The organism is Kitasatospora sp. NPDC042419 (assembly GCF_056437345.1).
The window spans coordinates 115,344-173,014 of the sequence record NZ_JBWKAW010000015.1 but is presented as its reverse complement, the minus strand read 5'-3'; the positions used below and the strand labels follow the sequence as shown (position 1 = coordinate 173,014).

The 57,671-nt window shown below is 71.5% G+C and carries 47 protein-coding genes and 2 pseudogenes (2 of these 49 cut by a window edge); 30 read left to right on the top strand and 19 right to left on the bottom strand.

The genetic code is table 11. The features are described 5' to 3' along the window. Together AC067J_RS26210 and AC067J_RS26205 are read right to left on the bottom strand one after the other, a co-directional pair. Positions 1 to 442, bottom strand: partial view of a class I SAM-dependent methyltransferase gene (locus tag AC067J_RS26210; RefSeq protein WP_478303104.1) — the 5' portion only. 188 nt of this gene lie to the left of the window's left edge; 442 of the gene's 630 nt are visible here — the first part of the coding sequence; the start codon lies at positions 440 to 442; the stop codon falls past the left edge of the window. Positions 443 to 645: 203 nt separating this feature from the next. Further along, positions 646 to 1,479 (bottom strand): hypothetical protein, encoded by an 834-nt coding sequence (locus AC067J_RS26205; protein ID WP_478303103.1) that lies wholly within the window; start codon positions 1,477 to 1,479, stop codon positions 646 to 648. A gap of 330 nt (positions 1,480 to 1,809) precedes the next feature. Between AC067J_RS26205 and AC067J_RS26200 the strand changes: the two genes are divergently transcribed. Beyond that, a complete protein-coding gene (locus AC067J_RS26200) occupies positions 1,810 to 2,058 on the top strand; it encodes a YdeI/OmpD-associated family protein (RefSeq protein WP_478303102.1) in 249 nt (82 codons plus the stop codon). A 343-nt stretch (positions 2,059 to 2,401) separates the two neighbouring features. Here AC067J_RS26200 and AC067J_RS26195 read toward each other — a convergent pair whose 3' ends face one another. Then, positions 2,402 to 2,560: a hypothetical protein gene (locus AC067J_RS26195; protein WP_478303101.1), complete on the bottom strand. Its 159-nt coding sequence runs from the start codon at positions 2,558 to 2,560 to the stop codon at positions 2,402 to 2,404. A gap of 331 nt (positions 2,561 to 2,891) precedes the next feature. On the opposite strand from AC067J_RS26195, the gene AC067J_RS26190 reads away from it, so the two are divergent. After that, complete coding sequence (locus AC067J_RS26190; RefSeq protein ID WP_478303100.1) at positions 2,892 to 5,771, top strand: tetratricopeptide repeat protein; 2,880 nt, start codon at positions 2,892 to 2,894, stop codon at positions 5,769 to 5,771. 256 nt (positions 5,772 to 6,027) lie between these two features. Here AC067J_RS26190 and AC067J_RS26185 read toward each other — a convergent pair whose 3' ends face one another. From AC067J_RS26185 to AC067J_RS26155, 7 genes are all read right to left on the bottom strand, one after another. Then, complete coding sequence (locus AC067J_RS26185; RefSeq protein ID WP_478303099.1) at positions 6,028 to 7,164, bottom strand: NADAR family protein; 1,137 nt, start codon at positions 7,162 to 7,164, stop codon at positions 6,028 to 6,030. A 356-nt stretch (positions 7,165 to 7,520) separates the two neighbouring features. Continuing rightward, positions 7,521 to 7,940 (bottom strand): hypothetical protein, encoded by a 420-nt coding sequence (locus tag AC067J_RS26180; protein ID WP_478303097.1) that lies wholly within the window; start codon positions 7,938 to 7,940, stop codon positions 7,521 to 7,523. Between the two features lie 14 nt (positions 7,941 to 7,954). Then, the gene (locus tag AC067J_RS26175) at positions 7,955 to 8,434 is read right to left on the bottom strand and encodes a hypothetical protein (RefSeq protein ID WP_478303095.1); all 480 of its coding nucleotides are present in this window, start codon (positions 8,432 to 8,434) and stop codon (positions 7,955 to 7,957) included. A 343-nt stretch (positions 8,435 to 8,777) separates the two neighbouring features. Beyond that, positions 8,778 to 11,018 carry a DUF7927 domain-containing protein gene (locus AC067J_RS26170; protein WP_478303093.1) on the bottom strand — a complete coding sequence of 747 codons (2,241 nt, stop codon included), beginning with the start codon at positions 11,016 to 11,018 and terminating at the stop codon, positions 8,778 to 8,780. A gap of 731 nt (positions 11,019 to 11,749) precedes the next feature. Continuing rightward, positions 11,750 to 13,072 carry an aminotransferase class V-fold PLP-dependent enzyme gene (locus AC067J_RS26165; protein ID WP_478303091.1) on the bottom strand — a complete coding sequence of 441 codons (1,323 nt, stop codon included), beginning with the start codon at positions 13,070 to 13,072 and terminating at the stop codon, positions 11,750 to 11,752. 114 nt (positions 13,073 to 13,186) lie between these two features. Further along, entirely contained in the window at positions 13,187 to 13,621 is a 435-nt protein-coding gene (locus tag AC067J_RS26160) for a hypothetical protein (RefSeq protein WP_478303090.1), read from the bottom strand. 86 nt (positions 13,622 to 13,707) lie between these two features. After that, a complete protein-coding gene (locus tag AC067J_RS26155; protein WP_478303088.1) occupies positions 13,708 to 13,977 on the bottom strand; it encodes a Clp protease N-terminal domain-containing protein in 270 nt (89 codons plus the stop codon). A gap of 401 nt (positions 13,978 to 14,378) precedes the next feature. Here AC067J_RS26155 and AC067J_RS26150 point away from each other — a divergent pair, with 401 nt between their 5' ends. The 4 genes and pseudogenes from AC067J_RS26150 to AC067J_RS26135 form a co-directional block, all read left to right on the top strand. Continuing rightward, positions 14,379 to 15,599, top strand: coding sequence for a DUF418 domain-containing protein (locus AC067J_RS26150; protein ID WP_478303086.1), 1,221 nt, complete (start codon positions 14,379 to 14,381; stop codon positions 15,597 to 15,599). Positions 15,600 to 15,904: 305 nt separating this feature from the next. Next, positions 15,905 to 16,141: a hypothetical protein gene (locus AC067J_RS26145; protein ID WP_478303084.1), complete on the top strand. Its 237-nt coding sequence runs from the start codon at positions 15,905 to 15,907 to the stop codon at positions 16,139 to 16,141. Positions 16,142 to 16,330: 189 nt separating this feature from the next. Continuing rightward, on the top strand, positions 16,331 to 17,449 hold the full coding sequence (locus AC067J_RS26140; protein ID WP_478303197.1) for a transposase family protein: 1,119 nt from the start codon (positions 16,331 to 16,333) through the stop codon (positions 17,447 to 17,449). 115 nt (positions 17,450 to 17,564) lie between these two features. Then, a pseudogene (locus tag AC067J_RS26135) lies at positions 17,565 to 17,718 on the top strand (IS5/IS1182 family transposase); the annotation flags it as partial. Positions 17,719 to 17,781: 63 nt separating this feature from the next. On the opposite strand, the gene AC067J_RS26130 reads toward AC067J_RS26135, so the two are convergent. Beyond that, on the bottom strand, positions 17,782 to 18,321 hold the full coding sequence (locus AC067J_RS26130; protein ID WP_478303195.1) for an SMI1/KNR4 family protein: 540 nt from the start codon (positions 18,319 to 18,321) through the stop codon (positions 17,782 to 17,784). 552 nt (positions 18,322 to 18,873) lie between these two features. Here AC067J_RS26130 and AC067J_RS26125 point away from each other — a divergent pair. After that, positions 18,874 to 19,611 (top strand): hypothetical protein, encoded by a 738-nt coding sequence (locus tag AC067J_RS26125; RefSeq protein WP_478303083.1) that lies wholly within the window; start codon positions 18,874 to 18,876, stop codon positions 19,609 to 19,611. A gap of 280 nt (positions 19,612 to 19,891) precedes the next feature. Here the strand turns inward: AC067J_RS26125 and AC067J_RS26120 are convergent, their stop codons facing one another. Next, positions 19,892 to 21,103, bottom strand: a complete 1,212-nt coding sequence (locus AC067J_RS26120; protein ID WP_478303081.1) for a hypothetical protein — start codon at positions 21,101 to 21,103, stop codon at positions 19,892 to 19,894. A gap of 681 nt (positions 21,104 to 21,784) precedes the next feature. Between AC067J_RS26120 and AC067J_RS26115 the strand changes: the two genes are divergently transcribed. The 3 genes from AC067J_RS26115 (at position 21,785) to AC067J_RS26105 (ending at position 24,536) form a co-directional block, all read left to right on the top strand. Further along, entirely contained in the window at positions 21,785 to 21,997 is a 213-nt protein-coding gene (locus AC067J_RS26115) for a hypothetical protein (protein ID WP_478303079.1), read from the top strand. A gap of 399 nt (positions 21,998 to 22,396) precedes the next feature. After that, the gene (locus AC067J_RS26110; RefSeq protein ID WP_478303077.1) at positions 22,397 to 22,819 is read left to right on the top strand and encodes a hypothetical protein; all 423 of its coding nucleotides are present in this window, start codon (positions 22,397 to 22,399) and stop codon (positions 22,817 to 22,819) included. Positions 22,820 to 23,180: 361 nt separating this feature from the next. Further along, positions 23,181 to 24,536 (top strand): tetratricopeptide repeat protein, encoded by a 1,356-nt coding sequence (locus AC067J_RS26105; RefSeq protein ID WP_478303075.1) that lies wholly within the window; start codon positions 23,181 to 23,183, stop codon positions 24,534 to 24,536. A 256-nt stretch (positions 24,537 to 24,792) separates the two neighbouring features. On the opposite strand, the gene AC067J_RS26100 is transcribed toward AC067J_RS26105, so the two are convergent. Then, positions 24,793 to 25,698: a phosphotransferase family protein gene (locus tag AC067J_RS26100; RefSeq protein WP_478303074.1), complete on the bottom strand. Its 906-nt coding sequence runs from the start codon at positions 25,696 to 25,698 to the stop codon at positions 24,793 to 24,795. Between the two features lie 1,051 nt (positions 25,699 to 26,749). On the opposite strand from AC067J_RS26100, the gene AC067J_RS26095 reads away from it, so the two are divergent. The 6 genes from AC067J_RS26095 to AC067J_RS26070 all read left to right on the top strand — a co-directional run bounded on the left by AC067J_RS26095 (position 26,750) and on the right by AC067J_RS26070 (position 32,341). Beyond that, positions 26,750 to 28,510: a hypothetical protein gene (locus tag AC067J_RS26095; protein ID WP_478303073.1), complete on the top strand. Its 1,761-nt coding sequence runs from the start codon at positions 26,750 to 26,752 to the stop codon at positions 28,508 to 28,510. Positions 28,511 to 28,670: 160 nt separating this feature from the next. Next, complete coding sequence (locus AC067J_RS26090) at positions 28,671 to 29,222, top strand: YceI family protein (RefSeq protein WP_478303071.1); 552 nt, start codon at positions 28,671 to 28,673, stop codon at positions 29,220 to 29,222. 531 nt (positions 29,223 to 29,753) lie between these two features. Continuing rightward, positions 29,754 to 30,203: a hypothetical protein gene (locus tag AC067J_RS26085; protein ID WP_478303069.1), complete on the top strand. Its 450-nt coding sequence runs from the start codon at positions 29,754 to 29,756 to the stop codon at positions 30,201 to 30,203. A 64-nt stretch (positions 30,204 to 30,267) separates the two neighbouring features. Then, positions 30,268 to 31,107, top strand: coding sequence for a transposase family protein (locus tag AC067J_RS26080; protein WP_478303067.1), 840 nt, complete (start codon positions 30,268 to 30,270; stop codon positions 31,105 to 31,107). Between the two features lie 186 nt (positions 31,108 to 31,293). Then, positions 31,294 to 31,767 carry a nuclear transport factor 2 family protein gene (locus AC067J_RS26075; protein WP_478303065.1) on the top strand — a complete coding sequence of 158 codons (474 nt, stop codon included), beginning with the start codon at positions 31,294 to 31,296 and terminating at the stop codon, positions 31,765 to 31,767. Between the two features lie 25 nt (positions 31,768 to 31,792). After that, the gene (locus tag AC067J_RS26070) at positions 31,793 to 32,341 is read left to right on the top strand and encodes a TetR/AcrR family transcriptional regulator (protein WP_478303063.1); all 549 of its coding nucleotides are present in this window, start codon (positions 31,793 to 31,795) and stop codon (positions 32,339 to 32,341) included. On the opposite strand, the gene AC067J_RS26065 is transcribed toward AC067J_RS26070, so the two are convergent. After that, positions 32,328 to 32,534, bottom strand: coding sequence for a hypothetical protein (locus AC067J_RS26065; RefSeq protein ID WP_478303061.1), 207 nt, complete (start codon positions 32,532 to 32,534; stop codon positions 32,328 to 32,330). The genes AC067J_RS26070 and AC067J_RS26065 overlap by 14 nt on opposite strands. A 463-nt stretch (positions 32,535 to 32,997) precedes the next feature. On the opposite strand from AC067J_RS26065, the gene AC067J_RS26060 reads away from it, so the two are divergent. The 8 genes from AC067J_RS26060 (at position 32,998) to AC067J_RS26025 (ending at position 43,298) form a co-directional block, all read left to right on the top strand. Continuing rightward, on the top strand, positions 32,998 to 33,540 hold the full coding sequence (locus AC067J_RS26060; RefSeq protein ID WP_478303059.1) for a 2'-5' RNA ligase family protein: 543 nt from the start codon (positions 32,998 to 33,000) through the stop codon (positions 33,538 to 33,540). A 253-nt stretch (positions 33,541 to 33,793) separates the two neighbouring features. Next, positions 33,794 to 34,402: a hypothetical protein gene (locus AC067J_RS26055; RefSeq protein ID WP_478303057.1), complete on the top strand. Its 609-nt coding sequence runs from the start codon at positions 33,794 to 33,796 to the stop codon at positions 34,400 to 34,402. 925 nt (positions 34,403 to 35,327) lie between these two features. Continuing rightward, entirely contained in the window at positions 35,328 to 35,780 is a 453-nt protein-coding gene (locus AC067J_RS26050) for a hypothetical protein (protein ID WP_478303056.1), read from the top strand. Positions 35,781 to 36,290: 510 nt separating this feature from the next. Beyond that, a complete protein-coding gene (locus AC067J_RS26045) occupies positions 36,291 to 37,352 on the top strand; it encodes a hypothetical protein (protein WP_478303054.1) in 1,062 nt (353 codons plus the stop codon). Continuing rightward, on the top strand, positions 37,340 to 38,554 hold the full coding sequence (locus AC067J_RS26040) for a sensor histidine kinase (protein WP_478303052.1): 1,215 nt from the start codon (positions 37,340 to 37,342) through the stop codon (positions 38,552 to 38,554). The genes AC067J_RS26045 and AC067J_RS26040 overlap by 13 nt, the downstream gene beginning before the upstream one ends. After that, positions 38,551 to 39,210, top strand: coding sequence for a response regulator (locus tag AC067J_RS26035; protein ID WP_478303050.1), 660 nt, complete (start codon positions 38,551 to 38,553; stop codon positions 39,208 to 39,210). Before AC067J_RS26040 ends, AC067J_RS26035 begins: the two co-directional genes overlap by 4 nt. A gap of 629 nt (positions 39,211 to 39,839) precedes the next feature. After that, positions 39,840 to 41,489: a hypothetical protein gene (locus tag AC067J_RS26030; RefSeq protein ID WP_478303048.1), complete on the top strand. Its 1,650-nt coding sequence runs from the start codon at positions 39,840 to 39,842 to the stop codon at positions 41,487 to 41,489. A 159-nt stretch (positions 41,490 to 41,648) separates the two neighbouring features. Continuing rightward, on the top strand, positions 41,649 to 43,298 hold the full coding sequence (locus AC067J_RS26025) for a CHAP domain-containing protein (protein ID WP_478303046.1): 1,650 nt from the start codon (positions 41,649 to 41,651) through the stop codon (positions 43,296 to 43,298). A gap of 162 nt (positions 43,299 to 43,460) precedes the next feature. Here the strand turns inward: AC067J_RS26025 and fdxA are convergent, their stop codons facing one another. Further along, the gene (gene fdxA, locus AC067J_RS26020) at positions 43,461 to 43,784 is read right to left on the bottom strand and encodes a ferredoxin (protein ID WP_478303044.1); all 324 of its coding nucleotides are present in this window, start codon (positions 43,782 to 43,784) and stop codon (positions 43,461 to 43,463) included. 515 nt (positions 43,785 to 44,299) lie between these two features. Here fdxA and AC067J_RS26015 point away from each other — a divergent pair. Next, positions 44,300 to 45,346 carry an LLM class flavin-dependent oxidoreductase gene (locus AC067J_RS26015; protein WP_478303043.1) on the top strand — a complete coding sequence of 349 codons (1,047 nt, stop codon included), beginning with the start codon at positions 44,300 to 44,302 and terminating at the stop codon, positions 45,344 to 45,346. A 697-nt stretch (positions 45,347 to 46,043) separates the two neighbouring features. Further along, a complete protein-coding gene (locus AC067J_RS26010) occupies positions 46,044 to 47,456 on the top strand; it encodes an isopeptide-forming domain-containing fimbrial protein (protein ID WP_478303041.1) in 1,413 nt (470 codons plus the stop codon). 195 nt (positions 47,457 to 47,651) lie between these two features. Here the strand turns inward: AC067J_RS26010 and AC067J_RS26005 are convergent, their stop codons facing one another. Next, complete coding sequence (locus tag AC067J_RS26005) at positions 47,652 to 48,263, bottom strand: CGNR zinc finger domain-containing protein (protein WP_478303039.1); 612 nt, start codon at positions 48,261 to 48,263, stop codon at positions 47,652 to 47,654. A gap of 131 nt (positions 48,264 to 48,394) precedes the next feature. On the opposite strand from AC067J_RS26005, the gene AC067J_RS26000 reads away from it, so the two are divergent. After that, positions 48,395 to 49,462 (top strand): alcohol dehydrogenase catalytic domain-containing protein, encoded by a 1,068-nt coding sequence (locus AC067J_RS26000; RefSeq protein WP_478303037.1) that lies wholly within the window; start codon positions 48,395 to 48,397, stop codon positions 49,460 to 49,462. Positions 49,463 to 49,491: 29 nt separating this feature from the next. Further along, positions 49,492 to 50,475, top strand: a complete 984-nt coding sequence (locus AC067J_RS25995; protein WP_478303035.1) for an alpha/beta hydrolase — start codon at positions 49,492 to 49,494, stop codon at positions 50,473 to 50,475. Between the two features lie 56 nt (positions 50,476 to 50,531). Here AC067J_RS25995 and AC067J_RS25990 read toward each other — a convergent pair. Beyond that, positions 50,532 to 50,666: pseudogene (locus AC067J_RS25990) on the bottom strand (transposase); the annotation flags it as partial. A gap of 197 nt (positions 50,667 to 50,863) precedes the next feature. On the opposite strand from AC067J_RS25990, the gene AC067J_RS25985 reads away from it, so the two are divergent. Further along, positions 50,864 to 54,877: a hypothetical protein gene (locus tag AC067J_RS25985; protein ID WP_478303033.1), complete on the top strand. Its 4,014-nt coding sequence runs from the start codon at positions 50,864 to 50,866 to the stop codon at positions 54,875 to 54,877. 217 nt (positions 54,878 to 55,094) lie between these two features. Here AC067J_RS25985 and ppnP read toward each other — a convergent pair whose 3' ends face one another. Both ppnP and AC067J_RS25975 read right to left on the bottom strand, forming a co-directional pair. After that, the gene (gene ppnP / locus AC067J_RS25980; RefSeq protein ID WP_478303031.1) at positions 55,095 to 55,379 is read right to left on the bottom strand and encodes a pyrimidine/purine nucleoside phosphorylase; all 285 of its coding nucleotides are present in this window, start codon (positions 55,377 to 55,379) and stop codon (positions 55,095 to 55,097) included. Between the two features lie 168 nt (positions 55,380 to 55,547). Further along, on the bottom strand, positions 55,548 to 56,792 hold the full coding sequence (locus AC067J_RS25975; RefSeq protein WP_478303029.1) for a serine hydrolase domain-containing protein: 1,245 nt from the start codon (positions 56,790 to 56,792) through the stop codon (positions 55,548 to 55,550). 113 nt (positions 56,793 to 56,905) lie between these two features. On the opposite strand from AC067J_RS25975, the gene AC067J_RS25970 reads away from it, so the two are divergent. Beyond that, positions 56,906 to 57,671, top strand: partial view of a sensor histidine kinase gene (locus AC067J_RS25970; RefSeq protein ID WP_478303027.1) — the 5' portion only. Its footprint extends 392 nt past the window's final position; only the first 766 of its 1,158 coding nucleotides appear in the window; it begins with the start codon at positions 56,906 to 56,908; the stop codon falls past the right edge of the window.

Here is a 57,671-nt window from a genome sequence, read left to right as displayed (position 1 = left end):
CGCCCGCGTGGAAGGCCGCAAGGACGAGACCGCCCGGGCGCAGCACGCGGGCGAATTCCGCGTATGCGCGCGGTCGTTCGTCGGGCCGCAGATGGATCAGCGAGTAGAACGCTGCGATGCCGGCGAGTTCGCCGTCTTCCAGCGGAAGGTCCAGCATTGAACCAACTCGCACGTCAAGCCCTGGCCGACGAGCCCGGGCCGCCCTGACCATGCCCGGTGACACGTCGAGGCCCAGAACCGGAACCCCGAGGTCGTCGAGGAAGCACGCCACCTGTGCGGGACCGCACCCGACGTCGGCCACGGGACCGTCCTTCGGAACCTGTTCGGAGAACGCCACCAGCATGGCGCGGTCCAACGGCTTCGAAGCCAGATCCGCGGTGAAGCCCTGTGCATACACATCGGCGACCGCGTCATACGAGTCCCGAATCGAGGTGCTGTCCATCCGACCAGTATCCGACACGGCCTGAAGCCGAGCCCTGGCCACCTCTCGGCGGACGTGCGACAGGGCAGGACCAGCCGTCAGGTCACCGCGGTCACCTCGCCGGACGCGGCGGCGACCGACGTTTCCCGGTACCCGCAAGGGTCGTCGCGTCGCGACCGGCCGGGCAGCCGGGCAGCCGGGCACGCGAGCGCTGACAGGCGGGCTCAGGCGCCCGGACCCAGTGCCTCGAACAGTGTGTCGATCCGCAGCCGCAGTCCGGCGTCCGAGGCCCCCGTGACGGCGACTTCGACGAGGTCGTCGTGGCGGGTGACGTCGGCGATGCGGACGTGGAGCGAGGCGGTCGAACCCTCGATCAGGTGGGTGTCCCCCGTTCCGGGGTCGTCCCCGTCGGCGCTCCGCACAGGCGCGGTGACGGCGTCCCAGTCGGCACGCGTGAAGTCGGCGCCCGTGAACTGGGCCAGCAGGTGCATGAACAGGCCGAGGTTGCCGCGGTGGATCCGGCCGCCGAGGCCGTAGTCCGGCGGCCGCCTGCCCCCGGCCGCAGAGTCCGGGCGGAGCGCGCCGCTCACCGGATGCTCGTCACCGAAGTAGGCGCGCAGACGTACGGAGAGATCGAGCTGACGGCACGCGGTCTCGGGATCGTAGGCCGCGTCAGGCAACTGGGGCACACGCTTGCGACCCGTCACGTCCAGGCGGTACGGCTCCTCGAACCCGCGCTCCCACCGGACGACGGCAGGCAGGAACCGCTCACGCGCACCGGCCGCGTCGGTGCCGAGGTAGCCGGCGATCTGCTCCCACGAACTGCCGCGCTCACGTTCGAAGATCACCGCCCTGGTGAGCAGCCGGTCCGCGACCTCCCGCAGGGTGGCGGCCTCGCTGACCCGTCCGCCCGGGCCCGTCTGGTCGTCGAACCGGGTGATCGCCAGGTTCGCCGCCGCGCCGGCGAGGTCGACGCTGGTGTCGCTCAGGACCAGGCGAGCCAGTGCCGCTCGTGTGAAGGCGTTGCGTTCGGCATCGTAGGGCGTGGGCTCTGGCAATCCGGATGCTCCCGTGTTCCTGTCGGACCGTCTGGTGGCCCGGCTGTCGGGTCCGCCGGACAGTGTGGCGTGCCGGATCCGCGGACTCCAGCGCTTTTCCGCACACCAGGCACGTCACCGCCCCTCTCCGCCACGGTCCCCGAGCCCGCCGGCGCTCTGCCCCGGGGCGGGGCCGGCGCCACCGTCCGCCGACCCGGACGACTGCGTCCGAGGTCTCGGCTACAGTGCCCCGGGGAGCCGGCCGGCCCCTCGCCGAACAGCCGCCGTCCCTGTCCCACAACCGTCCCGGACGGCCGTGCCCCGGGTACGGGATACGGGTACGGGACGCGGGTGCAGGCCGCGGACGTGGCGATCGGCGAGGAGGTCGAGGTCGAACTGGAACTCGACACCGAACCGCGCGTCGTCGTCGAGCCCTCGGACTTCGCCCAGGCCCTGGACGACGACCCGCTCGCCCGCGCCGCCTACGACAACCTCACGGACAGCCGGAAGCGCGAGCACGTACGCGCCGTCGAGAGCGCGAAGAAGCCCGAGACACGCCAACGGCGCATCGAGAAGGCCATCGCCACCCTGCGCGGCTGACCCACACCCGTGCAGTCGGTGACCTGTCCTTCCTTCCGCGCGCCGGCAGGGGATCAGGGGATCCAGGGTCACCCGACCCGGGTCCCGGCGGGCGGGCCGACGGCCCGAGGAGCACCGGCTGCTCGCCATTCCGCGGTCACCGTGAGGGCTGCCTGTCACCCTGGCCGCCGAGGAGCTCCGTCGGCCGGCCCCGAACCCTCAGGACCTGACGTAGCAGGTCCCGGAGCGGACGCGGAGCCGAACCGGGAGCCCCAACCGGTGAAACCACTGGGACCCGGATCGGGCGGGGCCGTCCGACACGCTGATGATCCCGTACCGAGCCCGGACCAGGCGGTGTGCCGCGTCACCAGGGAATGTGGGCCAGGGTCCAGGCGACGATGGACGTGGTGGCGGCGGTGGCGACGGCATTGACCACGACGAGGGTGATCCGGCCGGGCCGGCGACGCGGGCGGGGCCGCTCGACGGGGCGGCGGATCGGGAGGCGGTCGAGGAGGCGCTTCATGGCCGGTTTCCCTTTCGGTCGGGCTTCCTGGCTGTCCCCGTGGCGGGGCTGCTGGTAAGACGGTGGCGCAGCTCGGGGCGCGGACAAAGCCTTTGAGGGTTGTCGGTACGACAACCCCGGATACCGACCCGACAACCGGCTGCCGAGGCCAAGGGAGGGGCACATGACCGGTCCGGAAAGCGCAAGAACGGGTGGAGGACCCGACGCCGGCGGTAGCGGGCGCGGTGGGCGAAAAGGGCGTCCATGGAGTCAGGACCTGCGGGGTCCGAACCCGGAGATCAACGAGCTCGCCGCCCTGCTTCGGGAGTGGCTCGACGGGAGCGGCCTGTCGGTGCGGAGGTTCCACGAGCTCCTGACCGTCGACCACTTCACGGACGGCAGGATCCCCTCGGTCGACACCCTCTACAGCCGGTTCGCCGGTGCCGGACTCAGCCGGGACTTCGTCGAGGCGGTCATCGAATTCTGTACGCCGGACACCGGTGAGCGCGCCCGGCGGACCACGAAGGGCCGGGAGCTGTTGAACGCGGCGAAGAACCGCCCTGCCTCACGTGGCAACGCGGTTCGAGGCGGCACCGCCCACGTGCCCGCGCCGCTGCCACCGCAGTGGCCGGTGGTGATCGGAGCCATCCCGATCCTGGCCAGCGCCTTCCAGCCGCGCACCGCCGTGCGCGAGAGGATCGACGAGATGCGGGCCGGACACGAGACGGTGGTGCTGTCGCAGGTGCTCGCGGGTGGCGGTGGGGTCGGCAAGAGCCAGCTGGCAGCGCAGTACGCCTGGCGGGCGGTGCAGGACGGCGAGGACGTCGTGGTGTGGGCCGCCGCCGCCGACCCGGTCGCGGTCCTGCTGGCCTACGCGGAGGCGGCGGTCGCCGTCCAGGTACCCGGTGCCACCGGCGCCCCGGACCGGGTCGAGCAGGACGCCCGACGCTTCCTGAACTGGCTGAGCAGCACCGAGCGCCGTTGGCTGGTGGTCCTCGACGACGTCGCCGACTTCACCGGCACCGGCCCGCTGTGGCCGGGGAGTTCACGCCGGGGCAACGGCCGGGTGCTCGCCACCACCCGGCAGCGCGGCGCGCATGCCTCCGGAGGCGGGCGGGCGATCGTCCCAGTGGACGCCTACAGTGCCGCCGAGGCCGTCGACTACCTGCGCGACCGCCTCACCACCGCCGGCTTCCCGTACCTGATCGACCCGCAGGCGGAGGAAGTCGCCGAGGCGCTCGGCTTCCTGCCGCTCGCCCTCGCGCACGCCGCCGCCTACATGATCAACCAGCACCGTACCTGCTCCGCCTACCTGGAGCTGTTCCGGGAGCGCACCCGAGCTCTGGACGCGCTACTGCCGCCGGAGGCCGACACCGAGTTATACGGGCGTGCCGTGACGGCAGCCCTGCTGATCTCGCTGGACGCCGCGCAGCAGACCGAGCCCAAGGGCCTGGCCGTCCCCGCGATCCGGCTGGCGGGCCTGCTCGACCCGGCCGGCCATCCCCGGGCCCTGTGGACCACCCGGAGCGCGACCGGATACCTCGCCGACCAGCGTGCCGCCGGTTCGCACAGCTCGCCGCCCGCGACGCCCGGCGAGCCCGGCACCGAACCGCCCGAGCCACCGCCCGGCGAGCCCGGTACCGAACCGCCCGACCCACCGCCCGTCAGCGCCGACGAGGCCCTGTCGGTCCTCGCCGTCCTGCACACCTACAACCTGCTGAGCAGCTACCCGGCCGGTGTCCCCCTCCCGCATCGGGGAGCGGTCGCCGCTCACCGGGAGATCGCCGTCCACGCCCTGACCGCCCGCGCGGCCCGGGACACCACCCCCGAACCGCGCTTCCCGCAGTCGGCCGCGATCCTGGCGCTGTACCAGCTCTGGACGGCGGAGGAACACACCGACTACCGGCTGGCCGCCAGCCTCCGGGGCAACACCGCCGTCCTGGGCGAGACCGTCGGCAGTGAGGTGCTCCGGCTCTTCCCCGGATTCGTGCTGCGCGAGCGGGCGGGCCACAGCCTCCTCCACGCCGGTCTGCACGAGGCGGCCATCGCCCACTGGACCGAGGAGGTCGAGGCGGACATCCGCGAGCTCGGGCCGGATGACGAGTTCACCCTCACCAGCCAGGCCAACCTGGCCCTCGCCCTTTCGCAGGCCGGTCACGCCGTGAAGGCCATCGCCCTCCAGAAGCACGTCGCGGTCGAGCTGGAACGCCTCCACGGCGCCGACGACCCCAGAACCCTGGCCGTCCTCAGCGGCCTCGCCGCGTCCTACGGAGAGGCGGGCCTGAACGGCGACGCCGTGGCGCTCAAGGAGCACGTACTGGCAGCCCGCGAGCGGACGCGGGGCCTGCTCCACCCGGACACCGTGGAGGCCCGGAGCAGTCTCGCATTCGCCTACCAACTGGACCGCCGACACGAGGAAGCCCTGGCGCTCAAGGAACAGGTCGCGGCCGAGATCGCGGAGCTCGACGGAGGCCCGGGTCGAATCGGCGACCCCGACCACGAGAACACACTCGCCGCACGGGCGAGCCTGGCCTACAGCTACATGGAGGCCGGGCGGGTTGCCGAGGCCATCGCGATCGAGGAGGACGTCCTGGCCGCTCGCGAGCGGCTGCTCGGCCCCGACCACCCCACCACCCTCCTCACCCGGCTCGCCCTCGCCGCCTCCTACGCACGGACCGGCCGCATCGAACAGGCGATCACCATGCAACGGCAGGTCGTGGCCGACCTGGAGCGCGTCCACGGCCCGGACCACCCCGACACCCTGGGTGCGAGGGCGAACCTCGCGGTCTCCTGCCGGCGGACCGGCCGGACGGAGGAGGCCGTCGAGTTGTCCGAGCAGATCCTGCCGGCCAGGGCCCGGGTCCTCGGTCGGGACCATCCCGACACCGTTCAATCCGCCGCGAACCTCGTCAGCGTCTACGTCCAGGCCGGCCGCTGGCGGGAGGCACTGAAGCTCGCCGAGGGGCTTCGGCCGATACAGGAGCGGGTCTTCGGTCCCCGGGACGACCAGACACTGGCAGGGCGACACGTCGTCGCCCTGCTGCGGGTCGAACGCGGCAAGCAGGCGCTTGAACAGGACCCGGCGAAGGCGGCCGAGGACGCGGCGGCGGCGATCGAGGCGGTGGGTCCGCACGTGGTACCCCGACTACCGCCGTTGGAGGAGGCTCTGACGGAGGCGTACCGCCTTGCAGAGCTGGCGCGGGCGGCACTGGAGGCACGCGGCGGGGGCTGAGCCCGTTCGGCGTCGCTCTCAGCGGGTGATCCGCGAAGGATCGCCCCGCCGCCGTCACCGCGAAGTCGCGCAGGGCCAAGGGCGACCAAGACCCCACCGCCCGGCTCCCCTCCCCCGCTCAACGGCCCCGTCCACTGCCGCTGCGCCCCCGAGTGGGTGTCCACCGAGCTGCGCCGGAACCTCGCCGACGACGACCGCGAGCCGAGCGCGACGCCCCCGCCCACATTGCCCGGAACCGCACCGGTACCGAAGTCGCCTACGAGACCTCGCCATGGCCCGTCCCGAGTATCCCTGCTCGTCGCGCCTGCAGTTCGGAGCGGACGAGTTCGAGGAGGCGCCCCGACCAGTTGCGGCCCCGGCCGGCGTTGTCGCCCCAGAAGGTCGAGTTCATGTCGTCGTAGATCATGGTGGCGTCGTCCGTCGCCAACAGGATCTCGGCCAGCTCGGGGTGCTGGTCGTACTTGGCACGCAGCAAGCGCGTCATGACGGCGGTCCGGGCGTGCTCCCAGCCCTCGCGGCGAGGGGCCTCGGCCGCGAGCGTGCGCGCTGCGGCGGCGGTTTCCGCTGCCGCGATCACGTGCCGGGTCTCGGGCTCGGCGACCGACAGGGCCCAGTAGGCGTGGGCGACGGAGGGGTATTCGGTGTCTGCGACCGTGATCGGGGCGGGGTAGTCGTGGCGCAGACCGAGCCTTCCGTGATCCTCCACCGGCCGGGTCGGGAACGACCGGTAGAGCTGGACGGCCGGGGCGTGCGGTGTCGCCGGTCCGTCGGCGGGGACGCGGGTGGCCCTCTCGGCCCTCCGACGTGCCCGCTCCTCGAAGTACGCGAGGGCGCTGTCGTAGTCCTCCTGCGTGACCGTGCCGTCGAACGACAGGTAGGTCCGGCCGCCGGGCCCCGCCACCAGGACCCGCAGCGGCCGGTCCTTGCTGTCCATGTCGCCCAGCGCGTAGCGGCGCCGCGACTCCGGGACGGCCAGGAACGCGGCGCGGGCCGCGGCCCGGTTCTCCTCGGTCCGGTCGGCGAGGAAGACGTCGACGGCGGCCAGGCAGCGGCCGGTCGAGTCGGGCCGCCCGTTCAGCTGGTCGATGGTGTCGCGGACTTCGGCGACCAGCAGCTCGGGCGTGAGCCAGCTCTGCGGCTCGCTGAACTTCCAGTCCGCCAGATCGTGGGCGGAGGCCTCGCCGCCCTCCGGAAGGCTGGTGGCGACCCAGCCGGTGCGCAGCTTCTCCTCGAACTCCTCGATGGTGACCAGGCCCCAGCAGTCGATGAGTCCGTCGGCGTAGATGAAGAGGTCGGTGAGGAAGAAGTGGCCGTTACGGATGAACGCGTGCCGCCAGGTTCCGGGTATGCGGACGCCGTCCGCTGTGCGATGGGTGATCCGGTTGCCGATCATCCTGGGATTGTGTCGCAGCGGTCGCCGCGCGGGCCATGCTCTTTCCTCCGAGGCGGCTTCCGGGCGGGTGCGGTCCCGGCCGGGGCCGCCACCGTCGCATCCGCGGGCCGCCGATCCGCCGTCGACGGTGTGGTCGGCCCGCGAACGGGAAACTACCTCGTCAACAAGCTTCAGGAGCTCACGTGGTGGCTGGACTGCGGCGGCCACATTCCGACCACGTGGTAGCAGGCCCGGCCGAACAGGAGGCCTGCGCCTCCGTTCGAAGGGGCGGCGGGGCCGCGCCGCGGGGTGCCGCAGCGGGGAGCCGGCTCCAAGGACCCGGCGGGTGTGTACCGGCGGTCACGATGCGCAAGGGGTCAGCGGGTGGCGGCCCAGAACGCGGCGGAGACCAGGACCGCGGCCGTGGCGGTGAAGAGGACCACGCAGTAGCGGACGTAGCGTTGGATGGCGGGCGGCAGCTCGTTGCTGCCGCGTGCTGCGTCGAGTTCGCGGCCGTGGTCCCGATCGATCTCGGTTTCCACCCGGTGGCTCTTCTCCCAGGCCAGCGCCAGGCACGCGGCCGTGAGCATGGAGCCGAGGAGGAACGCGGCGCCCATCCAGGGATGCTCCCCGAAGATCGCACCGCCCAGATCTCCGGCGCCGAAGAGGCCGAGGCCGGCGAGCCCGCCGCCCATGTAGGTCAGACGGGTGCGCTGGTACTGCGCGCGGCGCTTGAGCCAACCCCAGGTGGCGGCGGTCGGCACCCGGGCGGGCCGGTTTCTTCTGCGTCCCAGCACGCTGAACCGCCTCCTCACTCTGCGGTGTCGTCGCCGGCCGGTGCGACCGGAGGACCCTTCCACCAGTCGGGCATGAAGAGGCTGAGACCCCGAGCGATGTCGTCGAGCTCCGCGGGGCTCGGCAGCGGCCCGCCGGCGTCGAACCTGGAGGCGGCAGCCACGACGCTGATCTCGACGAACAGCTCCACCGCTCGCGCCGAAGGCAGCGGGTGCATGCGCGTCAGAGTGTCGACGGCGGCAGCGACGGTCTCGCGCACATGGTGGAGGGGCACCGCGATGCCACGTCGGCCGAGGCGTTCCCGGGCCGCGGCGACCCCGATCCGGACCGGCTCGTCGCCGCCCTCCCAGTCCCGTCCGCCGCCGTCTCCCTCACCTCCGCTGCCACCGGCCGTCACACCTGGTCCCGAGCCGCTGATCAGCGCCGCCAGTACATCGCCTGAAAGGGGAATGGTCACGCTCTCCGTGACGGGTTCCGGCCCCTGGTGCTCGGTCATGTCTTCTGATCCCGGGTTGTTGTGACATTACGACGCGTCTCCAGCGTGCGGCCCGGCAGGAGCGAACGGCGACCGGGGCGGGCGAATGCAGTAGTACCGGCGAATCACCCCGCCCTCCGCCCCGGGCGGGGCCGCCACGCCAGGGAACGGCTGCCGGAACCACCCACGCGCCACCGCTGCCACGGCTGCCGCGACGGACGCGACGGACGCGACGGACGCGAGCGCGGATCCCGAAGGCCGGCTGTCACGATCGGCCCAGGACTCCCGCTCCGCCCGGACACGCCGTGAGGGCGGCCGCCGGTGGGTCCGGCGGCCGCCCTCACAACGGGGTCGGGACGGCGCGTCAGTGCCGGTGGCGGCGACGGCGGGAGGCCGCCAGGAGGAGCGCTCCGACGAGGCCGACGAGCACGGCGATGCCGCCGATCAGGGCCACCTGGCTGCCCGTGTCGGCCAGGCCGCCACGGTTCGGCCGGCTGGGCCCGTCACTGGCCACCGGGTCGGGACCGTGGCTGTCGCTCCCGACCGGGGAGGACGACGGCGTGCCGGTCGGCTCGACGGACGGCGAGGACGAGGGCGTGCCCGTCGGTTCAGCGGACGGCGAGGACGAGGGCGTGCCGGTCGGCTCGGCGGACGGGGAGGACGGGGGCGCCGTCGGGGACGGCGAGGACGTGGCCACCGTCACCGTGGCCGTACACTCCCCCGCCGTCGAGCCGGGCGGGCAGTTGCCGCCCGGCCGGTCGGCCACGACGGTGTTGCGCATCGTGCGGTCACCGGTGGCGGGCCCCTTCACCTTGACGGTGTAGGTGAGCCGGGCGTTGCCGCCGGCCGGCAGGTCGCCGGTCCAGGAGAGCACCGGCTGCGCGTAGGAGGGCGATCCGGTGGAGGCGGTGGCATCGTCGTTGTAGGTGGCGTCGTCGAGAACGGCGCTCAGGTCGTCGGTGACGGTGAGTCCGGTGAGCGGCGTGTTTCCGGTGTTGGTGATGTCCACCTGGTACTTGACGGTGTCGCCGGGGGCGGCCTGGGCCTTGTCGGCGCTCTTGGCGAGCCGGTAGCCGGCGTGCTCGGTGACGGTGTTGCGCACGGTGTTGCTGGTGCGCTGCTGTTCACGGCCGGTCTGGGCACCGCGGTAGGCGAGCGACGAGGTGTTGTCGAGCTTGGTGCCCGGCACGATCCCGGCGTCGACCTTGGCCCGGAAGGAGACGGTGGTCTCGGCTCCCGGCGCGAGGTCGGAGGCGGTGCAGGTGACGTTGTGCCCGGAGGCGGTGCACCCGGGGCCGGAGCCGTCGACGTAGCTGACGCCCTTGGGCAGCACGTCGGTCAGGGTGACGCCGGTGGCGGTGTCGAGGTCGGCGGTGGTGCCGTCCTTGTGGCGGTTGGCGACGGTGAAGGTGTAGGTGATCTCGGCACCGGGGTCGACGAGGCCGGGCGGGGTGTTCGTGGTGGAGCCGGCCGGCTGGTTGGCCTTGGCGATCTGGAGGTCGGGCTCCAGGGCCTCGACGGCGAGCCAGACCACCTGAGGGTGCAGCGCGTCGCCCTGGCCGGTGACGCGGAGCACGGCCTGCTCGGCGCCGGCCGGGAGCTTGCCGGTGATGTCGATCATCCGGGCGTCGTAGCCGACGTTGTTGACCGGGTTCGGCTTGCGGTCCGTGAGGTTGGTGCCGGTGCCGTCCGCCGAGACGCGGTCGATGCGGCTGGTGAAGGCGTTGTCGGGGGCGGGCCCGGCTGCGGTCGGCATGGGCAGGGCGGTGAGACTGCCGGAGTTCGGGCCGACGGCCAGGGAGTCCCCGGCGATGGGCGCGTCGCCGTCGCCGACGATGACGCCCATGGTGGCGGCCGGGGCACGGCCGGCCGGGGTGCGGATGCCGTCGAGCGTCATGGTGATGCTGGGCTCGGGCGGGCGGATGAGCTGGTAGCCGTCCCAGATCTGCAGGTAGCGCAGCGGCTCCTTGGGGTCCTCGTAGGCGACCGTCAGGGACCAGCCGCCCCAGCAGCCGACGTTCTGGCCACCGAAGTCGGAGGTGGAGGAGCGACCCTGACAGGCCTGGATGTCGGCGACGGTGTACTCGCCGGAGCCGGCGGCGCTCACCAGGTCGGTGACGTCCTTGACGCCCGCGTGGGCGGTCAGCGGGGCCGGGGGTGTGCCACCGGTCTTCTGGTCGAACCAGTCGTAGGCGTCGGCGGTGAGCCGCTGGTAGCCCGTGGCGCCGGGCACCTTGATCTCGACCTGGTCGGCCTTCGAGGCGTCACCGGAGGTGGAGGTGAGCGAGGTGCCGACGGGGTTCGACTGCCAGTACAGCCGGGCGTTGAGCACCTTGGCGCCGGCCGGGATGTTCAGGGTGGCCGCGGAGGCGGTGTTGCCGGGAGCCTTGGGGTCGGTCTTGACCCAGTTGACCCGGTTGTTGTTGTAGGCGTTGTCGTCGCACGCGCTGTCGTCGGGGTCGCAGGCGACCACCGAGTTGGACGCCATGGTCAGGTTGCCGTGCGCCAGCAGGTCGAGCGCCGGCTTCGGGCCGATCGGCCGCTCCGCGCCGCTCCGGCCGGCCTTCGCCGAGGGTGCTGCGGCGGCGTGCACGGCCGACGACACGGACGACGCGAGCACGAGCGTCGAAACGGCGAGAGCCCCGAGAACGGCACGACCGGGCGGCGCGCACCGGGCCCGGGATCCGGGTACCGGCCGCACCGCGCTCGTCACGGGTGGTATGCGGTCGCTCAAGGTAGGGCTCCTGGAAGTGCTTGAGGGTGTGTACGGGAGGGTGAGGGGCGCCCTTCCGGGCTGATTCATGACGAATAGTCCGAATTCATCAGCCAGCGGTAATATGTCACACGCTGATCCATTTAGGCCAATGTGCCGGATCCTGGAACCAGAAGCCCACCGGGCCCGGGAGAGCCCCGGCTCCGACCGTCGGGCCTGACCAACGGTCACCTCGCCTGCGGGCGGCGCACTTCCGTCAGGGCCGGTGACGGTGTCGGTGATGCCACCGCGCTGTCGACGTCGGCCCGGGCGACCGTGCAGGCGGCGGTGCGGTCCGTCCAGGCGGTGCGGTCCGTCCAGGCGCTCGGGGCCGCACGCTCTGCCGCACACCCGACCAAACGGCGGCCCACGGTCCCGGGATCACCTCGTCCGAGAGAAGGGGATCGCTCGCGGCAGCCCGCGCCGGCATCGCCCGGCGGCGAGCAGCGGCGCCCGGCGCTCGACGTCCGGTTCGCCAGTTGCAGATGTCCAGCGTCGGGGGTGGGGTGCGGGAAGGGGCTGCTACGCCACCGGTGTGGGGAGGGGCTGGGGTCGGAGCCCGTCGCGTCCTGGGGTGGTCGGGTTCAGTGGCGGGTGATCGCTGCCACTGCGCGGACGGCCCTGTCCACGTCGTGGGGGTCGGTCAGCAGGCTGGGGCCGAGGCGGACCAGGGTGCCGCCGTAGGGGGTGACGTCCGCGAGGATGCGGTGGTCGGACTCCAGGCGGGTGACCACTTGCCGGGGTGGCCGGTCGGTGACGGAGAAGCAGACGATGCCGCAGGAGAGCGCGTCGTCGCGGGGGGTGGCGACGTGGACGCCGGGGATGGTGGCCAGGCCGTCCTTGAGCTGCCGGGCCTGGGTGCGGATGCGGTTCGCGATCCGGTCCCGGCCGATGGCGGCGTGGAAGGCGAACGCCTCCGGCAGGGCCCAGCGGTGCTCGAAGGTGTGGAAGCCCCCCGGGGTGGCCATCAGTCCGGGGTCGACGACCGGCGGTGGGTCCTCGCGCATCCAGCCGAAGCTCGGGATGATCGGCTGGACGAGGGGCCAGGCGTCCTCGCGTCCCCAGAGGATTCCCGTGCCGCGTGGCCCGTGGAGCCACTTGTGGGTACCGGCGGCGAAGAAGTCGCAGCCGAGGTCGGCCACCACGGTGGCGTCCGCGCCGAGGCCGTGGACGCCGTCGACGCAGACGACGATGCGGTCGGCCGCGTCCCGGCGTGCGTTGATCCCGGCCACCGCGTCGGTGACCGTCCGGATCGGGAGCTTGACGCCCGTGCCGGAGTGGACCCAGGTCAGTGCGAGGACCCGGGTGCGCGGGGTCACGGCCGCCAGTAGGCGTCCCGTCAACTCGTCGGCCGAGACGGCGGCCGGGTCGTCGTAGAGGCTCACCCGGCGCACCGTGGCGCCGGTCAGCACGGCGCGCTGGCGCAGGGCCTCGTAGGTGGAGTGGAAGTCGTGCCGGGTGGTGAGGATCTCGTCCCCGGGCCCGAGTCGCAGTCCCTGGTAGAGGATCGCGAGCCCCATGGTGGTGCTGTCGGTCAGCGCCACCTCCAGGGGGCGGACGCCCAGGTAGTCGGCGGCGGCCGCGCGCGCGGCCAGTTCGCGGTCCGCGTTCTCCCGGTGGTAGCGGCTCGGGTCCTCGTCCAGCTTGGTCCGGTGCGTCGCGATGGCCTCGCGCACGCCGGCCGGGTGGGCGGCGAACGTGAAGGCCGCGAACTGCGCGTAGGCGCGGGAGGTCCGGAACTGGTCGCGGACGGAGTTCCAGTCGCCCGGCGCGAAGCTGCGGGGCGGGGTCGAGGGCTCGGGCGGTGCCGGATCCGCTGCGGACGCCCGGGCTCCGGCGAGCGGGGCCAGGACGCCGCCCGCGAGCCCGGAGAGGACGAGCCGTCGGCGGTCGATGAGCGGTTCCATGTCTCCTGCACCTGATCGCGCGGCCGGGGTGGTGGCCGGGGTGTGTGGTCGGGATGTGTGGTCGGGATGCGCCCGGGGCGCGACGGCGCGGCAGGCCGACGCGCCCCGGACGGCTCAGCAGAGCAGCGACTCGCGCCCGGGCGCCGCCGACCGGGCGGGCGTCAGGCCCGGCTGGGCCGAACCCGTCACGGTCCGGGCGGGTGCGATGCAGCCCTGCTGGGCGTCCCAGGCCCAGTAGCCGTCGAAGAGGCCGCAGCGCCAGAGGTTGCCGTAGCGGTCCCGGTAGGACTTGCCGTCCTTGGCCGGAGTGCACTCCGGCATGGAGGAGCACTCGTAGATCGCCCAGCCCAGCCGGCACCAGGACGTCCCGAGCGGGGTCGCGATGCCTTCCTGGACCTGCGGACCGGCCACGGGGGCCTGCACGGCGGCGGCCTTCGCCGACGGGGCTCCGGGAGTCGCGGCGGCGGCCATCCCCTGGACGGCGAACAGGGCCACCACGGCCAGCGCGACGGCCGTCAGAGCGGAGCGGATGGATCGAGATGCTGACACGATTGTCCTTTCCCGATGAGCGGTTGACGTGCGTGAGGCGTTGCCGCACACAGGCCCGGTGGTCGTGCCCGCCGTTCCGCCGTCGGCTACTCGGGCGGGAACACCACGTTCCGGGTCGGCGTGTTGTAGCCGGGCGAGGACAGGACCTCATGGAGGGCGGCCGTCACCTGCTCCGGTGGGACGAAATCCGTCAGGACCTGGGTGGGCACCGCCTCCGGGTCCGCCAGGATCGCCAGGAAGAGGTGCTCGACTCCGACGTATCCGTGCCCGAGTTCGGATGCGATCCGGCCGGCTTCGCCGAGAACCGAGAGATAGCGCGGTGTAGCCGTAGCTGCTGGTACGTGGGCGTCCGCCATGGTGCCTCGATACCTCGTTCGTAGGCCCACCGGGACGGGTGGGCCCGGCTCAGGGCATCGTAGTAAGGGAGGCGGAAGGCGCGGAAGAGATCTCTTCTCGCCAGGCTGGCCGAATGCCCCTTCGGGGGTTCTCGGGGTGGGGCCGGTGGGGTGAGTGACAGTCCGCCGCAGGCCCGTTCACCATCCGGTCACAGGACGGCCGTAGGCGGCCGGGACCTGATGGATCGTCATGCTCCTTGTGGATCAAGGTGTTTACCCTAGGGGATCGCCTCCTGCTCGCGGCGGATACCCGCGCGTCGGCGTACGTCCACCGGTGGACACCGCAGTCCTCACTGATCACGAGGCATCACCGTCCCGACACCGGCCACGATGAGGACGGAATCCGGCGAGAGGTGCCCCAGGTGTCCGAGCACATACCGGCCCGTCCGTCCGCCACGGCTCACCCGGACCGCCTCCCCCTGCCCGACGTCCTGAGAGGCGTGGCGATCCTGGGCACGCTGATGACCAACGTCTGGATCTTCGCCGCGCCCGCCGGCGAATGGGGCGCGCTGACCGGGGCGACCTCCGGCGCCACCCTGAACCACCTGCTGGACACCCCCTCGCCCGCGTTGGCCGCGGAGACGCTCTTCCGTCTCGCCGCCGACGGCAAGTTCCTCGCCATGCTCACGGTCCTGTTCGGTGTCGGCCTGGCGATCCAGCACGACTCCGCCCGCCGCCGCGGGCGGCCCTGGCCGAGGAGTTACCGGCCCCGCGCATGGTTCCTGCTGGCCGAGGGCACCGTGCACTTCGTCCTGGTGTTCGCCTGGGACGTCCTGATGGCCTACGCCGTCTGCTCGCTGCTGGTCTCACGCCTGCTCGCCGCCTCCGAGCGGGTGCAGCGGGCCGTCCTCCGGTCGGCCGCGGCCTTCCACCTGGTCCTGATGACCGCCCTGAGCCTCGTCCTGGCGCTGGGCGACGAGGTGTCGGCTACCGGGGACGGCCCCGACGCCGCCGCGGTCGACCTCTACGCCCACGGGAGCTACCTCGACCAGATCGCCTTCCGGCTGGCCAACACACTCGTCCTGCGGATCGAGCCGGTGCTCAGCTTCGCCCTCTTGGTAGTCCTCTTCCTCCTCGGTGTCCGGCTGTTCCGGGCCGGCGCGTTCGCCCCGGGCGAGGAGGGCCGGCGCCTGCGCGGCCGGCTGCTGGTCTGGGGCCTGGGCACCGGCCTCCCGCTCTCCCTGGCCGCCTCCCTCGCCGGGTCGGACGGCTTCCTGATCCAGCGCTACGTCGCAGCCCCCGCCCTCGCCCTCGGCTACGTGGGCCTCGTCGGTGTGATCCTGGACCGCGTCGCCCGCCCGCCGCTCACCAAGAGCCTCACCGCCGTCGGCCGCACCGCCCTGTCCTGCTACGTCGGACAGAACCTGCTCTGCATGCTGGCCTGCTACGGCATCGGTCTCGGCCTCGCCGAGCAGCTGCGGAACAGCGGGCCGTGGTGGGTGATGGGCCTGTGGGCCGGAGTCTCCCTGATCCTGATGGTCGGCGCCCGCCTCTGGCTGCACTGCTTCCCGACCGGCCCCCTGGAGTCCGTCCAGCGACGGCTGCTGCGCCGTCCGGCACCCGCCGCTGCACCCCGGCCGTGACCACGGGTACCCCGCTGTCCGATGGGGGCTCCCGCCGTCGTCGAAGGCACGCTCCCGGCCGGTGCGCCGGGATCCACGGCGAGCCGCCGCCGATCGACTGTCATGGCCCGGTCAGTGCAATAACTGTCCGGAAGATGATCGTCAGCCCGTCAGGCGAGCCCGTGAGCTGCACCGTCACAGAAACACCACACCACTTCCGGTCGGAATTGGTCTCAACCATTGCCGCACCTTCACATTCAGAGGAGGCTCCTCGACGAAGCGCGGGGGCACAATCCCGGCGCTCACCAATGGGAGGAGAACCACTCATGTCCATTCGCAAGGCATTCTCCGCCGTGGCCGTGGCCGGACTCGTGACCGGGGGCGCCCTGATCGCCGCCCCGACCGCCCAGGCGGCCACCTACACCTACATCGGCATCTACCCGACCGCCGCCTCCTGCCACGCCGCCGGCCAGGCGTACGTGAACAACCACCAGGCCGTCGTCTACTTCTGTGACACCACCACCGAGACCGGCCCGGCACGGCTCTCCGTGGTCCTCTACTGAGCCACCGGAACACACCGACGGTGGGCCGCACAGCCGGCGGCCCGCCGTCGTCCGAAGCGGGGTTCTGGCTCACTTTCCGTGGAGCATGCACGCTGCGTGACGATTGTTGGGCGAGTGGGCCCTGGGGAAGTTGCCCGGAACTGGCCCATACCAGGTGCGGTGTAGCTGACAGTTCGGCCCGTGGAAGAAATGGTGTTCCGGCTGGAGGAGTTACTGTTCCCGTCGATCGCCGACGTGACGGTGCTGTCCGTCGCCGTGAACGACGAGGCGGTACGTATAGAGGCCCGAAGCGCGGTGTGCGGGGCCGTCTGTCCCGGATGCGGGATCTGGTCAAGGCGGATTCACGGCTCCTACCTGCGGTTTCCCGCTGATGTGCCCAGCGGAGGCAGACGGGTCGCTGTCTGTTTGCGCGTCCGCAGGTTCATCTGCCCGGTCATCTCGTGCGGGCGGCGAACCTTCGCCGAACAGCTGCCGGGCTTGACCCGTCGGTACGGCCGACGGACCCAGCCTGCCCCCGAGCCGGAGAAGTTCGAAGACCCCTCCGGCTCGCCCTGGCCGAGGGGACACCGCTTCGCCGACCGCACCCGTGCCAGCCACGCGACCGTCCAGGAACTGCTGGCCGCCGGGCTCAGCCGGACGGCGATCGGCCGCCAACTCCGGATGACCTCCCGCACCGTCAAGCTCCTCGCCGACGCAGCCTCCCCGGAGGACCTGTTCCAGGGGCAGTGGCAGGGCCGACCATCCAAACTCGACGCCTTCAAGCCCTACCTGGATGACCGTTGGAACCAAGGCTGCACGAACGCCTGGAGAATGTGGGAGGAGATCGTGCCGCTCGGCTATCAGGGCAGTTACCAGCGGGTTCGCGCCTACTTCCGGGAGAAGCGGCTCTCGCCAGGGCCCGTCACGGCTCGGCCACCGTCACCCCGGGTCGTCGCTGGATGGATCCTCCGCCGACCGGAGACCCTCACTGAGACGGAGCACCTTCGGCTCAAGGCCGTTCTGGTCCACTGCCCTGAACCGGACGCCCTCACCGGCCACGTCCGCGCCTTCGGGCAGATGCTCACCGAGCGCCAGGGCGAACGGCTGCCGCAGTGGCTCGATGCCGTCCGGCAAGATGACCTCCCCGGCCTCCATACCCTCGCCGCAGGCATCGACCGTGACCGCGATGCAGTCATCGCCGGCCTCACCCTGCCCTGGAACTCCGGAGTCGTCGAAGGCCACGTCAACCGGATCAAGATGCTCAAACGTCAGATGTTCGGCCGAGCCGGCTTTCATCTTCTGCGCAAGCGAGTCCTTCTCTACTCGTGATGCACAGGACAGACCGCGTCATCAACGAGGCCGAAGCCTTCAGGAAACCCTTCCAGGAACTCCCGCCGCGCGAGGTCGGACTCGGCTTCGGCCATCGTCCCGAGCAGAGCGAGCGATCAACCGAGCCCTGTCAGCGGCACCGAGCACCGGTCGAACGAAGCATCGCGCGACTCAAGTCCTGGCAGACCCTCCGCCGGGCCCGCTGCAGCCCCAACCGGATGACTTTCATCGCCGCAGCCATCCTCACCCTGGAACGTCAATGCTGCTGAATCCCATCGCCGTTCCAGGGTGGGGACGGATTGGCAATGGCCGTCATCCAGTTGGGAGCCGTCTCACGACCAGACAAGTCGACCTTCGGTGAACCGACAGACCGGTGAGCTTCCATCGGCGATCCTCGTCAGCGTCTCCGCCACGGAGTCGAAATACCGGGCCATCGATTCGTACTCGCCCGTGACCGTGGGGTCACCCACGAACCAGCTGCCGACGCGCCCGTCCCGCACATCGACGAACTTTCCCATCCAGCCGTCCTGGTCCGACAGGAACGGGATCCACTCATTCCGCCAGAACGGGGAGTCCGGCTGGTCCGGAGGGTCGAATCCGCAGGACGTGGAGCGGTTCGCGTGGAGCCTCTCCATCGCCCGGATGCCCAGAAAGAAGCTTCCCTCGTCGGGGAACCCGTCGAAGCCGCAGCATGCCACTTCGTCGTCGACGTCTCCCTCCGGCAGATCCAGATTGTTCTGCAACAGCCACGTCCGCAGGTCCCCATGCAGGGAGATCCCCATCCGTTCCTCGGCTGCCGCGAGCATCTGCTCCGTAGCGGGCCCCGGCAGATCTGCGTGATCGGCCGGTGCGTGCTCCCGAAGAAGAGTCATCACACGCGACCAACTCTCAGTCACACTCATCGCCCTCTGCCCTCCGTCCTCTCTACAGGGATGTCTCCGCCCGACCACGCCACTGTGGGTTGGGAAGTATCGGCCGAAGAACCTTGCAGGGATGGTACTTCGAGCGTGTGTTCCCCCTCTCCCCGTGATCATCTTCCCGCCCCGAAGTGCGGGGTCGGCCCCTCAGTGAGGTGACCGCCCGCGACTTTTCACAGACAACCCACTGTGTCCGGCGGGCCCAGCCGATGAGCTTCCAGGACTCAAGCGAGGGCCACGGCGTCACCCTGGGGTGGCGAAGCTGAAAACGCTCAGTCAGCCCTCCACGGAAAGTGAGCCAGAACCCGAAGCGGTGGAGAACGGATTCGAACTCCTTCCCGCAAGCACCTGACACCGTCGGGGATCGTGGCCGACCCCCCGGATCCGCTGCAGCCGCGCCCGGCGTGCGCCGATGCCGCGTTGGAGTTGTCCGGGTCGTACGCCGTCAACGCCGGTGAGAGCCACCCCTCTTCGGCGAGGAGCGCACCGGCCTGATTGGATCTCCGTATGACGGATTGGTCCCAGCTCAGCCATGCCTACGGCGTCGCCGACGACATACCCGCCCTGTTGGAGCGGATCGCAGCCGAGCCGGACGCCGAGCTCTGGAGCGATCTGTGGTCGGCCCTGTACCACCAGGGCAGCGTCTACTCGGCCAGCTTCGCGGCACTGCCTTGGCTGGCCCGCACAGCCGAGAGCGACGACCGGGAACAGGCGGTCAACGCCCTCGTCCTGGCGGGTGCGATCACGGCCGGCGCCGGTCAGACGCACGGAGCCGGCGACCCCCGCTCCGAGCACGCGGCGGAGATCGCGGCACTGCTGAGAACCGTGCACGAGTACCGTCGAACCGCACCGGACCGAATCGACTACATCCACCTCGTGGAAGCCATGCTGGGCTTCGAAGGCGTCGCGGGCTGGAGTGAGGACCTGTCCTGGGGCCTCGGAAACGAGGAGTACCAGGTCGCGTGCCCGGACTGCGAGGTGGACTTGTTCATCGCCCTCGGTGAACGCGGCTTCTTCTCCACCAGCACCGACTACGCGCTCACGGACGGTGACATCGAGACCAGAGTCCTGCGCCCGGCGGCTCCCGCAGACCTGGACGGCATCGGCCGGCGACTCCACGATCTCGCCCTCGCGGACGGACAGCGCGAGGTCGCGCACGCGCTGACCTACGTCTTCGGCCGTGCGACCTGCCCTGACTGCGAGTCCGATTTCTCGGTCGCCGACCAGATCAGCGCCGATTGGTGAGCAACCCGAGCCCGACTCCCTGAGGCCGACTCCCCGAGGCCGGCGATCAGGGGGCCCACCCGATCGAGGGCGGCAGCCGCCCACCACCTGGCCGGGAGCGGGGATCCGCAGGAGCCGACCGGCGGCACGGCCTCTCCCGGCAGGCTCCCACCAGGAATTTCGGTGCCGGTGCGGCCGGTGTGGCCGTCGCGGCGGTCGGGGCCGCCGGGTGGTTCCGGGGTCGACGGGCGTCCGGGGGCCGGGCCGTGTGCGGGTGGGCCCCCGGACGGTTGGGCGCAGCCTACGGCCGCCAGACCACCGCGGAGTACGCGGTGCCGGACGGTGCCGGGTGGCTGACCCGGACACCGACAGTCAGGCCGGCGTTGTTGATGAACAGGGCGTAGGAGTTGCTCCCCGGTGCCACGTTCAGCTCGGTCAGGGTTCCGTCGGCCTCCCAGCGGAGGGCGTAGCGCTCCTGTGCGGACGGCACCTTGGTCCCGGTGTGCCCGACGGAGACGCCGGCGTCGTTGACGGCGACGGCCGTGGTGTACTCGTAGGCGTCGCCGATCGTCGTGGCGGTGCCGTCCGGGCTCCAACTCGTGGCGGTGTAGTCGATGCCGTCCGCTCCGGTCTGCTTGCCCACGGCGGTGCCCGCAGCGTTGATGGCGTTCGCCGTGGAGTGCCGGCCCAGGTCCGTGACGGTGCCGTTGGCGTTCCAGGTCACGGATCGCCACTGGTCGTTCGCGGCGCCGGTCGGCGTGGCCCGCCCGAGCACGGTGCCTGCGTCGTTGACCTGGACGACCCAGACGTTGGTGTAGGCCGAGGTCGGGTCGAGCGCGGTGGGAGTACCGTCCGGACTCCATTTCACAGGGTGGGCGACACCGGACGCCGAGTAGGAGAGGCCGGCCACCACGCCCGAGCTGTTGACCGAGATCGCGTTGCTGTTGACGTCGCCGCTCAGCGGAGCGAGCGGGACGGCCTGGCCGTCCGGGCCCCACTTCACGGCGTGGGAGGCCGCGCCGATCGCGGAGTGTCCGACCACCGTGCCGGTGCGGCTGACGGTGCGGATGTAGCCCCAGCCGGCGGTGTCCCCGGGCAGCAGCGGCAGCACGGTGACCGTGCCGTCGGGCGCCCAGCGCACCAGGTGGTTCCCCGAGTAGCCGACGGCGGTGCCGTCGTCGCTGACGGCCACGGCGCGGCCGGTCGAGTCCCCGGGCAGCAGCGGAAGTAGGGTGGGGCTGAGGTCCGCGTTCCAGCGGACCGGGGAGTCCCGGTAGGTCGGATCGGTGACATCGCCGACGATCACCCCGCTGTCGTTGACCGCGGCGGGATGGCTCCAGACGGCGCCGGGCGGGAGGGGCAGGTCGACGGCCACGTCGGCGGCCGGATCGGTGTCGGCCGTCGCGCTGCCGGCCGACGCACTGCCGGCCGTGCCCAGCGTGAGGGCGCCGACGGTGGCCAGGGCGATGGCGGCGGCGCCTGCGGACCGTAGGGCTCGTGTGCCGATGCTCATGAGTGCGTTCCTCGTCTCGTGGACCTCTTCGGAATGGCACTGCGGTGATGCTGTGTCACGTCTCGCGTGGAGAGATCCCGTGCGCCGCGCTGTTCGGCGCACAGAAACCCACTCAGTCTTCGCGAGGTTCGGCGCGGGCGCAGCGGAATCCGGATCCCTGCCTGGAATTCGTCGGTTCGTCGGCGAGGTCGGGCCGTCGGCGAGGTCGGGTCGGTGGCCGACGGTGTCGGCCTTCGGAAGATCGTGCGGCGGGCCGGGGAGGCCGACCGGCCGTGCGCCGCCCTCCCGTTCGCGCCCTTCCGGGAGACCCGATGTCCCCGTTCAGGCGCTCCGCCCGATTCGTGGCGGTGCTCTCGGCCGGCCGGCGCCGTCGTGCGCAACCCGGTCCTGGCCGGATCCCGGCAGGTCAGGACCTGCCTCGTCCGCCACGTATGACGCCCGATGACACCTCTGGCCCCCGGTCCGCGAGCCTGACGCCCACCGTCCGCCTTCGATCAAACGGGAGGCGACCCGTCGACGCCTGCGGGGGCATGACGGTCCGCGCCTCCTCCTGTGCCGGACGAGGGGTACTGCGCTGGACGGTGCACGTGTCACTGCCCCGATCGGGTGGTGGGCGTTGCCTCCGGCCGCCCCGGGATGTGTGCTCGTGGAACGACGTTCCGTCACCACTCTGGGAGAGACATGCGTATTCGAACCGGTCTTGTGGCCACTGCTCTGGCCGTGGCTGGCGTCCTCGCCACCGCCGGCGGCGCCGTTGCCGACGACTTCGACGTCCAGTTCGGTCAGAACTTCGACGTCCCGCTCCCGCAGGGCGCCTGCAACAGCGCCAACGTACTCGCCATCCCCATCAACCTGGTCCCGAACGCCACCGCCACGTGCGAAAGCGGCGGGTGACCTGATCACCGGCCTCGGCGGCCGGCCGGATCAGGCTTGAACCGCCGAGGCCCCCGGTAGGGCCAGAGCGACGGTGAAATGCGAGCCGGCGTTCCGGACCCCGCTGCCGGACGGAGTCTTCGCGCCGGCACTCGGCCGACCCGGCCCTGGCTCCGGCGAACGGCGAACGGCGAACGGGCGAGCCGCGAGCGGCGAACGGCCGATATCCCGGGCCTTCGTGGCCCTGCGGCGGAGCCGGCGGTCCCGGGGACGCTCGGCCCATGCCGAGAGACCGACGTGTCGACGCCGCAGGCGACTGCTCCTCGCACGGCCGCGAAGGACGTTCGCGAGGAAAACAGAGTCGCCGAAAAGGAGCTGTTGCGACACCATCCTCGGCAAGGTCCGATGACGAGGAGCCCAGTGATCACCCAGGGCGTGAAGATCACAACACGGTGCGAAGCCTGCGGCGGTGCGCTGGTACGCGACACCGGCCAGTTCATCCACCGCGGACAGTTGTGGTGGGGAACCGAGGGGACCTGCCTGGCCTGCCCCGCCGCCTGGTGCGAGGAGGACTTCGGCGACGCGACTCCGGAGGAGATCCGGCAGGCCCTCCTGGCGGAACACGGACCCGCCCGGCTCCGGCTGAAGGAGCCCGAGGCGAGTGCGGTGCCCGTCCTTCGCGCGCTTCGAGAGGTACACGGTCTGTCACTGGCGCGAGCACGGGCTCTGGCGGCCGAGTTGAGGACGACCGGTCTGGTGGGCACGTTCGTCGAGATGGAGCTTGTGGCCTCCCGCCTCCGGCACCATTCCGTCGGAGTGACAGTGGAGACTTCGTCCGGCTGACCCCGGCGGCGGCCGGGCGGACAGAGCGGGGGCGGACAAGACGGGTCGGCCCGGCCGCCCGCAGTGCCGGCCACCGCCACACGACGGCCGGGCGCAGCAGAACGATTGCCGCTGCGCTCGCGTGCCGACCGCGCTCCGGGCCGCGCCCCGGGCCGCGCTCGCTGATCGCCGAGGTCCGGCACGGCGCTCACGCCTTGCTCCGCGACTCGACGGACTCGGCGGCTGCGTAGGCGGGGAGCGGAAACGCCTGTCGGTGACGCTCGGTTGCGGCGCTCGACCGTAGGTACTCCGCGGTGTTTCGGAGTTCCGGCAGCCCCTGCCGCCCGTGTGTTGTCAGGGGCGGGGGCTACAGTACGTCGCCGTGGACGCTGCTGATCTTGACTACCGGGCCCGGACGCAGTCCGGCTGTATTCCCCCGCACCTGGTCACCCGGCTCCTCGAACTCGGCCATGCCGGGGACGTGGAGTTCTGGGCCGGTCGGGGGGAGTGGTTCTGCGCGCGGGAGTGGGCGTGGTTGCTCGCGGGTCGGGGCCGCCAGGCGGAGGCGCTGGAGATGCTTGCCCCGTACGTCGCCACAGGCTGGTGGACGGCCGCGAGAACCGCGGCTGAGCTGCTGGAGGCGAGTGGCGGGATCGACGAGGCGATCGCGCTGGCCCGTCCGCACGCGGAGGGCGGTGACCGGCTGGCGCTGGAGTTCTTCGCGCGCCTGCTCGCCCGACACCACCGGGGTGACGAGGCGTTCGCCCTGCTGAGCCCGCGCACGGAGGACTGGCTGCTCGCCGGCGCCCTGGTCGACGTGGCCGGGGAAACGGGCCGGGACGAGGAAGCCGCCGCTCTGCTGACCGCCCGCGTCGAGGCCGGGCACCGCTGCGACACCCCGCCGTCCGGCTGCCGCGACGTCGAACCGTTCAACGCCGTCGGCCTGCTTGCCGCGATCCGTGAACGCCAGGGCCGTGTCGACGACGCCGTAGCCCTGCTCCGTACCCGGGAGACCGCCTCGGCCAACGGCCGCGATCAGCTCGCCGATCTGTTCGCCCGGCACGACCGGATCGAGGAACTGCGGGCGTACGCGGCGGCCGAGCCGCTCGGGCACGCCGCGCGGCGTCTCGCGGAGCTGCTGGAGGAACGCGGAGACGTGGAAGGCGCTATCGCCGCGTACCGGCGGGCCGGCGACGAGTCCGTCCGCCGGGGCACCGTGGTGGTGGAGCTCGCACGGCTCCTCGCGCGGCACGGCCGGTACGACGAGGCGATCGAGGTGATGCGCGCCCTGGCCGATGCCCCCGGCGGCGCCGAGGACTGGATCGTCGACGTGCTCTGCACCCTCTACACCGACCAGGGCCGCCCCCAGGACGGCCTGGCCTACCTCGACGCCCTCAAGGCTCGCCGTGGCACGGAGGAGTGGGAGCTCTTCTGGATACGGCTCCCGCTGATGGCTGCCTGCGACCGAGCCGAGGAGGCGGTCGAGCAGACACGAGCCCACCCCGAGGGCGACACCTCGTACGCGGTGTCGCACCTTGCCAGGCTGCTGGCCGGTGCCGGCCGCACCGAGGAGGCCGTCGCCGTCCTCGAACCCCACTCCCTCACGAACAGTCAGGACTTGGCAGGCTACCTCATCGACCTCGGCCGCATCAAGGATGCCGTGGCGGTCCTCCAGCACCACAAGCCCCAGAGACCCGAGCCGTCGGCCGGCCCCTGGTTCGACGAGCCGCCGTTCTGAAGTCCTCACCGACACAAGCGAATCAGCGCCGTCACCCGAGACGATCCCCCTGGCACGCTCGGATCGCGCGTGACTTCGTGGCCTTGAGTGACGACTGACCCAGGCCATGCCGCCGGCTGGGGGTCGTGCCCCAGTACCTTGACGGCACACCTCGGCGGCACACCTCGACGATCGGTCGAAGGCTGGCGTCCTCTTCTGCGTACGTGTCGGAGACTCCCCCGCCGTGTCGCGAACGGAGGAGCACGCGACGGCCGTGTCAGGCGGGCGGGCGCAGGAACTCGTGCAGGGACCGCCGCACCTTGTCCAGGGACTCCTCCAGCTCCTCGGAGTCGTCGTGGCGCAACGACCAGGTGACGCCGCGCAGTTCACGTCGGACTCCGGCGAGCCTGGTCTCCTCGTGCAGGACCTCGTAGTCGCAGGAGGTCCGGGCCGCGTAGGCACGCACCGTCTCCTCCGCGACGTCGCGGCCCAGGTACCAGACACCGCACAGATCGGCCGCCCGTGGGCCGAGCCTCGCCTCGTCCCAGTCCAGGACGCCGGACAGCCGGCCGTCGGTGTGCAGGAGGTTGCCGGGCCAGACGTCGCCGTGGATCGGCACGGCCTCGGCACCGGCGAGCCACCGCCGATAGGCTGTGGCCCATCGTTCGAACACCTGCCGCTCGCGACCGGCCAGCCGGTCCGCGGTGGCCGCGGCCGTCTCGGCGTCGAGGGCGTCGATCGCCCGCCCGGCCCCGTCCGCCCCGAGGATGCCCAGCAGCGGTTCGGCACCGCAGTCGTGCAGCGCCGAGACGAAGGCGGTCAGGTCGCCGGTGAACGCCCCGCGGTCCGCGCGAGCGTCGTCGTCATCCACGACGCTGCCCGGCAGCCTGCTGAGAAGCACGGCGCCGAACGGCAGCCGCGGCCCGGCCGGAAGTATCCCGAGCACCTCGGGGACGGCCAGCGGCAGGGGCGGCAGTCGCCGCAGGACCTCGGCGGTGTGCCTGCTTCTGTCCCCGGCCCCGGGAGTGCGCGGCACCCTGATCAGGACGTCGGTGCCGGCACGGAGCACGACGTTCGAGAAGCCCCAGCCGACGATCTCGACGGGATCCCCGCTCCACGGGAACGGCAGGTCCCGCAGGCCGGATGCGACGGCTTCGAGCGTGGCGTCAGGGTCGAGGAGCATGAGCGGTCCTTGGCTGTTCGGCGATTCCGGCACAGGCCGAGAGGCCCGGGGAGCCGGTTCGGTCGTCCTCGGCCGGAGCCGCTTCGCTCGCCCCGTCCTGGGTGTGCTTCCCGCTGCCGAACTCAGGCTCGGTTGACATGCCGCCAGGCTACGGGGGCACCGGGGGCCGTGACGAGGTCGGCGAGCAGGCGGTGGGGCCGGCATCCGGCGGGCACGCCTGTTCAGCCGCTCCGAGCGGTGGGAGCACGAGTCCGCCGAGGCGACCGGCGGGACCCTCCCGGGGAGGTTCCCCGGGAGGGTCCAGACACGGCGGCCGAGGGGATCGGCCGATCGGCTGCGCGGCTCCGATCCCCGGTTCTACGGTGTCCGCAGCGGACTGGATACGGGCCGGATGCGTGGGGGTCGGGTTGGAGCGGAGGTGTCTTGCCGGGGTGACCGGGCCAGGAGGACCGGGCTCGGGGTACGCGGTCGGCGGCCGCCTGGTCCTGACCTCCGCCCATGTCACCGGCCCTGCAGGGACGCGGGTGAGGGTGTTCCACCCGGGCGGCACCGGCACCGCTGCCGGGACGGTGGTGTGGGCCGGAACACCGGGCGAGCGCGACGACGCGGCGCTCGCCCTCGTCGGCGACTCGCCGCACTGGCGGCCACCGACCGCGCCGGTGCGCTGGGGCCGACTGGTGACCGACCGCCCGGGCGCGCCGTGCCGGACGTGGGGGGTGCCGAACGAGGCCCAGCGGCCCCGGCTCGCGGTGGAAGCCGAGCAGCTGGAAGGCCGGATCAACCCCGGGACCGGCTTCGTCGACAACCAGTACGTCATGGACCTGCTCCAGCACCCCCCGCAGTGGTCACCCGACGGATCCTCGCCGTGGGGCGGACTGTCCGGCGCGGCGGTGCTCTGCGACGACGTCCTGACCGGCGTCGTGGCAGCCGACCGCGCCCGTTCCGGCCACACCCGCCTCAACGTCGTCCCCGCCTACGTCCTCACCGACGCCCCTCCTCCTGCACAGCTCTCGCCGACCACGGTGGCAGCCCGGCAGCAGGTCCGGAGGCGGTGGAGTTCCAGCACCTCGCCGACCGGACCGCGCGGCCCGCACCAGCGACACCGGCCGCCCTGCTGGAAGCCGGACGCCAGACCGTTCCCTTCCACGGCCGTGACGATCTCCTCGCCGACCTGCTCGCGTGGTGCCGACTCGACGGGTTCGGGGCACGGCTGATCCACGGTCCCGGAGGACAGGGCAAGACCCGCCTCGCCCACCACCTCGGCCGACAACTCACCGGCCGGCACTGGTCGGTGCTCTGGCCGCAGGCCGGCACCCTCCCCGACCGGCTGCGGGAACTCCGGCGGGCAGCCCGGCCCCTGCTGGCGGTCCTCGACTACGCCGAAACCCGCCCCGACCAGCTCGGCGCCATCGTCGAAGCCGCCGCCGAACACCCCGGCACCACCCCGTTCAAGCTCCTGCTCCTGGCCCGCACCGCCGGCGACTGGTGGCACCAGGCCCAAGCCGACAGCCGCCGGGCCGAGGACCTCCTCGCCGCCGCCCGCACCCACCGCCTCACCCCGCCGGAAGACTCCCCCGCCCGGAGGGCCGACCACTACCGCGACGCCGCCCGGGCCCTCGCCACGGAGCTCCCCCGCGTCCACGGGCTCGCCGGCCACGACTGGACCGCAGCCGCGACAGCCCTGCAGCCGCCTCAGCGCCTCCACCGGGACGAGTACGGCAACGCGCTCACCCTCCACATGACCGCCCTCGCCGACCTCCTCGACACCGCCCCGGCCGAACCCGGCGCCGACGGGCCCGATCCCGGGCAGGGCACCGCGGCAGGGAACGGCGCACAGGACGTCGAGGACCGGCTACTCGGCCACGAGAGGCGCTACTGGCGTGACACCGCCACCACCTACGGCCTCACCCCGGGCCTGAGCATGGACACCCTGGGGACAGCGACCGCCGCCGCCCACCTGGTCGGCGCCACCGACCGCAAGCACGCTGACCTCCTCTGGAAACGCTTACCCGCGCTCGCGGACCGGCCCCGCGATCGCCGGGGCCGGGTCACCTCCTGGCTCGCCGCCCTCTACCCCGCAGCTCCAGCAGCTCCAGGCAGGGCCGGCGAACCGCCCTGGGGCGCCCTCCAGCCCGACCGGCTCGCCGAACACCACATCGGCAACGCCCTCACGGAGATGCCGGACCTTGCCGACGACCTCCTCGACAACGCCGACGACACCCAGACCAGCCGGCTCCTCACCATCTACTCCCGGGCCGCCGCCCACCCCACCCTCCACCGACTCGACAATCAGCTCACCGACCTCTGCATCCGCCGCCACGCCTCGCCACGGCTCTCCACAACCTCTCCGTGGACCTCGGCGACGCCGGCCGACGGGCCGAGGGCCTCACTGCCGTCCAGGAAGCCGTCACCATCCGCCGCGCCCTCGCCCGGAAGAACCCCAACCTTTTCGGAGCTGCTCTGGAACACTCCCTGGAGGTGGCCGCTTGACTCGAAGGACTGGAGTAACCGGGCTTCGCCCGGGCAGGGAGGATCGCACGCTCGGAATAACGCCCCCGCCGGTCGGCCACAACACCCGGACCACCGCCGAGCGCCGCGCCTTCGCCAACGGCCTGACCCGCTCCCAGCCGATCGGGGTGTCCGCCTCCAGCCACGCCAGCGGCGACAGCGACGACAAGGGCAGCCACCGGTACCTACAGCCCGCGTGAACCGGCACCGAGCACGTCTACGGCCTGAGCGTGACCGGGCCGGAGAAGGCCGGGCTCGTCCAGCGCGAGATCACTGGAGCTGTTCGAATCGGCGCCGGCTGTGAACCGCACGCCAGGCCGACAGGGCCAGGGTGTCGTTCCAGAAAGCAATCCACTGCGGCCGAGCGCGTTGGGCCGGGCCGCGCGACGACAACCCCCTAGCGTGATTCGGGAACGATCCGGGCGGGCCGCCGCCGGGATCCGGACCCTACGGAGGTACCTGACATGACCGTCTCACTCGCTGAACTCACCGGGGACTACACCCTCGACCCGGCCCACACCAGGATCGGTTTCGTCGCCCGCCACGCCATGGTCACCAAGGTGCGCGGCGCCTTCCACGAGTTCGAGGCCACCGCTCACCTGGACGGCGCCGACCCGGCCCGGTCCACCGGCCAGGTGGTGATCAAGACCGAGAGCATCGACACCGGCGTCGAGCAGCGCGACCAGCACCTGCGCACCAACGACTTCCTGGACGCGCCCAACTACCCCACCATCACCTTCCGCATCACCGAGGTGGAGCAGAAGTCCGACACCGAGTACCGGGTCACCGGCGACCTCACCATCAAGGAGACCACCAAGCCGGTCACCATCGACTTCGAGTACACCGGCAACGCCGTCGACCCCTACGGCAACCTGCGCGTCGGCCTGGAAGGGGCGGTGACCATCTCCCGCAAGGAATTCGGCATCACCTGGAACGCGGCCCTGGAAGGCGGCGGCGTCCTGGTCGGCGACAAGATCATCCTGGAGTTCGACATCTCCGCGATCAAGCAGAACTAGGGTCGATACCCCTGCGCGGTCTGTGACACGTCCATGGTCCTGCGGCTGACCCTGGACAGCAGCGAACGGGGCGGCGGCTGCGTCAGCTGGGTGCCGGTCGAAGGCCGCAGCCTCCCCGAGCGTCTGCAGAACCTGAGCCCCACTGGCCTCGTCCTCGGCGGGTACGGGCAGTTGAACGTCCTCGCCTGCTCCACCGGGCCGGAGCATCCGCACCGGTGGAGCATCCGGAAGGCCCTGCCGAGGCTTCCGCCGAGGACGGTGTCGCGGCTGCGGTGCCGACGGGATTCGAACCCGCGGACAGATTGGGACAGGCCCGCCCCGTCTCCGTCAGTCGGCGTGAGCAGGACCTCGCCCACGCCGATCGCAATGAGTGCTGTGCATCGTGAAGGTGCAGGTCACGGGCCTGGTGTGATTCCGTGGCGGGATGCTCGTGCTGGTCGCGGGCGGCAGTCTGCCGGGTAGATCGTCTGGCAGGGAGGTCTTTGCGGGTTCTGGTCCGTTCCCGCCCGCGCGGCTCGTACGCTCCCGGGCATGGTGGACCCCGAGGTGCTGGAACGGATCGCCGCGCGCCGCGCGGAACTGGATGGACTGGAAGAACAGCTGGTCAAGCAGCTGGACCAGGTGCGGGCCGAGCGGGACGAACTCTCGGTCACCGAGCGGGTCCTGGTGAGGATGAGCGAGCAGATCGCCGAGGAACGGGCTGACGACGCGCCGACGTCGGCGCAGGTCGGCGGGCGTGCGGTGCTGCTGGTCCCGCACCGGAGCGACGGCGTGAACGAGGCCGCGCTTCCCGGTGACTACCGCCGGATCCTGTCGATCGTGCGGGCTGCCGGCGGTCCGGTGCAGGTGAGGGCGGTGGGCGAGGAGCTGGGCCTGGAGGTGCGCGGGAAGCTCGAGCCGCTGCGGGCGAAGCTGGTCAAGCTCGCGGACCGCGGCTGGCTGCACAAGCGCGGCGACGGGAAGTTCACCGCACGCCTGTAGTCGCGCCGGATGCAGGCACCCGTGAGGCGTAATCAGCGGGCCCCCAACGGCAGTTGACTTTGGTGTGAAGAAAAACAACGGTCTCGCCGAGGGCCCTGACGGTCTTGTCTACACCGCCCGCCTGCCGCTGTCGAGTGCCACCTTGAACTGGCTCGCCGACCTGATACGCGGCCATCTGAAGAAGATCGGCTCCAGGTGGCGGGCTCTGTCTGCGGGGAAGATCGCCGGGATCGTGCTGGCGGTGCTGCGCTGTGACCAGCGGCCCGGCGACCTGGCTGGCGGTAGTGGAGTGCATCGCACCACCGTCACCCGGTGGGTGCGGGAGGTCGCGGGCCTGCTGGCCGCCCGCGCCCCGCGCCTGGATCGCGCGCTGAAGAAGATCGCCCGATCGGGTGGCGGGGTGGTACTGCTGGACGGCTCTTTGATCCGCACCCGCCGCCGCACCGGAACCGAGAACCGAAAGAACTACTCCGGCAAGCACAAGTGCCACGGCCTGCTCGTGATCGCGCTGACCGACGACCGGGGCCGACTGGTGTGGGTCTCCGCGGTCCGACCCGGACGCACCTCGGAGATCACCGCCTGCCGCCACGACAAACTCACCGCTCATCTGCGCGCGGCCGGCCTCGGTGCGATCGCCGACCTGGGTTTCTTCGGCCTCGACGACAGAGGCCCGGACGCGGACACGGCGGTGATCACCGGCTACAAGGCTGCTCGGAACCGGCCCCTGACCCGGGGGCAGAAGCTGTCCAACAAGGCGTTGGCCGCGGTCCGGGCACCGGTCGAGCACGGCTTCGTGCACCTGAAGAACTGGCGCGTGCTCGGCAAGGTCCGTACCGACCCGAAGTGGGCGACCGCGCTGGTGCGGGCTCTGCTGGTCCTGACGAACCGCGAAGTCTCCCGGTGACCGGCGATCTTCGCCGACGCGTGGCGGGCACCGATAGTACCGGGCCTCCGTCCGCCGCCGGAGGGCGTTCCCTGGACGCCATCCTGGACGTGAGCTCCGGGATCCCCTGGTGTTACCTCTGCTCGTCTACCCGCAACGGCTCACGGCGTGGTAGGTTATAGGTCTACCACTAACGTAGGAGGGAAAGTGACAGTCAAGGAAGACATCGCCACCCGCCGCGCCGCTGCCCAGCACGCCCTGGCCGAGCACCTGCGCCTCACTGCCGCAGGACGCACCGAGGAATGGGTGGAGCTGTTCGCCCCGGATGCGATGCTCGAGTTCCCGTACGCGCCGGCCGGCGTGCCGAAGCGAGTCGCGGGGCGTGAGGCACTGGTCGCGCACATGAGCAACTTCCCCGAGACCTTCGACGTGGAATTCGTCGACCTGGTGTTCCACGACACGGTCGACCCGAGTCTCGTGATCGCCGAGTTCCGCTCGAAGGGCACCGCGGTGCCGACCGGCAAGCCGTACGAGCAGACCTGCATCTCCGTCGTCCGAACCGATGACAACGCGCGCATCACCCACTACCTGGACTACTGGAATCCGCTGGTGGCGATCGAGGCACTCACACCCGAGGACGTGCCGTCCGACGCCGACCGCGGCGTGACTTTTGGAGGCTGAGGGCAGACATGTTTGACTGATACCCATGCCTGCCCCCGGTACCAGCACGAAGAGCGACGAACGACGTCGGACCATCGTGGCCGCCGCGATCGGTTGCTTCGCGCAAAAGGGCTTCTACGGGACGACGACGCATGAGATCGCAGACTGGGTCGGCATCTCTCAGCCGTATCTCTATCGCCTGTACCCGAACAAGGAAGCCCTGTTCGCGGCAGTGGTCGACCACGTATCCGTCGTCATGACCGAAACGCTGGTCGCCCACTCGCCCGCGTCGGGTGGGGCCGCGCTGGCGCCCGAGGCCGCGTTGGACGCGGCCCGCGGTGCCTACGCCGCGCTCGTCGCGGACCCGAACATCTTGCGTTTCCTCATGCACGCGAACTGCGCCGCCGGCGAGCCGCTGGTGGCGGACGCGGTGCGCCGCTGCTACGCCAAGCAGGTCGAGACCGTCCGGCAGCTGCTGGGCGACGACGAAGCCGTGCGGCGCTGGTTCGGCGCCGGAATGCTCGACAACGTGGCCACCGTGCTGGGCCTGGCCGGCATCGACGAGCCGTGGGCGCACGTCCTCACCGCTCGATGACCCGACACCGGTGGCTCGGCGACGACGGCCCCGAGCCATCCTCGTAGGCCGGCTCGGCCAGCCGGTTCAGGACCCGCCCGGCGATCACGAGCGTCTCTCGCTCGGCCTGGACCTCCTGCAGCTGCATGGCCAACTCCGCAGCGAGTGTGTCCAGTTCACTCCGGCGAGCCGTGATCCGCTCCAGCTCCAGCATCCTCACGCCGCCCTCCCGGCGGTACCTGCCGGTGACGGATCGTAGAAGCGGTACCGCGGCAAGCACAGCAGAACCTGAGGACGCCCCCGAACGCCGTGTCAGACGATCTACGCCGTGGACACCGGCCGACGACCAGCGCGAGTAGCTCTTCCGGCCCTCACACCAGACCCGTGACCAGCAACTTCACGATGCACACCACTCAATGGGCCGCTCTGCCACGGCACCGCAGCCTGCGGGAACGCGCGCCATCCCGCTCCGGATCACGGTAGAGGACCGCCGTCGGCGCGGCGAGCGGTTATCCGGCAGCGGCAACCGCCGCAACAGCACCACAGAAGTCGAGCCGGAATCCGGGGGACGACGGCGTCGTCCGCGGCTTGCGTGTCGACTGACAGGCCCTGCCGATCAGCCGCGGCGATCAGACAATCGAATACGTCTGCGTCGGGCGGATGGCAGTATGCCTCCCATGGCGGAGGACAGTTCCAGCACACTCCAGGCGGGCCTGACCGGACTGATCATCAAGGTCCCCGAGGCAGAAGCGGTCGTCCGGTCGTGGCGGGAAGCGCTCGACCCATCGGCGCGGGCAGGCGTTCCCGCACACATGACCGTGCACTTCCCGTTCCTCGACGAAGCCCGCGTGGACAGCCTCGTCTGCGCCGCCATCGAAGATGTTCTCCGAAGCCACCGCGTCTTCGACGTGCGCTTCGGGTCGTGCGGACGGTTTCCCGGGATCCTGTATCTCGCCCCCGAACCCGACGGGCCGCTGCGCCGACTCGCGCAGACGATCGCCGAGCGGTGGCCGGAAGTCCCGCCGTTCGGCGGCCGGTTCACGGATGTCGTTCCGCACCTGACCGTGGCTCATCACGACGACGACAGAGTTCTGGACGAGGTCGCGGCTGCCGTCACCGCCCTGCTGCCCGTCACCGCTCGCGTCTCCTCCATAGAGCTCGTGGTTCACGACGGTGCGATGTGGCGGGAACGGGCATCCTTCCCTCTCCAGCAGTCATGACGGGTGGCCCGCCGCCGGTGAGCGCGGACCGTCCACCTGCGAAGGTCGACTGGCGGCAGCGTGCTGCTCGGCGCGGGCTCGTCCTCGGCTGCCACGAGCGTGCGGGCCGGCGGCCGGCGGCCGGCTCTGGGAGCCCGGAGGCCCGGAGGCCCTACCTGCGACGGACGCGGGGCGGTACCTCAGGCGTATCCCCTCGCCGACTCCCCCGGTGGTCGAATGAACCGGTCATCGAACACCTTCGCGGGAGCACGGCATGAAGCGCAGGCAATTCCTCCTGCTCGGCACCATCGGCCTGGCACCACTGGCCCTCGTCATCCGGCCCGGCCGCAGCGAGGGACGCCCCGAAGCGGCCCCCGCCGTCGAAGCCCCCGAGGTCCTCACCGATCCGGATCCCATGCGCCGCTGTCTGGCCCGCCTCGGCCCGGTCGTCTCGGCCCACTGGATCCAGACCTCGACCCGCCCGCCCGGAGACCGCTTCCCCATCGGCCCCGCGGACTACTACTACGACGTCATCGCCCGACTCCCCCGGGGCCAGGTCACCACCCTCCTCGGCGACCTCCCCACCAGCCCGGCCGAACTCCCGCCGGTCCAGCACTACCCCACCACCGCCGGCGAGCGCGACTTCCGCAACATCCCGTCCCCGCTCCTCCCCCACCTGCCGCCGACCGCGTCCTGGCTCTCCTGCCCCCCGATCGACAAGCTGCTCTCCGCCGACCACGGAACCGTCCTCCTCGACCGCGTCTCCGACACCGTCTACGTCCACGCCACCAACCTCGACGACCCCATCGAGCCCCAGGTCATGGTCGACACCGAAGGCAACACCACGACCACCTCCCCCGTCCCGCTCCCGCCGCTGCCCTGAGAGGACCTGCGAACGCGGCGAGGCCGGAAGGACGGGCGCCGTGCCACCTTCACCATTTCAGCCGATCGCGAGGGCCGCTGCACGGGTACCACAATCGAGGAGGGGCAGGGCCCCAGCCGGGTCCTACGCGTCCGGGACGAGACCTTCGTCAGGATGAACCCACAGGCATTCGCCCGCGAGTGGGGCGCCGCGAACGCGGCCGGGTTCGGCGGTCACTGGGTCCCTCTGCCCCCCGGGCCGGACACTCGACGACGTCGGCGGGTTCTGCGACCTGACCGCGGTCCCCGTCATCGGAAGCGCGGACCCGACCGAGCAGGCATTCTCCGGCGGGGGCTGTCAGTGGGCGGGACGAGGAGCGCGAGCTTCCTCGTCCCGAGCCCGGACGACCCGCCGTTCGTGGGCTACATCGCCTCGGATGGCCCGCCTCGTCCCATACGCGTGGAGACGCAGGCCTACGACTTCCAGGTCGACTTCGGCGACTACGACGTGCCCCTCGCGGTGACCGCTCCACCCGCCGACCACCCGGGGCACGACTCGTCGTCGCTCTACTGACAGCACCCGTGGCAGGGGAGGAGACTCCCGGGGCGGGTCCGGAGGGATTCCTCCGGACCCGCCCCCGCCGGTCTCCGGGTGGGGTGCCCGGGAGGCGGGCCCGGCCGGGCCGGCGCCGGGCCGGTTCACGCAAGAGCGGCCGAAGTGCACTCCACCCCGGCGATGTCGTACAGATGCGACAACAGGGCCTCCTGGAGGGCTTCTCGGCTTCGACGCCGTTCGAGCTGCCAAGAGGCCTTGCTCTCATGCACGGTTGTCGCCACGGTCACCCGATCGAGACTCCGTTCGACCGGCACCCTCAGGATCGGGCCGACAACAGCCATTCAGTAATCCGGTTGCATCGGGTCCACGATGGACGGCGATACTCCGGGGCATGAGCAGAATCGCAGAGGTCATCGTGCTGGCCCAGGATGCGGACGAGGTGATGGAGCCGCTGACGCGGCCCGACCCCACTCGCAGTTGGACGGGCTGCTTCGCCGAGATGCGCCCGGGCGGTGAATGGGGTTTCGGCTGGGGTGCGGAGTTCGGGCGCATGAGCGGGAGAGCCGGACTGTTGAAGCACCTGGAGTCCTTGCCGTGGCCCCGCCCGGAGACGGTTCAGGTGCTGATCCACGACGAGGAGGACGACTGCTTCGGCCTCTGGATGATCCACGACGGCAGGCTGGTGGAAGTGCCCCTTCCGCACACCCGACGGGCCTGGTGGTCCGGACCGCCGAAGGCGGGCTACGCGCCCGATCCCGGCATCCTCACCCGGACGGACTGCAGGCCCGTCGACTGGCCGGAGGAGATCGAGGGCGGTGACCGATCCCGGCCCCCGGCCTGGTGAGGAACTCGGGTGCGAAGCCTGACGACCAGGGTGATCCCCCCGTGGTGCCGAGGAGGTAGCCGCGTCGTACCGGACCGGTGCGCCACGAGGCGCCGCGGAGTCGAACGAGGCAGTGTCCGTCGGTGAAGTCGCGCCCGTCGGCCCACGAGGGGAGACCCCGGCCGACGGCGCCGGGCCGCGCCGCAGACCCCGGCGGATGCGGCCCACCGCGGTGCGCCGACCGGTCCGGTGACACGGTGGCCCGGTTCGGCGTACCGACGTCGGACCGGGGTGCCGTCCGGGTCCCGCCGAACCACCCGTTTCGGTGTACCGGCCCGAGACCCGAGGCAGACGCGAACCGGCCCTGACCCGTGGCAGGTTGGATCACGTCCCGATCGGCGCGCAGTGCGAACCCGCGCCTCCCGAACCCACGGCGCCCCGTCACCGTCGAACCGGCGGCCGTACCGCCGTCGCCGCACCGCGGCCCGGCGCGCCCCGGCACGTCCCGGCGCGGCCCAGAAAGGAAACGGCATGTTCAAAGGCCTCCTTCCCACCGTCCGGACCACCGTCAGGCGGTCCACCCCGGAGGTCCCCCGCACCAGGCCCGGCCGACTCGGGCCGGTCGCCGGGGCGGGCGCGGCCACGGTCGCCGCGCTGGTCGTCCAGCCGTACCTTCCGGGAGCCCAGGACTACATCTCCGGGAAGGGGATCGTTCCCGCGTGGGCGCCGTGGGCAGGCGCCGTGCTCGGCCTCGCGGTCGTGGTGACCGGAGCCGGGGCCGGGGCCGGAGCCTGGGCTGGAGCCGGGGCCGGGAAGCGGCTTCCCGCCGTACGCGGCGGCTCACGGCGGGCCGCTCTGTGGGTGGGGTGGACAGCCTGCGTCCTGCTGCTCTGGGCGGCGGTCGGCCTGGTCTTCGACGTGTTCCGGGCGTTCTTCTGGGCGACGGGCATCCCGGCCGGGGAATTCGCCGCGGTGGACTGGCCCGGCTTCCTGACCCGGGTGCCTGCCTTCGCCACCACCGTACTGCTCGGCCGCGAACTGTTGAACTTCCAGCGGGCCACCAGCGGTGGCTGCGGATCGTGCGGCCGCACCTCGCAGGGCTCCACCCGGCCGACGGCCTGGCTGGGCTACACCGCGGCAGGGCTGGCCACGGTCTACCCTTCGGTCAAGTACTACTGGTGGGCGGGGGGTTCGTTCGGCCGCCCGGAGACGTACCTGGAGGGGTTCCCGGTGATGGAGACCGTGCTGCTGGCCGGCGGGGTGGTGCTGGCGCTGGCGCTGGTACGGCCCTGGGGCCGGGTGTACCCGTTCTGGATACCGTTCCTGGCCGGGCGGCAGGTGGAGCGCCGGATCTGCGTGGCGGCGGGCTGGGGACTGGCCGCGTTCCTGTCGCTCCAGGGCCTGATCCCGCTGTTCGCCGCGCTCAACCACGTACTGGGCGGTCCGCCGCTGCCGTTCGCCTCCGGGAGCGCCAACTCCTGGGTGATCGCGGTGGTCTACGGCGGGTGGGCACTGTTCGGCCTGGCCCTGGCCGGCGCCACCCACGCCTACCAGCAGCGGACCCGCCCCGCTTGCGCGCTGTGCGGTTTCTGACGGTGCCCGCGGCCGCCGGGCGCCGCGGACGGCTCGACCTGCTGGTCGCGCTCGCGATCGCACTGCCGACGGGCAGTTGGACACTGCTGCTGCTACGGCTGGCCGCGCCGCCCGCCTGGGTGCCGCTGCTCGCGCCCGCCGCGCTGCTGGGCCTGCTGGCCCTGGCGTGGCGGCGCACCGCGCCGGACGCCGCCTTCGCCGTGGTCGGCGCGGCCTGCGCGGTGCAGGTCGCGGTGCCCGGCGGCATGCCGCTGCTGCCGTCACTGCTGGCCTTCCCGGTCGCCGTGCACGGGTACTGCGCGTACGGCCACCGGCGCGCACCGGTGGTCGCGCTGACGGTGGGCGTCCTCGGGGCCGGGGCCGTGACGGCCGGTTCGGCGACCGGGTACGGTGCCCGGCTCCAGCTACCGGCCGGCTACCTGTTCAGTTTCCTGGTGGCGATCGTGCTGGCGGCCGGAAGCATCGGGCTGTACCGCCGGATGCAACTGGCGTACACCGCCGGCCTGGAGGAGCGGGCGCTACGGGCCGAGACCGAGCGGGAGGAGCGGGCCAGGCTGGCGGCGCTGGACGAACGGGCCAGGATCGCCCGCGAGATGCACGATCTGATGGCCCACTCGCTCTCGGTGATCGTCAGCCAGGCGCGCGGCGGCCGGTTCGCCGCCCGCAGCGACCCGGCCCGGGCGGTGGAGGTGCTGCGCACGATCGAGGACGAGGGCCGTCAGGTCCTCACCGACATGCGCGGACTGCTGGGCCTGTTGCGCGACGAGGACGGCGCGAGCTCCTTCGGTCCGCAGCCCGGACTGGGAAACCTGCCCGAACTGCTGGACCGGGTCCGCTCGTCGGGGCTGCCGGTCGACTGGCGGCAGCACGGCGATCCGTACCGGCTGGACCACACCGCCGAGTTGGCGGTCTACCGGATGGTGCAGGAAGCGCTGACCAACACCCTCAAGCACGCCGGTCCGGTGACCCGCTCCGAGGTACGCTTCCACTGGTCCCCGGAGGGACTGGAAGTCGTGGTGCGCGATGACGGGCGAGGCGCGGGGGCGAACGACGGCGTGGGCCAGGGGCTGAACGGGATGCGTCAGCGGCTGGCGATCGTCGGTGGCTCGTTGCACGTCGGCCCGGGTCCGGTCCAGGGCTTCCAGCTGACGGCAGTACTGCCACGGCGGACCGACGGGGCAGTGGGGAAGGCGACAACGTGACGATCCGGGTGTTCTGCGTCGACGACCAGGCCATGGTCAGGTCCGGCCTGGTGATGGTGATCGAGGCCCAGGACGACATGGTCGTGGTGGGCGAGGCCGGGGACGGGCAGGAGGCGCTGGACCTGTTGGCCGGCGCGCAGGCGGACGTGGTGCTGATGGATGTCCGGATGCCCCGGATGGACGGGGTCGAGGCGACCCGCCGCCTGATGACCATGCCTGACCCGCCGAAGATCGTGGTACTGACCACCTTCGATCTGGACGAGTACGCGTTCGCCGCGCTGCAGACCGGCGCCAGCGGCTTCCTGATAAAGGACGCGCCGGCCGAGGACCTGCTCAACGCGATCCGCACGGTGCACCGCGGCGACGCCGTACTCGCCGCATCGACCACGCGGCGGCTGCTGGCACACGTCGCGCCGGACCTGCCCACCCCCCGCACCGGTCCCGACCCGCTCGCCGCGCTCACCGAGCGTGAACGCGAGGTACTGCTGCTGATCGCGCGCGGCGCCGCCAACGCCGAGATCGCCCGGGAGCTGTTCCTCTCCGAGGGGACGGTCAAGACCCACGTCGGACGAATCCTCGGCAAGCTGGGAGTACGCGACCGGGTCCACGCGGTGATCTTCGCCTACCAGCACCGACTGGTCCGGCCGACCCCCTGAAGGCCGGCCGGCCTGTCCCCCGGCTGACCGGCCCCCGGCCCGCCTGTCAGCGCGCCCTGTTTCCACTTCCTCCGGAACCCCTGATCGGCTTTCCCCGAAGAAGGACTGATGAGGAAGAAGGATTGATGAGTCAGTCCGGCGGTTTCGCGACGCCGGGCACGCCAGGCACGCCGTCAGGGCGGACACGGCGACCAGCAGCTCCACGACCATCGCGACCAAGTCGTACCGGTAACGGCTGGATCTGCTTCGACACCCGAATCTGACGGTTCATCGATTCATTCTCGCGCGGGCCGCGCCAGGTGTTGTCCGACGCGGTGAGGCGGGTTCCGCACCCGGCCGCGGACTGCTCGGTCATGCCGAGGACAGCCCCGACCTCGTTCCAGGTGGCGCCGACGGTGCGGATCGGCGCGGGACCGCCGCCCGGAGTACCCGACGAGGGACCTCGGTGCCACCCCGGTCCCGCCGACGTACCCCTTCCGGCCTACCGGCCCAAGACCAGAGGCAGACGCGAACCGGCCCTTCCCCGTGACAGGTTGGCTCTACCCCCGAAAAAACCTGACGATACGTCAGTTCAATCCCGCTCCGGGCAGCGCTGAAATCCTGCCCGCCCATGAAGGACACCGACTGCCATGACCAAGCATCCGCACCGCCCGATCGCCGCCCTGGCGGCCCTTGTCGCCCTGGCCGGCGCGATGACCACCGGCGCGACGACCGCCCGCGCCGCGCCGGCGTACGCCACCTGGCTGCCCAACGTCTCCTGCGGGCCGGTCACCGGCGACGACGGGGCCGCGGCCTCGAACCTGAACCAGGTCCTCACCGGGAAACTGCGCAACGCCATGACCGCCTACCGGGTCTCCTGCGCACGGGCGATCGTCGCCGCCGTACGGGCCAGGGGCCTGCCCGACCAAGCGGCGGTCATAGCCGTCACCACGGCCATCACGGAGTCGACCCTCCACAACAACCCCAACGAGCAGGACAAGGACAGCGTCGGACTGTTCCAGCAGCGCCCCTTCTGGGGCAGCACCTCGGACCGTCTCAACCCCGCCGTCACGACCAACCTCTTCCTCAACGAACTGCTCAACCTCTATCCGAACAACTCGTGGCAGAACAAGCAGATCGGGGTCGTCTGCCAGACCGTCCAGCGCTCCGCCTACCCCACCCGGTACCAGCCCGAGGCCGCCGACGCGCAACGGATCGTGAACGCCGTCGGATCCTCGCCCGCGACCCCGCCGAACCCGGCCTCCCTGCCGGCCGGAACCCTCGTCAAGTCGCCCGCCGGACCGGAGGTCAAGGTCATGATCGCCGGAGCGGGTCTCCCGGTGGCGGCGTCCGACGTCGGCGTCGACCGCTACGACCTGAGCCGGATCGTGCTCGTCGACGACGCCGTGTTCCGGTCGCTGCCGAGCTCCCTGCCGGCGGGCACCGTCGTCCTCGACGAATCCCACACCGACCCGTCCCGGTTCGTCGTGGTCGGTGGCGTGGCTCTGCCGATCTCGGCCTCGGACTGGGCAGGCGACGGCTACAGCAGCCGTACCGAGCTGGGTGTTCCGACCAGTTGGCTGCACAGTGCCCGTCAGCGCACCCTGCCCTCCGGACTGGTGCTGGCGGCCCAGTCCGGCACGGACCCGAGCCGGTATGTGACGGTCGCAGGTGCGGCGCTGCCGATCTCCGGTTCCGAGTGGAGCGCGAACGGCTACGACTCCAGGCCGCAGATGGGCGTTCCCACGGACTGGCTGCGTGCCGCCGCCCGCGTCCCGGAGTCCGGGACGGTCGTGATGAACCAGTCCGGGACCGACCCGAGCCGGTATGTGGTGGTGGCCGGTGCGGCGCTGCCGATCTCCGGTTCCGAGTGGAGCGCGAACGGCTACGACACCGGCGCCCTGATGGGCGTTCCCGGCCTCTGGCTGCAGGACGCGGCCACGAAGTCCCCCGCCGACGGCACCGTGATCAGGAACGTCTCCGGGGCTGACCCGAGCGTCTACGTGATGGCGGGCGGCGCGGCCGTCCCGCTCGGCGCCGCCGACTTCACCGGCCTCGGCTACGACCGGCGTCCGCTGATGGGGGTTCCCGGCACCTGGGAGCGGAGCGCCGTGGCGAAGCCCGCACCCGCCCAGGGCACCTTGCTGCTCTCGCCCGGCAGCGCGACCGTCTGGCGGGTCACCGCGGCCGGCCAGAAGCAGGCGCTCTCCGCCGACGACTTCGGCCCCGGCAAGCTCAGCTTCGACGACGTGGTCCGGGTCCCGGCGGCGTACACCGCCGCACTGCCCACCGCGCCGTAGCGGCACAGCCCGTCGGACGTCAGCGGCCGGCCTCACCGGCGCCCGTCGGACGGTCCCGCCGGACGCGGCCCTGCCGCGCCGCCCTTCGACGGGACCGTCCCGTCGCTCCCGCCGGGCATCGATCCGTCCCTCCCCTCCTCATTCCGAAGGAATCGTTCCATGAACATGCACATGCCTCGTGTGACGGCCGGCGCCATAGCCGTCCTCATCTCCGCCACGGGCGTCAGCGCCCTGACGGCGGCGCCGGCCCACGCGGACGCCGCGGGTATCGCGGCGACCGCCGCCGCCGAGGACCGGAACGGGCCCTGCGCGCACGGTGGTTACGACGGCGGCCAGCTGCAGGGCAACTCCTGCGACGGGGCCGGCGGCGCACGCCACGCGTGGTGCGCGGACTTCGTCGGCTGGGTGTGGGCCCGCAACGACGTGGCCCACGTCAACGAGCTCACCGACGGCGTGAACAGCATCTACCACTACGGCCAGAAGTACGGCACCCTCCACAGCACACCGAAGGTCGGCGACGCGGTCGTCTACGAGTACGACGCCCGCACCGACTGGGCCCAACACGTGGCTCTGGTAACCCGGGCGGGCGGGGGAACCGTCACCATCGTCGGCGGTAACCAGGGCCACAGCAGCGGCTACCGAGAGGGCATCGTCACCACCGGTACCACCGCGAACTACGCGGTCGGAAGCGCTCCGTGGGGACAGCGGATCAGCGGGTACGTGTCACCGGTCTTCAACAACACCCCGCAGGCCAATCCCCATCCCTCGACGCTGCCCAGCGGCACCCTCGTGAAGTCCGCGGGCTCCGCGACCGTGAAGGTCATCGTCGCCGGCGCCGGCCTGCCGATCGCCGCCTCCGACGTGGCGCCCGACAAGTACGACCTGAGCAAGATCGTCACAATCGACGACGCGCCGTTCAACGCCCTGCCCGCAGTCCTGCCGAGCGGCACGGTGATCATGGACCAGTCCGGGGCCAGCGCCTCGCGCTTCGTCGTCGTCGCCGGCGCCGCCCTTCCGATCGACGGCACCGAATGGGTCGCCAACGGCTACAACACCCGCCCGCTGATGGGCGTGCCGACCTCCTGGCTCCAGGCCGCGAACGGCGCCACGATGCCCTCGGGCACCGTCGTGATGGACCAGAACGGCACCGACCCGTCCCGCTACGTCATGGTCGGCGGTGTGGCCCTGCCGATCTCCGGTGCGGAGTGGAGCGCCAACGGCTACGACACCCGCCCGCTGATGGGTGTGCCCGGCACCTGGCTGCGCTCGGCCGTCGCCAACACCGTGCCCTCGGGCACCGTCGTGATGAACCAGAACGGCACCGACCCGTCCCGCTACATCATGGTCGGCGGCGCGGCCGTACCCATTTCCGGAACCGAGTGGACCGCCAACGGGTACAAGTTCCAGCCGCTCATGGGCGTCCCCGGCACCTGGCTGGCCGGCGCGGCCGCCACCGCCCCCGCCAACGGAACCGTACTCAAGGACGCCTCCGGCGCCAACGCCAGCGTCTACGTCATGGCCGGCGGCAAGGCCGTCGGACTGAGCGGCGCCGACTACACCGCCCTGCACTACGACACCGCCCCCCTCACCCCGGCCCCCGGCACCTGGCTCGCCGCAGCAGCGGCCAGGCAGGCACCCGCCGACGGCACCCTCCTGGTCTCCCCGGACAGCGCCACCGTCTGGCTCGTCACCGGCAACGGAAGCAGGAAGGGCCTCGGCGCCGCCGACTTCGGCCCCGGCAAGTACGACCTCGCCGAGGTCGTCACCGTCCCCACCGCCCTGACCGCCCAGCTCCCCACCATCGCCTGACCCCACCTCAACCCCCGCTGACGCGGGGCCGCCCGGTGTACCACCTGCCGGGCGGCCCCGCGCCATGTGCCCATGCGGTGGTGCGGACGGGATTCGTCAACCGTCGATCGACGTCACGATGTCAGTGGTCACGCCGTAGTTCGGCCCGGCGCCCCCGGTGGGTCAGACGGTGTCCTTGGCCGGCAGCGCCGCCACCATCGGGTGGTCCTTCTCGATCAGGCCGAGCTCCTCGCTGCCGCCGGGGGAGCCGAGGTCGGTGAAGAACTCGGCGTTCGCCGTCTTGAACGGCCACCACCGCTTCGGGGTGTCGTCCTCGTAGTAGATCGCCTCGACCGCGCAGACCGGCTCGCAGGCGCCACAGTCGATGCACTCGTCGGGGTGGATGTAGAGCATCCGCTCCCCCTCGTAGATGCATTCGACGGGGCACACCTCCAGGCATGCCTTGTCCTTGACGTCTACACAGGGCAGGGTTATCACAAACGTCATCGGGCTGCCGTCCTCTCCCGGTCGGTACTGCTTGCCGCTCTGGCGCAGCCGACCATAGGGCCTCGGGCAACCATGAGGTCAAGCGGGGGCGTTACATGACGGCCGATCAGTCTGGCGGCGCCACGCCGCCGCGCCCCTCGACGACCCCTCCGACGGTCGGGCGAATGCCTCGCGGGCGGACGCCAGACCTCCCTCTCCGGTGTGACAAGTAGTCACTTGTTCAGGCGAATGTGCGCCGCCGGGGGCTGGGTCGGTCAGGGTTCGCGCATGCCGCGGTCCCGGCAGCCCCGGTAGTCCCGGCAGTCTCGGAGGGCGTGCCGGCTCGTGGCGGCGGCGGCACGCGAGGTGAGGAGGGTACCCTCGCCGTTGTTCGCATGGCACCTCTTTCCCGATCCTGGAACCGCTGCGGTAGGCCCACCAACGCACCGGGGAGCACGATCCGGACCAGGGGCGGACCGCAGCGAACTGCAACCGGAGTGGTTCAGCCATCTCACTCGACGGCGAGGAGAGTCGCCATGCGGACCGGCATCGTCACGACAGCAGGGCCGGGTGTGGAACACCTCGCCGCCCGCGCGGAAGAACTCGGCTTCGACAGTTTCTGGGTGTACGACACGCCGATGATCCACGGCGATCCGTTCGTGAGCCTCGCCCTCTGCGCCAAGTCCACCCACCGGATCAGGCTCGGCATCGGTGTCACCTCACCGGCCCTGCGTTCCGCGCCCGCCGCGGCGGCGGCCGTCGGCAGCCTCAACGCCCTCGCCCCCGGCCGCGTCATCTGCGGGGTCGGCACCGGCAACACGGCGCGCCGTACGCTCGGCATGCGGCCCACGAAGACGGCGGAGCTGGAGTCGTTCACCGCCGCCCTGCAGGATCTCACCGCGGGCCGCGAGTCGGACTACCGCGAGGGGACCCGCTCCAGCAGGGTGCGATTCCTGCACGTCGGGCCGTACGTCAACACCGAGGCTCCGGTGGAGTTCGTCGTGGCCGCGTTCGGCCCGAAAGCCGCCGCGGTCGCCGGCCGGCTCGGCGCGGGACTGATCTCCTTCGGGCTGCACGACCCCGCGGCCTGGTCCGCCCTCGGCCAGGCCCGGCGAACGGCGGCGCGGGACGCGGACAGCACCGAGAAGACCCGTTCGTACCTCATGTCCTCCCTGCATGTCCTCGCCGACGGCGAGGACCGCTACGGCGATCCGGTCAAGGACTCGATCGGGCACATCGCACTGAGCGCACTGATCCTCGGCGCGGACGACCCAGCCTTCCGCGCGGCCCTCCCGCCGGAAGAGGCCGCGGCTGTCGACCGTCTGCTCCGGCTTCGCGGCACCACCCCCACCGATCCGAAGCTTCACCAGGCGCTCTACCGCAACTACCTGGGTCGGCTGTCCCCCGAGGACCGCGAGCTCATCGTGCCCTCCCTGGTGGACAGGTTCGGCCTGGTCGGAACCAGGGACGAGGTCACCGAGCGGATCAGCGTGCTGGAGAAGTCGGGGGTCGACGAGCTGGTGATCCAGCCCGTCGTGGACCCGGAGGCCGAAATGGCCGAGCTCGCACGGCTGCTGGCCTGACAACCCGGCGAATGTGCGGCCCGGCGGCGGGCCTGGCGGCACCGGCGACGGCAACTCGGGCCCGGGCCAGGGACCGTCGGACATCCTGCGCTCCCCGGCGGCGCGGGCTGCATGCGGCGGGCCGGACGCGAACGCGAAGTCGTCGTGCCGGGACCAGCCGCCGCCGTCGCCGATGGTTCGCAGTGGCCCCGGGCGAGAATGGGCGTCCAGGCGGGTGAGGGTGCCCGGGGCTTCCCCGTTACCCGCCTGAAGGGCGGCAGGTACGAGAGGTTCGCGCCGTGCCCGCGCGCCCCCGGGGCGGGTGGATGCATGCCGCCGTCCTGTGCCGCCGCCTTCGCGCGGCCCGCGCAGAGCCGGGGCGCGACCCGCGCGGATCGCGCCCCCGTGCGCTCCGGGAGCCCCACCACACGCTCTCGTGCGTACAGGAACCATTGCGCACGCTGGGATCGGACGCCACCGGACGCCTCACGCGGACGCCGCCTCCCACCGCCTCCCGTGCTTCGGGAGGCCAGGGCGTGCCGCAGGCCGTGGACACCTCCCCCCATCCCCCACCACCGCACCCGGACGGGGCCCCACCCCCGGTCACCTCGAACGGCCCCGCCGTTCCCGTGCACCGGCGGCCCGCTCGTCCGGATCCGCGGGACCCCGCTCCGGCCGGCCGGCGTCCAGCTCGCAGCATCGAACGAAGGGAAAGACCGTGACCACTCCCGTCCCGTCCCGCATAGCCCTGGCGAACGGCAGCTTCGAGCAGCCCCCCATCGCCGGCGGCAACGCGTTCCTGCCCGACGCCTCCCAGACCCAGAGCCCGAACCACGTCCCCGGCTGGCTCAGCACCGCCACCGACCACCTGATCGAGATCTGGCACGACGGCTTCAACGGCGTCCCCTCCGCCGACGGCGCCCAGTTCGCCGAACTCAACGCCAACCAGGTGTCCACCCTCTACCAGGACCTGTCCACCACCCCCGGCACCACGCTCTACTGGCGGCTCTACCACCGCGGACGGCTCGGCCAGGACACCATGGCCCTGGACATCGGCAGGCCCGGCGCGACCGTCCAGCAGCGACAGTTCACCGACGGCAACGCAGCCTGGGGCTTCTACACCGGGACCTACACCGTCCCGGCCGGGCAGACCGTCACCCGCTTCGCCTTCCGCTCCGTCGCCGCCGCCGGCGGCAACCAGGGCATCGGCAACTTCCTCGACGGCATCTTCTTCGGCACCGCACCCTCCGTCGTCCTCACCAAGTACGCCGTCCCCGACGGGCCCCTCCAGGTGGGCGACGTCATCACCTACCGCATCCTCGCCAGGAACGAGGGCGGCGGCAGCGCCGAAGCCCTCGTCCTGACCGACACCATCCCGGCCGGCACCACCTACCTGCCCGGGTCCCTGCGCATCGTCAGCGGCCCCAACAGGGGCGCGAAGACCGACCGGCGGGGCGACGACCAGGCCTCCTTCGACCCGGCGGGCAACCGGGTGGTGTTCAACCTCGGCAACGACGCCACCGCCGGCCAGGGCGGCAGCCTGCCCAACACCGACACCCTCCCGAACGGCACGACCGTGGAGTACCGGGTCACCATCGACGAGGCCAGCGCCGGCGGACACATCACCAACACCGCCACCGCCACGTACGAGAACCGCCTCGGCCCCACCCCCGAACCCCTCACCTCCACCTCCGACCAGACCGACACCCAGGTCCTCCCCGCCGCCGACCTCGGCGTCACCAAGTCCGCCGACGCCACCACCGTCACCGTCGGCCAGACCGTCACCTACCGCGTCACCGTCCACAACGCCGGACCGAACACCGCGACCGGCGTCACCGTCACCGACGCCCTCCCGGCCGGCCTGCCGTTCGTCTCCGCCGCGCCGAGCACCGGCACCTACAACCCCGACACCGGCCGGTGGAACGTCGGAACACTGGCCGCGGGCGCCTACGCCACCCTCACGCTCCGGGCCAAGGCCACCGTCACGGGCCCGGTCACCAACACCGCCACGGCGCACGCGACCGAGACCGACCTCCACCCCGCCGACAACACCGATTCCGTCACCGTCTGCGTCGAGGCCGCCCCCGCCTGCCCGCCCTGCCCGCCGCCCGGCGGCTGCGGTCCGTGCTGACACCGCCGACCGTCCGGCATACGGACTGAGAGCAGCCCGCTGCCGCGCGCCTCGCGTCGGGGACCGAACGCGCGCGGAGCGGCGGAGACGATCGCGCCGCGTGCCGCCTCGGCCCCGCCCGGGCCGCGCGGCACGCGGCACGCGGCACGCGGCACGCGGCACGCGGCACGCGGCACGCGGCACGCGGCAAATGCGCTACCGGGCGGTGTCGGCGGGTGTCTGCTGCCTCGCCCGGTAGGCGCGCTTCTTGACGAGGGCGCCGCAGGTCTTCATCGAGCACCAGCGGCGGGCACCCGCGCGGGAGGTGTCGACGAAGGGGACACCGCAGTCGGGGTTCCCGCAGATGCGGACGCGGGTGCGGTGCTCCGACGCGCAGAGGGCGATCAGGTCCCGGGCGACCATCGAGAGCACCGCCGCGACCGCGTCACCGTGCCAGCGCACGGTGGTCGCGTCGGGCGCGAGTTCGGGCATCGAGGGGGCCTCGGCGGCGGCGCGGTTGACGAGCGCGATGTCCTCGGGCGAGGGCGGCGCGGCGTCCGCCAGGGCGCAGCCGGTCCGCTGGATCGCCTCGCGCAGCTGCCTGGCGCGGCCGAGGTCGGCCTCGGTGCTGGGCGGCGCCGCCGTCGCGCAGCCGCTCTCGACGGCCCAGCGGCTCAAGTCCTCGGGCCGGGCCAGCCGTTCGAAGGGCGCGTCCGCGCCTCGGTCGGCCAGGGTGCCGGCGAAGGCGAAGCACAACCGAGCGTCGTCGAAGCGGAAGTCGGCCTTGGCGCGCTGGCGCCCCTCGCGACTGCCGTCCCTGTCGTCCATGTCCACCACTTTATGCGGTTGACACGATTCCGGGCAAACGACTAGCTTCCAAGTCCACCACTTGAACCGGTGGACTTCGGACGGGTTGCCCACCGCCCCGTCGACGCACCGCAGCACGAGGAGGCCGCGCCATGCGCGCCGCAGTCATCGAGGAACTCCACAAGCCGCTCGTCGTCCGTGACGTGCCCGACCCCGTCTGCCCGCCGGACGGCGCGATCCTGCGCGTCGGGGCCAACGGGATCTGCCGCACCGACTGGGCCCTGTGGGCCGGGGAGTTCTGGACGGGCGGACCGCGGGTCGAGGCCCCGTTCGTCCTCGGCCACGAGTTCGCCGGCACCGTCGTGGAGGTCGGCCGCGAGGTACGGGGATGGAAGGAGGGCGACCGCGTCATCTTCCCGATGAACCCCGGCGAGGGCTCGTGCGAGATGTGCCGCAGCGGCAATCAGCACGTCTGCGAGCACGTGGACTCGCTCGTACCCGGGGTGTCCTACTGGGGCGCCTTCGCCGAGTACGTCATGGTCCGCTTCGCCGACGTCAACCTGGTCGAAGTGCCGGACGGTGTCGGCTTCGTGGACGTCGCCGCACTGGCCTGCCGCTACATGACCGCCTTCCACGGCGTCGTCGACCAGGCGAAGGTCCGCGGCGGCGAATGGGTCGCGGTGTACGGCGCCGGGGGCGGCATGGGACTGTCGACGGTCGAGATCGCCGCGGCGACGGGTGCCAACGTCATCGCGATCGACATCACGGACGACAAGCTGGACGCCGCCCGCGCACTCGGCGCCGTCCACACCGTCAACGCGGCGACCGACGACCCCGCCGAAGCGGTCAAGACCCTCACCGGCGGCGGCGCGCACGTGTCGGTCGACGCCGTGGGCATCGCCGCCGCCTGCCGCAACTCCGTCCTCTCCCTGCGCACCCGCGGCCGCCACCTCCAGCTCGGACACACCACCGCCGCGGAACAGGGGGACGTCGCGCTGCCGGTCGACGTCATGATGGTCAAGGAACTGGAGTTCCTGAGCGCCTTCGGCATGCAGGGCCAGCGCTTCGGCACGATGCTGAACATGATCGCCGCCGGCCGCCTCGACCCCGGCCGCATCGTCTCGCGCACCGTCGGCCTCCACGAGGCGAGCGAGGTCCTGGAGTCCCTGGAGACGTACGGACCCACCGGCGTGGTCGTCATCGACTCCTTCCGCCCCTGAACCACCTCCCCCCGAAAGCAGGAACGACCATGCCCGCATCCCGTCAACTCATGGACCAGGAACTGCGCCTGGCCCTCGACGCGGTCCCCATGACCCCCAACGGCGCGTTCGACCTGACGGACCTCGCCGCGACGCGCGCGGCGTTCCGCGCCCAGGCCGAGGCCGCCGCCGACGCCCAGCCCGGCCACCCGTCGGTCACCGTCGAGACGCACCTCGCGAGCCGGACGGACGGCCCCGACGTACCGATCCGCCTCCTGCGCCCCACCGAAGCGCCCGGCCCCCTGCCGGTCCTGCTCTGGTTCCACGGCGGCGGACAGGTCCTCGGCTTCGCCGCCCAGGACGACCCGTGGCTCACCCGGCTGGGCGCGAGCCTCGGCTGCGCCGTCGCCGTGGTCGACTACCGGCTCGCCCCCGAGACACCCGCCCCCGGCGCCGCCGAGGACGGCTTCACCGCCTACCAGTGGCTCGGCCGCGAGGCGGACGCCCTCGGCCTGGACGGCACCCGCATCGGCATCGCGGGCCAGAGCGGCGGCGGAGGCGTCGCGGCGGCCACGACGCTCCTGATCCGCGACCGCGGCGGCGTGACACCCCTGTTCCAGTCACTCACGTATCCGATGCTCGACGACCGCAACCGCACCGCGTCGAGCCACGAGATCACCGACATCGGCATCTGGGACCGCTCGACCAACCTCCTCGCCTGGCAGGCGATCCTGGGCGACCGCGCCGGCACCGACGACGTCTGCCCCTACTCCGCCCCCTCCCGCAGCACCGATCTCGGCGCCCTGCCACCCACCTTCATCACCGTCGGCGACCTCGACTGCTTCCGCGACGAGAACCTCGACTACGCCGCCCGCCTGCGGGCCCACGGCGTCCCGGTCGAACTCCACCTCTACCCCGGCGCCTACCACGCCTTCGACCTCATCGCCCCCCACTCCCGACTCGCCACCACCCTCCACCAGACCTGGTCCAACTACCTCACCCGGCAGTTCCACACCTCCCCCGCCCTCACCTGACACCGCGCCGCCCCGGCCCCCGGCCCGGTCGGCCGGCGGCCTCCGGGGTCGTGACCACACCCGGTCCGCACCACGTAGAAGATCGCTTCCACGATCCGCCGCCGCGGATGCTTCTCCCGCCGCCCGCCCTTTGAGCCCACCCTCGGCGGGGGCGACAACGGCTCCACCAGAGCCCATTGCTCATCCGTCAGATCCTACGTATGCCCGCCCCCAGAACTACTCGCCCAAGCCTCGACGACCACTCCGGCCCCAGGACACGGCAGATCCCAAAAGCGGTCAGAGCGTAGCGGGTGTGAACCGTGCGCGCGTTTGCACATCCACCCGACTGGTGGTGTGGTGGGAATAATAGGGGCGGCGAAGGAGAGGGTGCAACCAAGGAGGGCGGCCGATGGTTGCTGCAATTTTGCATCTCCAGAAGCTTCACTGCGTGAGGCCGGATGACTCTGAGACGGACGAAGTAAGTCTGCAGATAGACGGTCACCAGGTCTGGCCGAACGACACTGACGGCGTCCAATCGATCTCGACGGACACGGAGGTCCCCATAGTCTTTGACCATCCTTTCGACGACACCGCGACGGTCAGCCTTTTCGATGCCGAGACTTTCGGAGCCGCCGACCACCTCGGTGCCGAGACGTTCCGTGCCACCGAGCCGCTCGGGGATCAGGTCCGGGAATTCCACGGCGAGCATGGGTCCGTATACCAATTGACCTACCGGATAGAGAAATCCCAGGACCGGCACGTCTTCCTCGACCCCGTTGCCCTTGGGGGTTCGCCCGTCCAGGCATGGGCCAGTCACGACAAGCGGGCGAAGGGCATCGTCAAGTTCTTCGCCGCGACCCGCCCGCTCCGGCAGGTGCGCGGCACCGCGAACGAGGACAACGTGCACGCCCTGCTGGCGCACCTCGCCACCGCGAACGCCGACCCGGGCTTCACCGTCGACGGGGTGGTCAGCCGAGTCGAGGCACCCCTGGCCTTACGGCGATTGGAGCTGGGCAACGGCCTCATGGGCACCACGCTCTTCACACATGCGGAACACGACATGGCGGCCAAGGGCCTGATGACGATCGCCCACCGATACGGGCACCTCCTGGACGGCCCGGGCAGCGAACCGGGGGGCGGTGTCCGATTCATCCTCGACCACCTCCTCCCGGTCGGGTTCAGAGGCGGGCACGACCCGGCCATCGAAGTCATCAACTTCGAAGATCCCATTGCTACGAACCCCTACAAGTTCCCTGAGACCGAGAACCATCTGCTGATGATCGAGACCAGCCGGTATCTGGCGAATCAGCTGCTGCACGAACCCACCGACGGCGCCGCCCAGAGGAATCTGGCCGACTGGTTGCTGGGGTACCTCCAGACCATTGCCAAGCACGACTTCCTGGAGTTCAGTGCTCGCCCCTACGCCAGGATGTCGCTCCACTCGCTGCTGAACCTCTACGAATTCGCCGGCGACCCGCTCCTTCGGACCGCCGCGCAGAACGTCCTCGACTACACGTTCACCAAATGTGCCCTCTCGGCCAACCGTGGCCGGCGAGTGAACCCGTACCGGCGCCACCAGCAACGCATCAACCACTCGGCCAATTTCACCAACGACCTCTACGCGGGCGCCGACGAGATCCCGGGTTTCTTCCTCGCCTACACCGGGATGACCGACGAACACGGTGCGCCGGCACGGTTCCCCGAGCCCCTGGTGTTCGACGCGCTGATTGCCGCAACCTCGACCTACCGGCCCCCCGCAGCCGCGTACCAGCTAGCCCTCGACCAGACGGTGCCGCCGCATCTGCACCGGTTCCACCACGGCAGCCGACCCCCGCTCCCGGAGGGGGAGCCCGCCGATGCCGGGGTTGAGATCTACTACCGATCGCCGTCGTTCATGCTCACAGCCGGCGGTTGCTTCCTCAACAGTGGGTACGGACGAGACGAGATGGACATCCTGTCGAAGCAGGCCTGGGAACAGACCTCCCGCGCACAGTCCACCACGCTCATCCCGACCCGAGCCCCGGGGCTGCGCTTCAGCGATCTCATCCGCTTCGACCCCCACCAGGACCCGTCCATAAACCCGGAGGCTCGTGGCGAAGATCATCCCTTGCTCTTCCACACCACTGCGGTGAACATGGGCGTCAACCGCGGACTCGCCGCCGGCGGGAACCTCCGCCCCGCTCAGCGCAAGGCGGTCCTCGAACTCGCCATGTCCGACTCGCCGGCACTGGCCTCCCACAACGGCCGGCTCCGCATCGCCTGGACCGCCGACGAGACCCTGCTCGTCGCCGGAGTCATGACGACCACCGCGATGGGCATGGACGGCGTCGAGGGAGTCGAGGGCGTGGTCGCACTCGGTGACACCTTCACCTCGGACGCCGGCCCGGCGCTTGCCTCCCACAACGGCCTGCTGTGGCTCGCATGGCGAGGGTCGGGGAACAAGCAGCTGAACCTGGCGTTCTCGGTCGACGACGGCGTCCACTTCCAGGGGACCCGGACCTTTTCCGACACCAGTGACCACGGACCCGCGCTCGCCTCTCACGCCGGGCGGCTCTACATGGCCTGGACGGGACGGGGTGACGCCAATGTGAACGTCGCCCGGGTGGTCCTGTTCGGCAGCACCGCCGGCGCGTTCGGCATCGAAGGGCTCGAAGACCACGTCGTCCTGGAGCAGACCAGCGATCACGGCCCCGCACTGGCCGACCACAACGGCCGGCTGTACCTGGCCTGGCAGGGATCCGGCAACGAGAACATCAACCTGGCGCTTTCCGACGACCACGGAGCCACCTTCCAGGGCACCCGGACGTTCCAGGACACCAGCACGCGCGCGCCGGCGCTGGTGTCCCACGACGGCCGGCTCTTCCTGGCTTGGAGGGGATCGGGAAACTCGAACCTGAATGTCGCCCGGGTGGTCCTGTTCGGCAGCACCGCAGGCGCGTTCGGCATCGAAGGGCTCGAAGACCACGTCGTCCTGGAGGAGGAATCCGACGACGCCCCTGCGCTCGGGTCGCACGACGCCGTGATCTGCCTGGCCTGGAGTCATGGGCCGGGCGTGACGCTCGATTCACCCTTGTTGTGGGACCTCTCCCGTCATCCGTATCTCCGCGTCAGCCGCGATGGCTCGTTCACCACCCCAGGCCCGTGGCGGTTCCTCCCCCTCGGGGACTTCGGTCTCCACGTCGCCGTCTACTGGACCCCTCCCGCCGGCGTGATCGACTCGCGTGGGCGGCCGCTGGACAGTCTGGGCATCGTCTACGCGGTCGAGTCCGCAGGCATCGACTTCGGCACCTTCAGGGACACGGTGCAGCGCCTCAACCTGCATCTGCCCGCCCGGTTCGAGTACGGCAGGACCTACGAGTTCGACACCCTCGACGGGGGTCGCTTCTCATGCTCGTTCGACCTCGAAGGCAATAGGTACGCCGAGCGCATCGTCGACCTCGACGCGCCGGTCCACGACTTGACGACTCTTCCGCTGGTGAGCGGGGAGTATCTTCGGGCGACCGACCACGTCGGACGAATCGAGATCCGGGCTCCCGGCCGCGACGACGTTCCGGCCGTAGTGTTGGATCATCGAAATCGCGTGAAGCCCGAACGCCTCGACAACGAGGCGTCGTGGCCGAAACTGCAGCTTGAGCGGGCCCGGGCGATCATCGAATTCGCCAACCACCAGCGGTCTTTGTCCTCGAACGCTGCCGGCGAGGGGCGCGCGGCCGAAGCGGTGGAGCCGGCTCAGGCAGCAGTCGACGTGCTCACCGGGTTCACCCCGCCTCCTGCCGTCCGCACCGAGTACCTGACGGAACTGGCGTCAGCACGCCACCAATTGGCGGTCCGCCTCATGACAGCCGGCCGGTTGGACGAGGCAATGCGTGGCGCCGAAGAAACCGTACAGGCCTACCGTCAGGCAGCAGCCGCCACGAACGCCGACGTGATGTGGGTCGCGAACCAACTGCTCGTCCTGTCCACGAACATCGCCGACCAGGGACGCACCGCCGAAGCGGTGGAGCCGGCTCAGGCAGCAGTCGACGTGCTCACCGGGTTCACCCCACCTCCTGCCGTCCGCACCGAGTACCTGACGGAACTGGCGTCAGCACGCCACCAATTGGCGGTCCGCCTCATGACAGCCGGCCGGTTGGACGAGGCAATGCGTGGCGCCGAAGAAACCGTACAGGCCTACCGTCAGGCAGCAGCCGCCACCAACGCCGACGTGATGTGGGTCGCGAACCAACTGCTCGTCCTGTCCACGAACATCGCCGACCAGGGACGCGCGGCCGAAGCAGTCGAGCCGGCTCAGGCAGCAGTCGAGGTACTCACCGCGTTCACCCCACCTCCTGCCCTCCGCACCGAGTACCTGACGGAACTGGCATCAGCACGCGAGCAATTGGCGGCCCGCCTCAGGACAGCCTCCGGTGACCACGGGGGCTAGGTGACCTCGGGGTGCCGGCGGGCCTGGTCGACGAGCCGGGAGAGCACGTGCTCGTCGGGGAGGTGGGCGTCGTTGTCGAAGAAGAAGAAGAACCCGCCCCACCCCGGCCCGGCGAGTGCGTCGGCGCCGACGGGCCGCTTCCCACCAGCGCCGGCACACCACCCGGCAGGCTCCGGAACGCGCGCCGCACGACCGCGTTTCCGGAGCCGGGGTGGGGTCAGTCGCGGTATTCGCAGAGGTAGGCGGTCTCCACCGCGGTCTTGACCTGGAAGCTGCTGTCGGCCGGGACGTCGAACCGGTCGCCCGCCTCGAAGGTCTCCCACTGGTCGGAGCCGGGCAGCCTCACGGTCAGGGCGCCGGAGACGACGTGCATGATCTCCCGCTTCGCGGTGCCGAACTCGTAGTCACCGGGCGCCATGACACCGACGGTCGCCGGCCCCTCCTCCGCGGTGAAGGCGATCGACTTGACCGTGCCGTCGAAGTATTCGTTGACCTTGAACATGGGCTTACTCCCGGGAGACGAGCAGGGAAAGGGGCGGCCGGCCCGGCGCGGGCCGGCCGCCGGTGAGGGAAGGCTAGCGGTAGCGGACGGTCCGCTTCCGGGCGGGCCGGGCTGCCGTCCGAGTCCGGCGGCCCTGCCCGGGCACGGACAGTGCCGTCCGGAAGGGCCTCAGCGCCGCCGGCGGTCGGCGGGCGGCGCCGGGCACAGGGCGTCGTCGACCAGCCTGCTCGCGGCTCGTGCCACGCGCAGGACGTCGTCCGCGGAATCGGCGCGGACGCCCGACAGGGAAACCGTGACGCTGCGCCGGCCGTCCGCGGTGGCGCCGGTGGCCGTGATCCAGCCCGCGTCGCCGCCCTCGTGCCCCCAGTACACCCCGCCGCAGGACAGCGGGCGGGAGAAGAGCCCCAGCCCGTCACGGGCGCCCGGCATGTACTGCTCGAACTCCTCGCCGACCGGGACGGTCCGCTTCATCTGCGCCAGCTGCGCCGGCGGGAGGAGCCGCCCGCCGAGCAGGGCCCGGAGGAACCGGTTGAGATCGGCGGTGGTGGAGACGAGTCCGGCCTCTCCGTTGGTGCCCGCGCCGACCTGCTCGGTGACGTCCACCAGCGGCTCGCCGGCCTTGAAGCTCTGGTAGGTCTTCGCGTGCGGCTGGGGCAGGGTGGGTGAAGTGCCCGGCCGGAAGGTGTGGTCGAGGCCGAGCGGCCGGACGATCCGGTCCCTCACCTCCTCGTGCCAGGGATGCCCGGTGACCCGTTCGATGATCATGCCGAGCAGGACGTAGCCGGTGTTGTTGTAGCGCCAGTCCGTGCCGGGCTCGAAGTCCGGGCGGTGGCTCATCGCCCGGGCGACGATCTGCCCGGGCGTGTAGCTGTCGTAGCGGTGCCGGCGGAAGTCCTCCGCCGAGGCGTAGTCCGGGTAGTCGTCGTGGAGGCCGCCGGTGTGCTGGAGCAGTCGGCGGACGGTGATCGCGCGCCCGTCGTTGCCGTTCGCGGACACGACGCCGGGCAGCCACCGCTCGACCGGGTCGTCGAGGGTGAGCCTGCCGTCGCCCGCGAGTTGCAGGACCACGGTGGCCACGAAGGTCTTGGTGACGCTGGCGATCCGGAAGTAGCCCTGCTTCGGCACGGGTTGACGGTCGGTCAGGTCCGCTACGCCGCTGGTGGCGGTCAGGTCCCGGCCGTCGGAGACGGCCAGCCGGGCCTGCACGCCCGTCACGCCCAGAGCGGTGATCGCGTCGGCGTCGCGCTGGAGCCGGACGCGGATCGGATCGTCGTGCTGCCCCACTGCCACCGCGCCGGGCACGTCGGTGGACAGGGGCAGGGACAGGGACACGGTCGCGACGGCGGCCAGCGCCAGGTTCCGCCGGAAGGACCGGCCGCGCCGCCGCGCCGAACGAATCGGTGAAGTCGTCATGGGCGCTGACACTAGGTTCGTCGGAGGCGGCCGGGCAGTACCGCTCACCGGTGGGTAAACAGGGTAGTGGGCTGTAGTGCGGGGCACGGCGGCCGTGGCCCAGACTTGCGCGGGTGAACCAACGTGAGGTCGGCCGGCTTCCGGCCATGTGGCGCGGTCTGGGCTACCTGCTGGAGAACCTGTTCACCTCCGCGGTCGCCCTGCTCGGGCTACCCGTGCTCCTCGTCCCGGCGACGGCCCGGGCCTGGGCGTCCTGGCACCGTCGCCGTGCCGACCGGCTGCTGCTGCTGTCCCCGCCCTCCGGTCCCGTCCCGGTCGGTACGTGGCGTGTTCTCGGGTGGCTGTGCACGAGCATCGTGACCGGTCCGCTGTTCGGACTCGTCGCGGTGCTGTGCGCGGGCAACGCCGTGGCCACGGCCGTCACGGTGCCCCTGTGGTGGGCGCTGCCCGCCGGCACCCGCGCGGGCGGCTTCGGCGCCGGCGCCCCGCTGACCGGGTGGGGCACGGCATTGACCCTGGGGACCGCGCAGGCCGCCGCCTTCGCGGCCGCCACCTACTGGCTGGTCCCGCCGCTGGCGCGCCTGCACGCCAGGATCCTGGTGGCGTTGCTGTCCCCCTCGGCCGCCGACAGGCTGGCGCAGCGGGTGGAGACGCTGACCGAGACGCGGGCCGGAGCCGTGAACGCGCACGGCGCGGAGCTGCGCCGGATCGAGCGCGACCTGCACGACGGCACCCAGGCGCGACTGGTGGCCATCGCGATGCGGCTGGGCGTGGCCCGTGAGTTGCTGGACGAGGACCCCGGGACCGTGGCCGGGCTCCTGGCGGAGGCGCACGAGAGTACCGAGGAGGCCATGGCGGAGCTCCGCGCGGTGATCCGGA

What these genes read in the sequence shown, in the direction of transcription:
- AC067J_RS26195 (WP_478303101.1), bottom strand. Translation starts at nt 2,560, where the DNA reads ATGAAGCGCCTCCTCGACCGCCTCCCGATCCGCCGCCCCGTCGAGCGG.
- AC067J_RS26185 (WP_478303099.1), bottom strand. Translation starts at nt 7,164, where the DNA reads ATGATCGGCAACCGGATCACCCATCGCACAGCGGACGGCGTCCGCATA.
- AC067J_RS26175 (WP_478303095.1), bottom strand. Translation starts at nt 8,434, where the DNA reads ATGACCGAGCACCAGGGGCCGGAACCCGTCACGGAGAGCGTGACCATT.
- AC067J_RS26165 (WP_478303091.1), bottom strand. Translation starts at nt 13,072, where the DNA reads ATGGAACCGCTCATCGACCGCCGACGGCTCGTCCTCTCCGGGCTCGCG.
- AC067J_RS26155 (WP_478303088.1), bottom strand. Translation starts at nt 13,977, where the DNA reads ATGGCGGACGCCCACGTACCAGCAGCTACGGCTACACCGCGCTATCTC.
- AC067J_RS26145 (WP_478303084.1), top strand. Translation starts at nt 15,905, where the DNA reads ATGTCCATTCGCAAGGCATTCTCCGCCGTGGCCGTGGCCGGACTCGTG.
- AC067J_RS26140 (WP_478303197.1), top strand. Translation starts at nt 16,331, where the DNA reads ATGGTGTTCCGGCTGGAGGAGTTACTGTTCCCGTCGATCGCCGACGTG.
- AC067J_RS26130 (WP_478303195.1), bottom strand. Translation starts at nt 18,321, where the DNA reads ATGACTCTTCTTCGGGAGCACGCACCGGCCGATCACGCAGATCTGCCG.
- AC067J_RS26125 (WP_478303083.1), top strand. Translation starts at nt 18,874, where the DNA reads ATGACGGATTGGTCCCAGCTCAGCCATGCCTACGGCGTCGCCGACGAC.
- AC067J_RS26120 (WP_478303081.1), bottom strand. Translation starts at nt 21,103, where the DNA reads ATGAGCATCGGCACACGAGCCCTACGGTCCGCAGGCGCCGCCGCCATC.
- AC067J_RS26115 (WP_478303079.1), top strand. Translation starts at nt 21,785, where the DNA reads ATGCGTATTCGAACCGGTCTTGTGGCCACTGCTCTGGCCGTGGCTGGC.
- AC067J_RS26100 (WP_478303074.1), bottom strand. Translation starts at nt 25,698, where the DNA reads ATGCTCCTCGACCCTGACGCCACGCTCGAAGCCGTCGCATCCGGCCTG.
- AC067J_RS26090 (WP_478303071.1), top strand. Translation starts at nt 28,671, where the DNA reads ATGACCGTCTCACTCGCTGAACTCACCGGGGACTACACCCTCGACCCG.
- AC067J_RS26085 (WP_478303069.1), top strand. Translation starts at nt 29,754, where the DNA reads ATGGTGGACCCCGAGGTGCTGGAACGGATCGCCGCGCGCCGCGCGGAA.
- AC067J_RS26070 (WP_478303063.1), top strand. Translation starts at nt 31,793, where the DNA reads ATGCCTGCCCCCGGTACCAGCACGAAGAGCGACGAACGACGTCGGACC.
- AC067J_RS26065 (WP_478303061.1), bottom strand. Translation starts at nt 32,534, where the DNA reads ATGCTGGAGCTGGAGCGGATCACGGCTCGCCGGAGTGAACTGGACACA.
- AC067J_RS26060 (WP_478303059.1), top strand. Translation starts at nt 32,998, where the DNA reads ATGGCGGAGGACAGTTCCAGCACACTCCAGGCGGGCCTGACCGGACTG.
- AC067J_RS26055 (WP_478303057.1), top strand. Translation starts at nt 33,794, where the DNA reads ATGAAGCGCAGGCAATTCCTCCTGCTCGGCACCATCGGCCTGGCACCA.
- AC067J_RS26050 (WP_478303056.1), top strand. Translation starts at nt 35,328, where the DNA reads ATGAGCAGAATCGCAGAGGTCATCGTGCTGGCCCAGGATGCGGACGAG.
- AC067J_RS26045 (WP_478303054.1), top strand. Translation starts at nt 36,291, where the DNA reads ATGTTCAAAGGCCTCCTTCCCACCGTCCGGACCACCGTCAGGCGGTCC.
- AC067J_RS26030 (WP_478303048.1), top strand. Translation starts at nt 39,840, where the DNA reads ATGACCAAGCATCCGCACCGCCCGATCGCCGCCCTGGCGGCCCTTGTC.
- AC067J_RS26025 (WP_478303046.1), top strand. Translation starts at nt 41,649, where the DNA reads ATGAACATGCACATGCCTCGTGTGACGGCCGGCGCCATAGCCGTCCTC.
- fdxA (WP_478303044.1), bottom strand. Translation starts at nt 43,784, where the DNA reads ATGACGTTTGTGATAACCCTGCCCTGTGTAGACGTCAAGGACAAGGCA.
- AC067J_RS26015 (WP_478303043.1), top strand. Translation starts at nt 44,300, where the DNA reads ATGCGGACCGGCATCGTCACGACAGCAGGGCCGGGTGTGGAACACCTC.
- AC067J_RS26005 (WP_478303039.1), bottom strand. Translation starts at nt 48,263, where the DNA reads ATGGACGACAGGGACGGCAGTCGCGAGGGGCGCCAGCGCGCCAAGGCC.
- AC067J_RS26000 (WP_478303037.1), top strand. Translation starts at nt 48,395, where the DNA reads ATGCGCGCCGCAGTCATCGAGGAACTCCACAAGCCGCTCGTCGTCCGT.
- AC067J_RS25995 (WP_478303035.1), top strand. Translation starts at nt 49,492, where the DNA reads ATGCCCGCATCCCGTCAACTCATGGACCAGGAACTGCGCCTGGCCCTC.
- AC067J_RS25985 (WP_478303033.1), top strand. Translation starts at nt 50,864, where the DNA reads ATGGTTGCTGCAATTTTGCATCTCCAGAAGCTTCACTGCGTGAGGCCG.
- ppnP (WP_478303031.1), bottom strand. Translation starts at nt 55,379, where the DNA reads ATGTTCAAGGTCAACGAATACTTCGACGGCACGGTCAAGTCGATCGCC.
- AC067J_RS25975 (WP_478303029.1), bottom strand. Translation starts at nt 56,792, where the DNA reads ATGACGACTTCACCGATTCGTTCGGCGCGGCGGCGCGGCCGGTCCTTC.